The sequence below is a fragment of the Streptomyces sp. NPDC002911 genome (genome assembly GCF_053591835.1).
The window spans coordinates 1-57272 of the sequence record NZ_JBSFUO010000027.1 but is presented as its reverse complement, the minus strand read 5'-3'; the positions used below and the strand labels follow the sequence as shown (position 1 = coordinate 57272).

The 57272-nt window shown below is 69.7% G+C and carries 54 protein-coding genes and 1 pseudogene (1 of these 55 running past the window's edge); 30 read left to right on the top strand and 25 right to left on the bottom strand.

Going from position 1 to position 57272, the window contains the following annotated elements; genetic code table 11:
* From ACWD04_RS28035 to ACWD04_RS28000, 8 genes are all read left to right on the top strand, one after another.
* A protein-coding gene (locus ACWD04_RS28035; protein WP_451136511.1) for a DegT/DnrJ/EryC1/StrS family aminotransferase crosses the window boundary here: on the top strand, positions 1-419 show its final stretch. The gene continues 745 nt to the left of window position 1, outside the view; 419 of the gene's 1164 nt are visible here — the last part of the coding sequence; the start codon falls outside the window, past its left edge; the stop codon is at positions 417-419.
* Positions 416-1543 carry a Gfo/Idh/MocA family protein gene (locus ACWD04_RS28030; RefSeq protein WP_451136509.1) on the top strand — a complete coding sequence of 376 codons (1128 nt, stop codon included), beginning with the start codon at positions 416-418 and terminating at the stop codon, positions 1541-1543. Before ACWD04_RS28035 ends, ACWD04_RS28030 begins: the two co-directional genes overlap by 4 nt.
* A 174-nt stretch (positions 1544-1717) precedes the next feature.
* Entirely contained in the window at positions 1718-2359 is a 642-nt protein-coding gene (locus ACWD04_RS28025) for an HAD-IA family hydrolase (protein WP_451136531.1), read from the top strand.
* 270 nt (positions 2360-2629) lie between these two features.
* Positions 2630-3958 (top strand): 3-deoxy-7-phosphoheptulonate synthase, encoded by a 1329-nt coding sequence (locus ACWD04_RS28020; RefSeq protein WP_451136507.1) that lies wholly within the window; start codon positions 2630-2632, stop codon positions 3956-3958.
* 195 nt (positions 3959-4153) lie between these two features.
* Positions 4154-7165 carry a 3-phosphoshikimate 1-carboxyvinyltransferase gene (aroA, locus tag ACWD04_RS28015; RefSeq protein WP_451136505.1) on the top strand — a complete coding sequence of 1004 codons (3012 nt, stop codon included), beginning with the start codon at positions 4154-4156 and terminating at the stop codon, positions 7163-7165.
* 58 nt (positions 7166-7223) lie between these two features.
* Positions 7224-8393 carry an acyl-CoA dehydrogenase family protein gene (locus tag ACWD04_RS28010; RefSeq protein ID WP_451136503.1) on the top strand — a complete coding sequence of 390 codons (1170 nt, stop codon included), beginning with the start codon at positions 7224-7226 and terminating at the stop codon, positions 8391-8393.
* Entirely contained in the window at positions 8390-9232 is an 843-nt protein-coding gene (gene chcA / locus ACWD04_RS28005) for a 1-cyclohexenylcarbonyl-CoA reductase (RefSeq protein WP_451136501.1), read from the top strand. The genes ACWD04_RS28010 and chcA overlap by 4 nt, the downstream gene beginning before the upstream one ends.
* Before the next feature lie 28 nt (positions 9233-9260).
* Positions 9261-11354, top strand: a complete 2094-nt coding sequence (locus tag ACWD04_RS28000) for an oxidoreductase (RefSeq protein WP_451136499.1) — start codon at positions 9261-9263, stop codon at positions 11352-11354.
* A gap of 56 nt (positions 11355-11410) precedes the next feature.
* On the opposite strand, the gene ACWD04_RS27995 is transcribed toward ACWD04_RS28000, so the two are convergent.
* The 3 genes from ACWD04_RS27995 to ACWD04_RS27985 form a co-directional block, all read right to left on the bottom strand.
* Positions 11411-14239 (bottom strand): helix-turn-helix transcriptional regulator, encoded by a 2829-nt coding sequence (locus ACWD04_RS27995; protein ID WP_451136497.1) that lies wholly within the window; start codon positions 14237-14239, stop codon positions 11411-11413.
* 708 nt (positions 14240-14947) lie between these two features.
* Positions 14948-15088, bottom strand: a complete 141-nt coding sequence (locus ACWD04_RS27990) for a hypothetical protein (protein WP_451136496.1) — start codon at positions 15086-15088, stop codon at positions 14948-14950.
* A 279-nt stretch (positions 15089-15367) separates the two neighbouring features.
* On the bottom strand, positions 15368-15535 hold the full coding sequence (locus tag ACWD04_RS27985; RefSeq protein ID WP_451136494.1) for a hypothetical protein: 168 nt from the start codon (positions 15533-15535) through the stop codon (positions 15368-15370).
* A gap of 21 nt (positions 15536-15556) precedes the next feature.
* Between ACWD04_RS27985 and ACWD04_RS27980 the strand changes: the two genes are divergently transcribed.
* Positions 15557-16174 (top strand): substrate-binding domain-containing protein, encoded by a 618-nt coding sequence (locus tag ACWD04_RS27980; protein ID WP_451136492.1) that lies wholly within the window; start codon positions 15557-15559, stop codon positions 16172-16174.
* A 197-nt stretch (positions 16175-16371) separates the two neighbouring features.
* Here the strand turns inward: ACWD04_RS27980 and ACWD04_RS27975 are convergent, their stop codons facing one another.
* The 9 genes from ACWD04_RS27975 to ACWD04_RS27935 all read right to left on the bottom strand — a co-directional run bounded on the left by ACWD04_RS27975 (position 16372) and on the right by ACWD04_RS27935 (position 22569).
* Positions 16372-17019 carry a bifunctional 4-hydroxy-2-oxoglutarate aldolase/2-dehydro-3-deoxy-phosphogluconate aldolase gene (locus tag ACWD04_RS27975; protein WP_451136490.1) on the bottom strand — a complete coding sequence of 216 codons (648 nt, stop codon included), beginning with the start codon at positions 17017-17019 and terminating at the stop codon, positions 16372-16374.
* A 17-nt stretch (positions 17020-17036) separates the two neighbouring features.
* Positions 17037-17354: an HPr family phosphocarrier protein gene (locus ACWD04_RS27970; RefSeq protein ID WP_451136488.1), complete on the bottom strand. Its 318-nt coding sequence runs from the start codon at positions 17352-17354 to the stop codon at positions 17037-17039.
* A 35-nt stretch (positions 17355-17389) separates the two neighbouring features.
* Positions 17390-18490, bottom strand: coding sequence for a DgaE family pyridoxal phosphate-dependent ammonia lyase (locus ACWD04_RS27965; protein ID WP_451136486.1), 1101 nt, complete (start codon positions 18488-18490; stop codon positions 17390-17392).
* Positions 18491-18559: 69 nt separating this feature from the next.
* Positions 18560-19273, bottom strand: a complete 714-nt coding sequence (locus ACWD04_RS27960) for a DUF4310 family protein (protein ID WP_451136484.1) — start codon at positions 19271-19273, stop codon at positions 18560-18562.
* A gap of 13 nt (positions 19274-19286) precedes the next feature.
* A complete protein-coding gene (locus ACWD04_RS27955; protein ID WP_451136482.1) occupies positions 19287-20075 on the bottom strand; it encodes a DUF4311 domain-containing protein in 789 nt (262 codons plus the stop codon).
* Between the two features lie 136 nt (positions 20076-20211).
* The gene (locus ACWD04_RS27950) at positions 20212-20547 is read right to left on the bottom strand and encodes a DUF4312 family protein (protein WP_451136480.1); all 336 of its coding nucleotides are present in this window, start codon (positions 20545-20547) and stop codon (positions 20212-20214) included.
* A complete protein-coding gene (locus tag ACWD04_RS27945; protein WP_451136478.1) occupies positions 20544-20927 on the bottom strand; it encodes an SFCGS family glycine-rich protein in 384 nt (127 codons plus the stop codon). The genes ACWD04_RS27950 and ACWD04_RS27945 overlap by 4 nt, the downstream gene beginning before the upstream one ends.
* Before the next feature lie 47 nt (positions 20928-20974).
* Complete coding sequence (locus ACWD04_RS27940; protein WP_451136476.1) at positions 20975-21385, bottom strand: hypothetical protein; 411 nt, start codon at positions 21383-21385, stop codon at positions 20975-20977.
* Positions 21382-22569 (bottom strand): amidohydrolase/deacetylase family metallohydrolase, encoded by a 1188-nt coding sequence (locus tag ACWD04_RS27935; RefSeq protein WP_451136474.1) that lies wholly within the window; start codon positions 22567-22569, stop codon positions 21382-21384. The genes ACWD04_RS27940 and ACWD04_RS27935 overlap by 4 nt, the downstream gene beginning before the upstream one ends.
* 133 nt (positions 22570-22702) lie before the next feature.
* Here ACWD04_RS27935 and ACWD04_RS27930 point away from each other — a divergent pair, with 133 nt between their 5' ends.
* Positions 22703-23479 (top strand): IclR family transcriptional regulator, encoded by a 777-nt coding sequence (locus ACWD04_RS27930; RefSeq protein ID WP_451136472.1) that lies wholly within the window; start codon positions 22703-22705, stop codon positions 23477-23479.
* A 195-nt stretch (positions 23480-23674) separates the two neighbouring features.
* Here ACWD04_RS27930 and ACWD04_RS27925 read toward each other — a convergent pair whose 3' ends face one another.
* The gene (locus ACWD04_RS27925) at positions 23675-24859 is read right to left on the bottom strand and encodes an MFS transporter (RefSeq protein WP_451136470.1); all 1185 of its coding nucleotides are present in this window, start codon (positions 24857-24859) and stop codon (positions 23675-23677) included.
* A gap of 118 nt (positions 24860-24977) precedes the next feature.
* Between ACWD04_RS27925 and ACWD04_RS27920 the strand changes: the two genes are divergently transcribed.
* From ACWD04_RS27920 to ACWD04_RS27895, 6 genes are all read left to right on the top strand, one after another.
* Positions 24978-25841, top strand: a complete 864-nt coding sequence (locus ACWD04_RS27920) for a helix-turn-helix domain-containing protein (protein ID WP_451136468.1) — start codon at positions 24978-24980, stop codon at positions 25839-25841.
* Positions 25842-26230: 389 nt separating this feature from the next.
* Positions 26231-26911, top strand: a complete 681-nt coding sequence (locus ACWD04_RS27915; RefSeq protein ID WP_451136466.1) for an urease subunit gamma — start codon at positions 26231-26233, stop codon at positions 26909-26911.
* 5 nt (positions 26912-26916) lie between these two features.
* Positions 26917-28905, top strand: a complete 1989-nt coding sequence (locus tag ACWD04_RS27910) for an urease subunit alpha (RefSeq protein WP_451136529.1) — start codon at positions 26917-26919, stop codon at positions 28903-28905.
* 60 nt (positions 28906-28965) lie between these two features.
* Positions 28966-29640 (top strand): urease accessory protein UreF, encoded by a 675-nt coding sequence (locus tag ACWD04_RS27905; protein WP_451136464.1) that lies wholly within the window; start codon positions 28966-28968, stop codon positions 29638-29640.
* A 43-nt stretch (positions 29641-29683) separates the two neighbouring features.
* Positions 29684-30385, top strand: coding sequence for an urease accessory protein UreG (ureG, locus tag ACWD04_RS27900; RefSeq protein ID WP_451136462.1), 702 nt, complete (start codon positions 29684-29686; stop codon positions 30383-30385).
* Positions 30382-31191, top strand: coding sequence for an urease accessory protein UreD (locus ACWD04_RS27895; RefSeq protein ID WP_451136460.1), 810 nt, complete (start codon positions 30382-30384; stop codon positions 31189-31191). The genes ureG and ACWD04_RS27895 overlap by 4 nt, the downstream gene beginning before the upstream one ends.
* Before the next feature lie 22 nt (positions 31192-31213).
* On the opposite strand, the gene ACWD04_RS27890 is transcribed toward ACWD04_RS27895, so the two are convergent.
* From ACWD04_RS27890 to manD, 4 genes are all read right to left on the bottom strand, one after another.
* Positions 31214-32329, bottom strand: a complete 1116-nt coding sequence (locus ACWD04_RS27890; RefSeq protein ID WP_451136458.1) for an L-idonate 5-dehydrogenase — start codon at positions 32327-32329, stop codon at positions 31214-31216.
* The gene (locus tag ACWD04_RS27885; protein ID WP_451136456.1) at positions 32326-33720 is read right to left on the bottom strand and encodes an MFS transporter; all 1395 of its coding nucleotides are present in this window, start codon (positions 33718-33720) and stop codon (positions 32326-32328) included. Before ACWD04_RS27885 ends, ACWD04_RS27890 begins: the two co-directional genes overlap by 4 nt.
* A 65-nt stretch (positions 33721-33785) precedes the next feature.
* Positions 33786-35231: a mannitol dehydrogenase family protein gene (locus ACWD04_RS27880; protein ID WP_451136454.1), complete on the bottom strand. Its 1446-nt coding sequence runs from the start codon at positions 35229-35231 to the stop codon at positions 33786-33788.
* Positions 35232-35236: 5 nt separating this feature from the next.
* The gene (gene manD / locus ACWD04_RS27875; RefSeq protein WP_451136452.1) at positions 35237-36445 is read right to left on the bottom strand and encodes a D-mannonate dehydratase ManD; all 1209 of its coding nucleotides are present in this window, start codon (positions 36443-36445) and stop codon (positions 35237-35239) included.
* A 225-nt stretch (positions 36446-36670) separates the two neighbouring features.
* Between manD and ACWD04_RS27870 the strand changes: the two genes are divergently transcribed.
* The 4 genes from ACWD04_RS27870 to ACWD04_RS27855 all read left to right on the top strand — a co-directional run bounded on the left by ACWD04_RS27870 (position 36671) and on the right by ACWD04_RS27855 (position 38852).
* Entirely contained in the window at positions 36671-37384 is a 714-nt protein-coding gene (locus ACWD04_RS27870) for a GntR family transcriptional regulator (protein WP_451136450.1), read from the top strand.
* Between the two features lie 146 nt (positions 37385-37530).
* The gene (locus ACWD04_RS27865) at positions 37531-37986 is read left to right on the top strand and encodes a Rieske (2Fe-2S) protein (RefSeq protein ID WP_451136448.1); all 456 of its coding nucleotides are present in this window, start codon (positions 37531-37533) and stop codon (positions 37984-37986) included.
* A 123-nt stretch (positions 37987-38109) separates the two neighbouring features.
* Positions 38110-38580 (top strand): pyridoxamine 5'-phosphate oxidase family protein, encoded by a 471-nt coding sequence (locus ACWD04_RS27860; RefSeq protein ID WP_451136446.1) that lies wholly within the window; start codon positions 38110-38112, stop codon positions 38578-38580.
* Entirely contained in the window at positions 38577-38852 is a 276-nt protein-coding gene (locus ACWD04_RS27855; RefSeq protein WP_451136444.1) for a hypothetical protein, read from the top strand. Before ACWD04_RS27860 ends, ACWD04_RS27855 begins: the two co-directional genes overlap by 4 nt.
* A 124-nt stretch (positions 38853-38976) precedes the next feature.
* Here the strand turns inward: ACWD04_RS27855 and ACWD04_RS27850 are convergent, their stop codons facing one another.
* Positions 38977-40308 carry an aminotransferase class I/II-fold pyridoxal phosphate-dependent enzyme gene (locus tag ACWD04_RS27850; RefSeq protein WP_451136442.1) on the bottom strand — a complete coding sequence of 444 codons (1332 nt, stop codon included), beginning with the start codon at positions 40306-40308 and terminating at the stop codon, positions 38977-38979.
* A 35-nt stretch (positions 40309-40343) separates the two neighbouring features.
* Between ACWD04_RS27850 and ACWD04_RS27845 the strand changes: the two genes are divergently transcribed.
* Entirely contained in the window at positions 40344-41072 is a 729-nt protein-coding gene (locus ACWD04_RS27845) for a pyridoxamine 5'-phosphate oxidase family protein (RefSeq protein ID WP_451136440.1), read from the top strand.
* A 229-nt stretch (positions 41073-41301) separates the two neighbouring features.
* On the opposite strand, the gene ACWD04_RS27840 is transcribed toward ACWD04_RS27845, so the two are convergent.
* The 4 genes and pseudogenes from ACWD04_RS27840 to ACWD04_RS27825 form a co-directional block, all read right to left on the bottom strand.
* Complete coding sequence (locus ACWD04_RS27840; protein ID WP_451136438.1) at positions 41302-42336, bottom strand: EamA family transporter; 1035 nt, start codon at positions 42334-42336, stop codon at positions 41302-41304.
* Between the two features lie 69 nt (positions 42337-42405).
* Positions 42406-42948 (bottom strand): Clp protease N-terminal domain-containing protein, encoded by a 543-nt coding sequence (locus ACWD04_RS27835; protein ID WP_451136436.1) that lies wholly within the window; start codon positions 42946-42948, stop codon positions 42406-42408.
* Between the two features lie 202 nt (positions 42949-43150).
* Positions 43151-43747, bottom strand: a complete 597-nt coding sequence (locus tag ACWD04_RS27830) for a PadR family transcriptional regulator (protein ID WP_451136434.1) — start codon at positions 43745-43747, stop codon at positions 43151-43153.
* Between the two features lie 101 nt (positions 43748-43848).
* Positions 43849-44771, bottom strand: a pseudogene (locus ACWD04_RS27825) (transposase); the annotation flags it as partial.
* Positions 44772-45105: 334 nt separating this feature from the next.
* On the opposite strand from ACWD04_RS27825, the gene ACWD04_RS27820 reads away from it, so the two are divergent.
* Positions 45106-45228, top strand: a complete 123-nt coding sequence (locus ACWD04_RS27820; RefSeq protein WP_451136432.1) for a hypothetical protein — start codon at positions 45106-45108, stop codon at positions 45226-45228.
* A 50-nt stretch (positions 45229-45278) separates the two neighbouring features.
* Here ACWD04_RS27820 and ACWD04_RS27815 read toward each other — a convergent pair whose 3' ends face one another.
* Positions 45279-47222, bottom strand: a complete 1944-nt coding sequence (locus tag ACWD04_RS27815) for a hypothetical protein (protein WP_451136430.1) — start codon at positions 47220-47222, stop codon at positions 45279-45281.
* A gap of 20 nt (positions 47223-47242) precedes the next feature.
* Here ACWD04_RS27815 and ACWD04_RS27810 point away from each other — a divergent pair, with 20 nt between their 5' ends.
* Together ACWD04_RS27810 and ACWD04_RS27805 are read left to right on the top strand one after the other, a co-directional pair.
* A complete protein-coding gene (locus tag ACWD04_RS27810; RefSeq protein ID WP_451136428.1) occupies positions 47243-47776 on the top strand; it encodes a hypothetical protein in 534 nt (177 codons plus the stop codon).
* A 365-nt stretch (positions 47777-48141) separates the two neighbouring features.
* On the top strand, positions 48142-50955 hold the full coding sequence (locus ACWD04_RS27805) for a Tn3 family transposase (RefSeq protein ID WP_451136426.1): 2814 nt from the start codon (positions 48142-48144) through the stop codon (positions 50953-50955).
* A gap of 370 nt (positions 50956-51325) precedes the next feature.
* Here ACWD04_RS27805 and ACWD04_RS27800 read toward each other — a convergent pair whose 3' ends face one another.
* Positions 51326-51976, bottom strand: a complete 651-nt coding sequence (locus tag ACWD04_RS27800) for a GntR family transcriptional regulator (RefSeq protein ID WP_451136527.1) — start codon at positions 51974-51976, stop codon at positions 51326-51328.
* Between the two features lie 118 nt (positions 51977-52094).
* Between ACWD04_RS27800 and ACWD04_RS27795 the strand changes: the two genes are divergently transcribed.
* From ACWD04_RS27795 to ACWD04_RS27770, 6 genes are all read left to right on the top strand, one after another.
* Positions 52095-52745: an NAD(P)H-binding protein gene (locus ACWD04_RS27795; RefSeq protein WP_451136424.1), complete on the top strand. Its 651-nt coding sequence runs from the start codon at positions 52095-52097 to the stop codon at positions 52743-52745.
* Between the two features lie 46 nt (positions 52746-52791).
* A complete protein-coding gene (locus tag ACWD04_RS27790) occupies positions 52792-53193 on the top strand; it encodes a RidA family protein (RefSeq protein WP_451136422.1) in 402 nt (133 codons plus the stop codon).
* A complete protein-coding gene (locus tag ACWD04_RS27785; protein ID WP_451136420.1) occupies positions 53193-53627 on the top strand; it encodes an SRPBCC family protein in 435 nt (144 codons plus the stop codon). Before ACWD04_RS27790 ends, ACWD04_RS27785 begins: the two co-directional genes overlap by 1 nt.
* A gap of 65 nt (positions 53628-53692) precedes the next feature.
* Positions 53693-54802: an NADH:flavin oxidoreductase/NADH oxidase gene (locus ACWD04_RS27780; RefSeq protein ID WP_451136418.1), complete on the top strand. Its 1110-nt coding sequence runs from the start codon at positions 53693-53695 to the stop codon at positions 54800-54802.
* 84 nt (positions 54803-54886) lie between these two features.
* Positions 54887-55630 carry an SDR family oxidoreductase gene (locus ACWD04_RS27775; protein WP_451136416.1) on the top strand — a complete coding sequence of 248 codons (744 nt, stop codon included), beginning with the start codon at positions 54887-54889 and terminating at the stop codon, positions 55628-55630.
* Between the two features lie 40 nt (positions 55631-55670).
* Positions 55671-56108, top strand: a complete 438-nt coding sequence (locus ACWD04_RS27770) for a VOC family protein (protein WP_451136414.1) — start codon at positions 55671-55673, stop codon at positions 56106-56108.
* A gap of 2 nt (positions 56109-56110) precedes the next feature.
* Here ACWD04_RS27770 and ACWD04_RS27765 read toward each other — a convergent pair.
* A partial coding sequence (locus tag ACWD04_RS27765) for an IS110 family transposase (protein WP_451136412.1) occupies positions 56111-57272 on the bottom strand: 1162 nt, incomplete at its 5' end.

The following is a 57272-nucleotide window of genomic DNA, read 5'->3' as shown; positions in this document are numbered from 1 at the left end:
TCGCGCGCCTGGACGGGCAGATCCGCACGCGTGAGGACCGCTGGCCGCTACTGTCCTCACTGCTCGCCGAGATCCCCGGCGTCGTGCCGCAGCGACTGGACCCGCGTGCCGACCGCAACCCGCACTACATGGCCATGTTCCGCATCCCCGGCATCACCGAGGAGCGGCGCGCGCACGTCGTCGACACCCTCGTCGAGCGAGGCGTCCCCGCGTTCGTAGCGTTCCGCTCGGTCTACCGCACGGACGCCTTCTGGGAGATGGGCGCGCCGGACCTGTCGGTGGACGAACTGGCTCGCCGCTGCCCCAACTCCGAGGCACTGACGTCCGACTGCCTCTGGCTGCATCATCGGACCCTGCTCGGCACCGAGGAACAGATGCACGAGGTCGCCGCAGTCATCGCCGACGTCCTCGGCTCATGACCGCGGCGAACCAGGACGGCCGGCCGGTCCGCACCGCCGTGGTGGGGCTCGGCTGGGCGGCCCGCTCCATCTGGCTGCCGCGGCTGCGTCACCACCCGGGCTTCGCCGTGACCGCGGCGATCGACCCCGACCCGGCCTCGCGCGCGGCCGTCGCCGCGGAGTTCCCGGACACCCCGGTCATGGCGGCCGTGCACGACGCGGACCCGGCGCAGGTGGACCTGGCCATCGTGGCCGTCCCCAACCACCTGCACTGCGAGATCGCCTGCAGCCACCTCCTCAAGGGCATCCCGGTCTTCCTCGAGAAGCCGGTGTGCCTGACGTCGGCGGAGGCGGAGCAGCTGGCCGAGGCCGAACGCGTCGGCGGCGCACGGCTCCTGGCCGGCAGCGCCGCCCGCCACCGCGCCGACGTCCGGGCGCTGCTCGCGAGCGTCGGTGACCTGGGCACCGTCCGCCACATCGAGCTGTCCTGGGTGCGGGCGCGCGGCGTGCCGGACGCGGGCGGCTGGTTCACCCGGCGTCAGCTGTCCGGCGGCGGAGCACTGGTGGACCTGGGCTGGCACCTGTTCGATATCGCCGCGCCCCTGCTGGGCACCGCGCACTTCACACACGTCACCGGCGCGGTCTCGGGCGACTTCATCGCGCGGGACACCGCACGGGTCTCCTGGCGTGCCGAGAATGCCGAGGACGACGGCAGGGAGAGCGAGCGCACCGACGTCATCGACGTCGAGGACACCGCCCGCGCGTTCCTCGTCGCCGACGACGGTGTCTCTCTCTCGCTGCACGCCAGCTGGGCCTCGCACGAGGAGCGCGACATCACCCGCGTCCGGGTCGAGGGCAGCGCCGGCAGCGCGACCCTGCGGTGCACGTTCGGCTTCAGCCCCAACCGCCTGGAGCACCCGGAACTGACCCGCACCGACGGCGGGCGGACCCGTGCGCTCCCGGTGCCCGAAGAGCCGATCGGCACGGAGTACGACCGGCAGCTCGACGAGCTGCTCGCCCAGCTGCGCGACCCGGTCGGCCCGCACAGGGCCGTCGAGGAGGCGCGCCGCACCATCGGCGCCATCGAACGGATCTACTCCTCGGCCCGCGCAGCGCAGGAGGAAGCCCCGTCGCACCGGGCGTGAGAGGCGGGACCGGCCACCGGTTCGGCCGGGGCACGTACCGCGGCGGCTGCGGTCCCACGCACGAAGCCGCCGCCTTACGAAAGAGAGCACCACAGCGCCATGAACACTCTGGGAACCACCCAAGACCTCACCACCCCCGACAGCTATGACAGTCATGACAACGGGGCGCAGCCGATGACCTCGGTCGTCTTCGATCTCGACGGGGTACTGGTCAACAGTTTCGCCGTGATGCGCCAGGCGTTCACCACCGCCTACGCCGAGGTGGTGGGGGACGGCGAGCCCCCGTTCGAGGAGTACGAGCGGCATCTGGGCCGCTACTTCCCCGACATCATGCGGATCATGGGGCTGCCGCTGGAGATGGAGGCCCCGTTCGTTCGAGAGAGCTACCGGCTCGCTCACCTCGTCCCGGTCTTCGACGGCGTACCGGAGATGCTGAGGGAACTGCGGGCCCACGGCATCGGACTCGCCGTGGCCACAGGCAAGAGCGGACCGAGGGCCCGTTCGCTCCTCGAACAGCTCGGACTGCTGGACCTGTTCGTCGTCGTGATCGGCTCCGACGAGGTGGAACGCCCCAAGCCGGCCCCTGACATCGTGCTCAAGGCACTGGGCGCGCTCGGCTCCGACCCCTCGCGGACGGTCATGGTCGGCGACGCGGTCACCGACCTCAGCAGCGCGCGGGGCGCCGGAGTCGCCGCCGTCGCCGCGCTGTGGGGCGAGACCGACGAGGAGACCCTTCTCGCGGAGAACCCCGACGTCGTGCTGCGCTCCCCCTCGGAACTGCTCGATGTGTGCGTCGGCAGATCCCGCACTCCCTGATCCCCAGGGGTACATGCCTCGCGTCATCCGGGCCGTCCGGCTCGAAGGCGTCCACAAGGGGGGTGTAGGGGATACCCAGGGGATTGGGGCGGGGTTCGATAAATGGAAAGCTCGGACAGGAACATGCACGGGCTGGACGTTCACCCGGCGGGGTCCGCAGCCCGTTCCCGGCCTTTCACGGCGCCCCTCGGAGGATGCCGGAGGGTATTCGAGATTTATCCCCCAACGATCGCAGACATGTCTCGACCAATATTTCACCGGAGACCCGACGTGGGAAAAGCCGTGACCGACATGCGTAAGCCGGCCCTGCAACAACCCGAGTGGGACGACCCGTCACAGGTCCGGCGTATCCGGGAGGTACTGGCCGCGCGTCCGCCGCTGGTCAGGGCGGAGGACGTAACCGTGCTGCGGACGCTGCTCGCCCAGGTGGCCCGGGGCGAAGCCCTGGTGGTGCAGGGCGGGGACTGCGCCGAGAACCCGGGTGAGTGCGACGCCGCATACGTGTCGCGTAAATCCGCGGTGCTCGACCTGCTCGCCGCGACGCTGAAGATGGCCACCCACAAACCGGTCGTGCGGGTCGGACGCATCGCGGGCCAGTTCGCCAAGCCGCGGTCCCGGCCTATGGAACTGATCGGAGACCTGGAACTGCCGGTGTATCGGGGCCACATGGTCAACGGCCCGGAACCCGACGCGGAGAGCCGGCGGCACGATCCGCTGCGCCTGCTGACCTCGTACATGACGGCCAGCGACGTCATGGAGCACCTGGGCTGGCGCGGGCCCGCGGTCCCGGGTCACCAGCCCCTGATCGAACCCCGGTTGTGGACGAGCCACGAGGCGCTCGTCCTCGACTACGAAGAGCCGATGATCCGCGAGTTGAGTGACGGGCGCCGCTGGCTCGGGTCCACCCACTGGCCGTGGATCGGCGAGCGGACGCGTCAACTGGACGGCGCTCACCTGGACCTCGTAGCCGGTATCGTCAACCCGGTCGCCGTGAAGGTCGGTCCGACCACCACGGTGGACGAGGTCACGCTCCTGTGTGAGCGGCTCGATCCGCTGCGGGAACCGGGCCGGCTCACCCTCATCGCACGCATGGGCGCCGAGCCGGTCGCCGAACGGCTGCCCGCGCTCGTGGAGGCGGTCCGGGGGGCCGGCCATCCGGTGATCTGGCTCAGCGACCCCATGCACGGCAACACCGTCGTCGGCCCGGACGGGCACAAGACCCGTCTGCTGGAGACGATGGCACGGGAGATCCGGGGATTCCTCCGGGCCGTGACCGACGCCGGCGGCACGGCGGGCGGACTGCACCTGGAGACCACCCCCGACGACGTCCTGGAATGTGCCACCGACGTCTCCGTGTACGAGGGGAAGGCCGTGCGGCGTACCAGCCTGTGCGACCCCCGGCTCAATACGGAACAGGCTGTTTCGCTGCTCTCCGCCTGGTCCGGTGCGGAGGTCCGGCCCACCGCGTCCGGAGACGGGCCGCGGGTGGTCCCGGAGACGCAGCCGGTCCCGAGCGGCCGGGCACTGCCCCCCGCGCCGCCGGATCATCAGGAGCTCGAGAACCGGAACCACTCCGCACTGCGACTGAGGCAGACCTAGGGGCGGTTCTTGCGGAAACGTCCGGCCGACCGGGCCGGAACGTATCAGCCGTCCCGAAATTCTGATTCCGCGACGTCGGCGTCCGATTTTTCTGGGTGCGTGTGCTTGATGCTTCGGCGTCGGTGTGCCGTGAGGATTCGGACCGATTTCCTTTCTGTCTCGGCCACCACCCCACAGTCAGGGAGTAGTAGGACCATGCACCTTCTCGTCAAAGGAATTCAGCACCGGGTCACCGGTGAGATTCTTGTCCCGAACTCGAAATACCATGCACACCGTGCGCTGATTCTCGCCTCGCTCGCCGACGGCGTCAGCCGTGTCCACGGACTGTCCGACGCCCGGCACGTCGAGTACACCGTGCGACTGCTGCGCGACCTCGGTGTGCGGATCGCCAGGGACGGCGACACCTTCGTGGTCCATGGACTCGGCGGGCGGTTCAGGCCGCGCCGCGAGGCGGTCTCGGCCGGCAGCTCCGGCACGACGCTCTACTTCATGATCGGTCTTGCCTCGCTGTCGGACCGCGCCGTGTCGGTGACCGGGCAGAAGTACTTCAGGCGACGCCCGGTCGGCCCTCTGCTGCGCGCCCTGGAACAGATGGGTGTCCAACTGGAGTCGGCGGACGACTGTCCGCCCGTCCATGTACAGGGCCGCAGACCCACCGGCGGCCACGTAAAGATCGCGGGAATCCTGTCCCAGTGGGTCTCGGGCCTGATCCTGCTGGCCCCGTTCGCGACGCGGCACACCACCATCGAGGTGGAGGGCGAGCTGAACGAACGCCCTTACCTGGAACTGACCGTGGCGATGATGCGGCAGTTCGGCCTCGAGGTGACCGTCTCCGAGGACTGGCGGCGCTTCGACATCGAGCCGGGGCAGCAGGCGCGCAGCATCGAACTGACGCTGCCGCCGGACATCGGCTCGGCCGCGTTCGGCATCGCGACGGCCGCACTGCACCCCAGTGACGTGCTGCTGCGCGGGATCACCACGCTGGAGGGCGGCCCGGCCGACCACCCCGAGTTCCACTTCCTCGACGTCGCACGCTCCATGGGCGTACCGATGGAGATCGACGAAGCGGCCGGCGGTCTCCGCATCCTGCAGGACGCGCCGCGGCTCACCGCGGTCGACGTCGACTGCCGCGACATCCCCGACATGCTGCCGATCCTGTCGACCCTCGCCACGTTCACGCGCGGTGAGTCGGTGTTCCGCAACATCGCGCACACCCGGCTCAAGGAGTCCGACCGCGCCGCCGCGATGCTCCAGCTCAACTCCATGGGCGGCCGCCTGGAACTGTCGGACGACGAGCTGCGGGTGCGGGGGGTGGACGGCCTGACCGGCGCCAGGCTGTCCTCGTTCAACGACCACCGCATCCTGATGTCGCTCGCAGTGGCGGCGTCGCGGGCACAGGGGCACTCGACGCTGACCTATCCGAACGCATACCGCATCTCGTACCCGACGTTCCTCGACGCGATGAACACCCTCAGCGTGCCCATGTCGGTGGAGGACGGCTCGGCAGGCGCCGCCGGTGCCGGTGCGGGGACCGTCGTCCCCGGGGCGGCCCCGGAGCCCGTCGGCCTCGAGGCTGCCGCGCAGGTCACACTTCCGCAGTGGCTGCGCCGAAGGGCCGAGGACCGGCCGCAGGACACCGCCGTCGTGGACGTACGGTCCGACCGCGACGAGGTGGTCACCTGGAGCGAGCTGGCCGAGCAGGTGGACCGGACGGCAGCCCTGCTGCTGCGGCTGGGGGTGCGGCCCGGCGAGAACGTGGCGTACCAGCTGCCGAACCGTGTCGAGTTCGTGGTGCTGTCGCTGGCGGCACTGCGGGTCGGGGCCGTGTGCTGCCCGGTCATTTCGTTCTTCCGCAAGCGTGAACTCAATTTCGTTCTGCGGCGCTCCTCGGCACGGGTGCTGGTGGTGGCGGACCGGCACCGCTCGCGTCGGCCCGCCGAGGAGGTGCTGGACCTGATCGCGGAGGACGGCTCGGATCTGGAACACGTGGTGGTCCTGGCGACCGCGGGCGGCTCCGGGGTGCTGCCCGAGTCCCCAACGAGCCGTGTGACCGTGCACGACTGGGAGCAGGCGCTGTCGGCGACGGCCGTGGACCGTGCGGCGCTCGACGCCCTCGCGCCGACCCCGGAGATGACGGCGCAGTTGCTCTTCACGTCAGGCACCACCGGCGAGCCCAAGGGCGTCACCCAGCCCACGCGCAACCTGGTCAGGGCCGCCGCGATGGAGATCGGCCACCTGGGGCTCGGCGAGCAGGACGCGATCTGGGTGCCGTCGCCGCTCGCGCACCAGACGGGCTTCCTGTACGGCATGGTGCTCGCCCTGGTGCTGGGTGTGCCCCAGGTCCTGCAGCCCGACTGGGACGCCAAGCGGGCGCTGCAGTCGCTCAACGACCACCGGGCGACGTTCGTGCAGGCCGCGACGCCGTTTCTGTCCGACCTGGTGAAGGCCGTGGAGGAGAGCGGCGAGACACCGCAGCACCTGCGGATCTTCGTGGCGACGGGAGCCACCGTGCCGCGTGGTCTGGCGGAGCGCGCGGGGCGCGTGCTGGGCACCGCCGTGTGCGGGGCCTTCGGCACGACGGAGACCTGCCTGGGCGCGCTGTCGTCCCCCGGTGACGAGCCCCGGCAGCGCTGGGGCTCCGACGGCCGCGCGCTGGACGGCATCGAGCTGCGGATAACCGACGACGAGGGGCGGGCGCTGCCCGCCGGCACGGAGGGCAACTTCGAGTTGCGGTCCCCCACGGTCTTCGAGGGCTACCTCGGGCGTCCCGACCTGACGTCCCAGGCGTTCACCGCGGACGGCTGGTACCGCACGGGCGATCTGGCGACGATCGACACCGAGGGCTTCCTGCGCATCACCGGGCGGGTCAAGGACGTGATCAACCGCGGCGGCGAGAAGGTGCCCGTCGCGGAGATCGAACAGCTCCTGTTCGGACACCCCGCGGTGGACGACGTCGCGGTGGTGGCCATGCCGGACGAGCGCCTCGGCGAGCGCGCCTGCGCCTTCGTGGTCCCGGTGGGCGGTGCGGAGCTGACCTTCGAGGAGATGCGGCGTCACCTCGACGGACACGAGGTGGCCAAGCAGTACTGGCCGGAGCGCTTGGAGCAGATCGACGCCCTGCCGCGCAATCCGATCGGCAAGGTGAAGAAGTCCGAACTGCGGGCGCTGGCCCGCGGTCTGCGGCCCCACGACGAGGACGCAGGCTGAACGCCCGGCGGACAGCGGACAGCGGACCGGAACAACGGAACAAGGACAGAGGTGGCACATGACGGACGAGCAGCAGTTCCACGAGCTGCGCACCCAGGTGGAACAGTGGGTGGAGGGGCCTGGCGAGCGCTGGGCCGAGCGCATCGAGGAGACCGGGCAGGTGCCCGAGGAACTGTGGGCCGAGCTGAACGGCCTGGGGTTCCTGCGGATAGCCGCTCCCGAGGAGTACGGCGGCCGTGGTCTCGGCTTCGCGCGCTGGATGGAGCTGATGGAGGTCTTCTCCCGCTCGCACGGCTCCGTACGCATGATCGTGCACGTCGTCAACGGCATCTGGCGATCGATGGACGGCCATGCCGACGACGAGCAGCGCAAACGCTTCGTCATTCCCTCCGTCACCGGTGAGATCAAGATCGCCTTCACCCTCACCGAGCCGGACAACGGCACCGGCGCGGACATCACCACGTCGGTGGTGCGCGAGGGGGACACGTACTACCTCTCGGGACGTAAGCACCTGATCACCTTCGGGGTGCGCTGCGACTACTACCTGCTGGCCGCCCGGGTCGAGGGCAGCACCGGGCATGAGGGCACGGTGGCCCTGCTGGTGCCGCGTGACGCCCCGGGCGTCACGGTCGAGGACACGTCCAACACCATGGGCGTCACGGGTACCGACCACGCGTCGCTGGCCTTCGACAACACTCCGGTGCCGGTCGACCACCGGCTCGGAGCGGAGGGCCAGGGCCTGGAAGTCTTCCTCGGCGGCTTCCTCACGCCGTCCCGGATCTCGGTGGCGATGAGCTGCGTCGGGCTCGCCCGGCGCGCTCAGCAACTGGCCGTCGAGTACGCCCGCAACCGGGTGACCTTCGGCAAGACGCTGACCCAGCGCCAGGCCATCCAGTTCATGCTCGCCGAGAACGAGGCGGACATCGAAGCCGCACGGCAGCTGGTCCTGCACGCGGCCCGCCGCTTCGAGGAGAGCGCGGACGACGCGTCCATGCAGTCGTCGATGGCCAAGATGCACGCGGTGACGATGCTGACGAACGTCACCGACAAGGCGCTCCAGGTGCACGGCGGACTCGGTTACTGGAGGTCGCAGAAGATCGAGCGCGTGTACCGCGACGCGCGTGCCCAGCGCTTCGAGGAAGGCACCAACGAGGTACAGAAGGCCGTCGTCTTCCGCGAGTTGCTCCAGCGCGCCACGTCCCGGGACGGAGAGGGAACAATCCGATGAACAGCCCGCAGCACCAGCCGACGCCCGACCGCGAGCAGGTCTCGCTGATCACCGGGGCCTCGCGCGGCATCGGCCGCGCCCTGGCCCTCACCCTCGCCGGCCGCGGTGGCACCGTGGTCGTCAACTACAAGAAGAACGCCGACCTGGCTCAGAAGACCGTCGCCGACATCGAGGAGGCCGGCGGTCAGGGCTTCGCGGTCCAGGCGGACGTCGAGACCCCCGAGGGCGTCACGGCGCTGTTCGACGAGGTGGCGCAGCACTGCGGGCGGCTCGACCACTTCGTCTCCAACGCCGCGGCGAGCGCGTTCAAGAACATCGTCGATCTCGGCCCGCACCACCTGGACCGCTCGTACGCGATGAACTTGCGGTCGTTCGTCCTGGGGGCGCAGCAGGCGGTGAAGCTGATGGACAACGGCGGGCGGATCGTCGCGCTGTCCTCCTACGGTTCCGTCCGCGCCTACCCCACCTACGCGATGCTGGGCGGCATGAAGGCCGCCATCGAGTCGTGGGTGCGGTACATGGCGGTGGAGTTCGCGCCCTACGGCATCAACGTCAACGGGGTCAACGGTGGCCTGATCGACTCCGATTCGCTGGAGTTCTTCTACAACGTCGAGGGCATGCCGCCCATGCAGGGCGTCCTCGACCGCATCCCGGCGCGCCGCCCGGGCACCGTGCGGGAGATGGCCGACACCATCGCCTTCCTCCTCGGCGAGGGGGCGGGGTACATCACCGGGCAGACCCTCGTGGTGGACGGCGGGCTCAGCGTCGTCGCGCCGCCGTTCTTCGCGGACGCGGGTGAGGCGCTCGCGCTGCCGCCCCGGCCCACGCGCGACGCCTGAACGGAACGACCGAGAAGAGGGATGGCAGGTGTTGGACCACGTCTTCAGGCCCCACGCGATCGGTGGCCTGACAGTGCCGCACCGCATCGTCATGGGTGCCATGCACCTGAACCTGGAGACCCTGGACGACGACGGCGCCGCTCTGGCCGCGTTCTACAAGGAACGTGTGCGGGGCGGAGCCGGCCTCATCGTCACAGGTGGCTCCGCGGTGAACCCTGCGGGTTCCGGCGGCCCCGGTTACGGCCTGCTCGACGACGAAAAGCACAGGTCGGCGCTGCGCCGGGCCGCAGACGCGGTGCACGACGCCGGAGGTCTCATCGCCCTCCAGCTCTTCCACGCCGGGCGGTACGCGCTGCCCGGCGCCCCCGGTACGGACGGCGCCGCGCCCCTCGCGCCGTCCGCCGTGTACAGCCGGTTCTCCCGCACCGTTCCCCAGGCCATGACGGAGGAGGAGATCACCGGGACCGTCGCCGCCTTCGGCCGGGGGGCGGAGGCCGCGTACGAGCTGGGCTTCAGCGCGGTCGAGGTGATGGGCTCGGAGGGTTATCTGATCAATCAGTTCACCGCGCCCCTCACCAACCGGCGCGACGACGCCTGGGGCGGTGACGCCCTACGGCGCGGGCGCTTCCCCGTCGAGGTCCTGCGGGCCGTGCGGGCCGCGGTGGGGCCGGATTTCCCGGTGCTCTTCCGGATGTCGGGCGCCGACCTCGTCGATGACGGCACTCCGTGGGAGGAGACGGCGGCGCTCGCCGTGGAGCTGGCCGGAGCCGGTGCCGACGCGCTCGCGGTAGGGGTCGGCTGGCACGAGTCCCCGGTGCCGACCGTGCAGGCGCAGGTACCGGCGGGCACCTGGGCCGTGTATGCCCAGCGGGTCAAGCAGGCGCTACGGGCGGCGGGGCACGGCGCGGTGCCCGTCATCGCCTCCAACCGCTTCAACCGGCTCGCGCAGGCCGAGGAGGTGCTGGCCGGGGGCGACGTCGATCTGGTCGCCATGGCCCGCCCGTTCCTCGCGGACCCGGCCATCATCGACAAGTCCCGTACGGGGTCGGACACTTCGGTGGATCTGTGCATCGCCTGCAACGAAGCGTGTATCGACCGGTCCTTCGGCACCGAGCGGGTGTCCTGCCTGGTGAATCCGCGGGCGGGCCACGAGCGTGAGTTCCCGGCCCGGTCCTCTCCCGCGCGCAGAGGCAGGTACGCCGTGATCGGCGCGGGGCTCGCGGGGCTCGAGGCGGCCCGCACTCTGGCGAGACTCGGGCACGAGGTCGAGGTCTACGAGGCGGCGGACGAGCCCGGCGGGCAGTTCCGGCTGGCCGCCCGGGTGCCGGGCAAGGCGGACTTCGCCGCAACCGTGCGACAGCGCGAACAGGAGCTCGACGATCTGAACGTGCCCGTGCACCTGGGGCACCGTATCGGTGCGCGGGACGTGCCCGTCCTGCGCACCATGGACGGGGTGGTTCTCGCCACGGGGGTCCGCCCTCACCGGCTGGACCTGCCGGGTGTCGGTCTGCCGCATGTCCTCGACTATGCCGAGGCGTTCGGCGACCCCGGCGTCCTCGGTCCGCGCGTCGCCGTCATCGGCGGCGGTGGAATCGCGGTGGACCTGGCGCACCTTCTTACCAGTGGCTCCTCCCCCGCCCCGACCCCGGAGGAGTTCCTCGCCTCCCGCGCGCTGACCGCGCCGCCCGAAACAATCCTGGTGCCGCGGACGGCCACTGCCCCGGCCTGCGGCCGCCATGTCACCGTGATGCGGCGCAGCGGCAGGATCGGCAGTGGAATCGGCCCGTCCACCCGGTGGGTGGTCATGGAGGAGCTGCGGGCCCGCGGAGTGCGCCTGCTCACCGGCATCACGTACGAGGAGATCACCCGGGACGGCGTCGTCGTCGAAGCCGAAGGAAGAAGGGAGCTGGTCGCCGCCGACCATGTCGTCCTGGCTACGGGCCAGGAGAGCAGACAGGAGGTCGCCGCCGTGCTCCGTCGGGCCGAGGTCCCCTTCGAGACCGCCGGCGGCGCTGCCGATGCCCGCGCGCTCAACGCCGTACAGGCCACCGCACAAGGACTGCGCGCCGCGCACCGCATCGTGGAACGGGCCGGGTCGAGAGAATCGGGACGGACCGGATAGTACGCGATCCGAAGCCCTCGGCCGATGCGGGGCGCGGCACCGTGGGGCCCGGCGGGTCAGCCTGTTTCGCCGCGCAGGTAGCCCGGCAGACTCTGTCGGTTCTTGACTGCCAGTTTGCGGTAGACCCGGGTCAAGTGCTGCTCGACCGTACTGGGCGTGATGAACAGCTTCTCCGCGATCTCCCGGTTGGTGTACCCCATGACCGCCATAGAGGCGATCCTGCGCTCGGAGTTGGTCAGGGAGGCGACGGCCGTCGTTCTCTCCTCGTCCTCCGCCGGGCCCGTCTCACCGCTCGTGTCCGGTAGCAGTTCCCTGCACAGAGGTTCCGCCTGGCAGAGGTACGCCACTCTCCAGGCACGGCGGATGATCACCCGCGCACGGCGGTGCTTGCCCAGCGCGTGGTAGGCCCGGCCCAGGTCGGACAGCGTCCTGGCCAGTTCGTAGGTAGAGCCGTCCGCCTCCAGGATGTCGGCGGCCTCGGCCAGCAGGCGCGGGCGCTGCCCCAGCGAACTGAACACGGCCATCAGCCGCAGGGCGAGCGCCCGGCTGACGGTGTCCTCCGGACCGGGGAGGGCCAGCTGGTCCTTCACCAGACGCTTGGCCTGGTCGCGGTTGCCCTGCAGCAGCCACGCCTCCGCCGCGCTGGTCCGCCAGGGCACGATCCCGGGCAGGTCCAGGCCCCACTTTCCCATGAGTTCGCCGCAGGAGAGGAAGTCCCCGAGCGCCGCGTGCGTCCGGTTCATGGCCAGGTAGTAATGCCCACGCGCATAGAGGTAGTGCAGCCCGTAGCGGCTCTGGAACATCTCGTCGGGGACGCCCCGGGTGACGAGCGCCGTGGCCTCGTCGAGCTCCCCCATGCGGGTGTGGGCCAGGATCAGGGTGCCCAGCGGCAGGCCGACGGCAGTGCCCCACCCCTGGACGGACACGTGCTCCAGGGCACACGCACCGCGTTTCACCGCTTCCCTGAGATCACCTCCGCGCAGCCGGATCTCCGCCTCGGCGGCGTCCAGGATGCCCTGCCACATCGGGGAGGGGCTCCCGTTGCGACGTTCGTCCAGGCTTCGGCACCGGTTGGCCGCGTCGCTCAGCCTACCGCTGTAGACCAGGGACATCAGCGCGAGGAGGGTAGCCTCCTCGGCCCAGGGTGCGCTGTGGTTGAGGTCGAGCTGGCCGAGGACGTGCGAGGCCCATTCCTGCATCTCGCCGCTGCGTCTGCGTACGAGGCCACCGGAGAGCGCGCCGATCGACTGCAGCCAGAAAGCACGGCCCCGGGTGGTGGGCGCCCCCTCGGGGCCGGTGGGAGCGGGCCCGCTCTGCACCCGTCCCGCGAGCGGCGGGTACGTACAGGCCAGCCATACCTCCATGTCGTGCAGTTCGGCCGGCCGGCTCGGCGTGCCGGACAGGGGCGCAATCCCCGCGGACGGCAGACGCGACGCTCGCTTGCGGAGCATCGAAAGAATGTCGGCGGCCTCCTGCGTACGGTGCAACCAGAGCAGTTGCCGCACGAGCAGCGTCGTCTCGTAGGGATCGAGCTGATCGCTGCGGACCGCCTCGGTGAGAGCGAGCAGGTGCCGCAGCGATGCCGAGGGGTTGAGCTGCCATTCGGCCTGGGCGAGCCTGGCCCGGACCGTCCACCGGTCCCGCTCGTTCGTGCACGCCCCCTGTGCGGAGTTCAGGTATCGCAGGGCACGTTGCACCTCGCCGTGCAGCAGCGCCTCCGAAGACGCCTCCAGCAGCACGCGCAACGCCCAGGGCTCCGGCACCTGACCGGCCTCGGTCAGGTGGTGGGCCGCGTCGGCCACCGCGCCGCCCTGGTTGTAGAGCAGTCGCGCGGCCCGCTGGTGCAGTTGTGCGCGGTCCGTGACTGGCAGGTCGTCCAGCACGGTGCGCGCGGCGAGCACGTGTCGGAACCGGCCTTCCCTGAGCAGACCGGCCTCGGTCATGGTGCTCAGGGCCCGCTCGACGGTGCCCGTGTCCGTGTCCGCCAGCGCCCCGAGTTCCTCCGACGAGGCCCCGTCACCGTAGACAGCCATGGCGCGGGCCACTCGTAGCGTGTGGGGCCGGCTGCGGTGCAGGCAGTTCAACAGCGCACGTCCGTAACCCTGTTGACGGGCTTCTCCGCCGAGCTGCTCGTCGCGGATCAGGGCGTCGAGCAGCAGCGGGTTGCCGCCGCTGTAGGCGGTGAAGGCGTCACTCAGCTCCCGGGCCGCCCTCGCTCCGAGACGCAGACCCGTCAGGGTGCGCACGGCCTGCGCGGAGAGAGGTGCGAGCCGGACTGACATGACGGAGGCCTGACGCAGCAGTTCGGCGTGGAACGGGGAATGGGTCCCGCTCGACTCGGCCAGTTCGGTCAGCACCATCAGGAGCGGTGCCGAGCTCAGCCGCCGGACCAGATACAGCAGGCACTGCTGTGAGGCGGCGTCCATGTGGTCGATGTCGTCCGCGCACACCACGACCGGTGTGGTGGCGGCCAGTTCCGTGACGGGCAGGAAGAGGTCGTAGAGGATCTCGGCCCTGTTGCGCTCCACGGCCTTGTGCATGCTCTCGGCCCGGGTCGACCCCATGAGCCTCCGCAGTACCGGGGAGATACGTCTGCGCAGTTCTACGGGGAGCGCCGGACTGTCGAAAAGTTGACTGAGTGCCCCGAACGGCAGATCCCGCTCCTCGGAGGAGCAGACGGCATTCAGGAGGATGGCCCCGTCGGCCTGTGCGTGCTGTGCCACCTCGCACAGGAACTCCGTCTTCCCCGCCCCCACGGTCCCCTCCACGAGGATCACCCGCCCGGCCGTGGGCTGCGGGGCAGTCAACCAGGCCCGGACTCGCGCGAGTTGCTCCTCGCGTTCCATCAGGACGGTTCCCCACGGCTCGTGCGGAACGGAACCCACCGACATTTTCCCCGGCGGCAGTCCCCGAGCCATAACTCCCTCGACCTCGCATTCGGAACGCCGGCATTTCGCCCCGCCTGAGCGGACATCACAGATAACGAGCTCACGCATCTCCCCTGAAGGCTGTTCGCGCTGGTTCAGGTGCCACGCTAACCCGGTGGACAGCGTTGTCACCGATGTCGCGTTTCATACGCACAGCCATCACACAGAGGAACCATCTCCGCACCCATCGTCGATCAGTGGCGTGAACGGGCACCCCGAAACAGCATCATGCTGGAAATTTCAAGCACTTCCGTGGAGTGTTTTCGGACTACCGGACACGGGCAAAACCGACGCCGGCGGGAAGCTCGGGGGAAAACCTTCAGGAAGCCGTCGACATTGAAACGGTTCATCACGCTTCCTCGCGCCCGAGATATTCAATTTGAGCCGGTTACTCGCGTAACCCGACCGAGGACAGGGTGACACCGCCGCCCCTACGAGCCGATGCGACTACGGCCTCTTCCGCACACCTCTCTCCACAATCCGGCCAACCCACGACCGACCTAAGCGAAGAATGAGGTCCGATGGCGCCGAAGTTAACTTTCGACGGCCACTCTGCGTCAAAGCAAGGGTCCTGATCACGCCAACCGGCTATTCGGGAAAAGGCCGTCGCGTGCCTGTGATCCTGGCGGATATCCGCGCGGGACCCGCCCTCACCGGAACGGACCGTCAACCGAGCCCTGACCGCGGCACGGGGCACCGGTCGAGTTGGGAGCGGTCGCCACGCCGGATGCCGTCGACCGCCGGACACCACTCCTTGCCCAGGCCGCCGGTCCGCTCCACGAGGTACACCAAGGGAGACTTGATCACGACACCACTTCGCGCACGCGAACTCGCCGACCACATCCTCGGCGCCGAGCTGGTCACGTGGGACTGCGGGCACGCCATTGCCGCCGAACGGCCGGTCGAGTGGGGGGTCGCCACAACCCAGTTCCTGGCCGGGCTGCACAGTGAGCGCCGGTACCCGGTCGGAGCAGCGGCAGCGGAGGCCGGCACCGCCGAGCACGACAAGCGAGCGCCCGTGGAACGTTCCCGGTTCCACGGGCGCAGCGGCGTGCGGCGTGCGGCGTGCGGCGTGCGGCCAATCCTTCAGAGTTTTCCGTCGGCCGGGGCACGGTCGGCTCCGGCGGTCACCAGGGCTCCGACAGCGAGCGCGGCACCCAGCCACATCACCGCCTTGATGCCGACTCCGTCGGCGGCGAGTCCGCCGAGCAGCGCACCCAGAGCGATGGCTCCGTTGAAGACTCCGACGAACAACGAGGAGGCGCCCTCACGCGCTTGGGGGCTGAAGCCAGGATGGACGCCATCGCGCTCTTCCAGAACAGGCACCCCGACTGCGCCACCGAGATCGTCGAGGTTCCGTTCTCCGACCCCTTCGGACCGGTCTACCGTGGCGAAGTCGACACCGCGGTGGTCCTCATGCCGGTCGAGGAGAACGAACTCGTCCTCGGACAGGTCTTTTCCAGACAACCGCAAACGCTCGCGCTGTCCTCCCGGCACCCCTTCGCGAAGCGCGACAGTCTGAGTGCCGAGGATCTCGCCTCCTGCCCGCTCATCAGCGTCCATGGCGCCGCGCCGGAGTACTGGCGCCGCGCGCACGCCCCGAGCATCACCCCCGAGAGACGCGCCATTCCCGCCGGACCCACGGTGAGTACGCTGCAGGAGGGCCTGGCCCTCGTACAGGCGGACCGCGGCGCCATGCTGCTCTGCTACCTCACGAAACCGAGCGCACACGCGCCTTCTCGCATGCTCTCGCAACCGTTGCGGACATCCCGGCCGACGGCCCTTCGCCCGCTTGACCGCACCGACGGCATCCAGCCCGGTCGGGCGGCGAACCGGCCGGAGAAGGGCCGGTCAAGAGCCGGAGTGACCGGAACCCGGCCGCGCCGCTCCTGACCGGACGATGACACCCTGCCGGCCTACCGTTCCAGCTCTGCCCCGCAGTCCGTTTCTCACCCGCCCTGGAACGAGACGGGGGGCCGGAACGCTTCCCCCCGTGAGGTCCGCACACCGCGCATCCGACCCGGCCCCGAGGCCGACAGGGTCGCAGGATCACGTGAACGTGCAGGTCAGGAGCGGTGTGCCTCGCCGCTTTATCCGCCGGTCAGTGCCTCTTGGCCCTCGAGGCACGCCCGCAGGCGCGCGACGTTGGCCCCGACGTCGCCTCCCCGGTAGAGGTCGCTGCCGATGCTGGCCGTGAAGGCGCCCGCCGCCAGCCAGTCGACGGCGTTGGCCACCGTCACCCCGCCGGTGGCCATGATGCGGGCGCCGGGGAGTACCGCCAGCAGCGACTTGAGGTACTGGATTCCGCCGACGTGTGCCGGGAAGAGCTTGGCCACTCCCCGGTTCGCAGCGGTACGCAATTCGGACGGGGTCAGGCCCCCTTCGACGAAGAGTCGGTCTGCGGCGTCGGCAACCGGCCGCACCTCGGGCACCTGAAATGGGCTGACCAGGAAGCGAGCTCCGGCGGTCAGCGCCTGCTCGGCGATGTGCGTCGATGTGACGGTACCGAGGCCGACCATGGCATCCGGGTGATCGGAGGTCCACCCGGCGACCAGCGCCTGCCAGCCCGGTGTGGTGGCGGTGAACTCGAAGGTGGTGACCCCCGCGGCCAGAAGTTCGCGGGCTACCGCGTCGGCAGCGTCGGCGTCGGCGGCTCGCACCGTCGGTACGATGCGGGCCTCTCGCAGTTGCTCGACGACATCGTGCACAGCAGGAGTCAACGACGTGGACACAGGCATGGACATGAGTATCCGTTTCAGGCGGGGACGGGCGCGGCGATGGCTGCGAGGGCGTCGACGACTTCGGGACCGTCCGCGCCCCGAGCCCGGATGACAATTTCGTCGCCGCACCGGATGTTGAGGGTCATCAGCGACAGGACACTGCGCGCGGACACCTCGCGGCCGGGATCGAGCCGGTCGGCGGGAGACGCTGAACGCGCCACGGTCACCTCGGCCTCGTAACGTGCGGCGGTCTGCGCGAAGAGCGCCGCCGGGCGGGCGTGCAGACCGGCTTCTTCGGTCACGACGAGTCGGCGTTCTACGGTAGGAATGTCCTGCTCCTTATGGTTGGACATGATTCATGAACACTCGGTGAGACACGCGAACCACGTCAGGCGACGTTGAGTATCGAGGTGAACCGGCGCACCAACTGCTCTTCCTCGTCAGTCGTGATGGGGCGAGGATCGATGGCCAGGCGTCCGGTCTCCGCCTGGTGGTCACGCAGGAAGACCGGGGGGTCGCCCGCTGCCAGCTCTCGAGCCAGTCCGTGCGCGTCACGTCCGGCCTGCGAGGGGTCGACGGTCAGCACGGCACGGTAGATATGGCGTCCGGCTTCGTCCTGCTCCACCGTCCCGGTGACTCCGGGCAAGTTCCCAAGCCTGCGGGCGAGTCGGGTCATCCGGTCCCGGCCACCGTCGCCGGCCTGTTCGTCGCCGTACTGCCGCAGGGCTTGCAGCAGCCCGAGTACGGTTTCCTTGCCGACCTTCATCGGCCGTGCGATACCGGTGTACTGGGCTCGACACGACTCGATCAGCGCGTGAGCGCCACAGATGAACCCGGAGGTCGGTCCGCCGATCGCCTTGCCTCCGCTGAAGACCACCAGGTCGGCTCCGGTGGCCGGCCAGTGGCGCAGGTCGTCCTCGGCCGCGGCGTCGACGATGACCGGGATGCCGTGTCGCTTTCCGATCGCGATCATTTCGGTGAGCGGGATCTGCCCCTTGTGCACGGTGTGGTGCGACTGGACGAACAGCAGGGCCGCAGTGCGCTCGGTGATGGAGCTCTCCAGGTGGGCGGCGCTCACTTTGTTCACCGAGCCGACTTCCGTCGCGCGACCGCCGCCGAGAGCGATCATCTGCCGCACCGAAGCTCCGAAGTTGACGGAGTGCCCCTTCAACAGAAGCACTTCGCACGGCCGCCCACCTGCGTCGGGCAGCCTCTCGACATGGGCGGGATCCGAGCCGGCGATCACTGCGGCGACAGCTATGGCTATGCCCGATGCGGCTCCCGTGGTGGGGCAGCCGTCCTCGGCACCGGTGGCCTCCGCGATGACCCGGCCTGCGACGCGCAGCAGATCTTCCATCACCACATGGCTGCGGGCGGCCTCGCCCATCGCGGCCACGACGGCGTCGTCCAGGACGCTGCCTCCCAACGCGGTCATCTTTCCGCTGGCGTTGATGGCGGGCTTCAGCCCGAGTTCTTCGTACACACCCATGAGAGAGCTCTCCTCGGTTTCGTCGTACGGGATGTCATGCCGACCGGGCCGGGGCGAAGAAGGCCCGGATCACTTGCCGGAGAGCGGGAAGAAGACCCCAGCTGCCATCGCGCCGAGGATGGCGCCGCCGGTCAGCGGCTTCTTCCACCAGTAGAAGAGGATGGCCCCGATGGTCGATCCGAGGCCGACGGGGATCGACGCGGCCGCCGCGGCGAGAATGACGAGGGGACCCAGGTAGCGTCCGGCCGCGTTACCAGCGCCCATCATCACGTCGGCGCCGAAGGTCGATCCGGCTTCCGCCGAGTTGACGGTGGCCCTGCGGATCAGCAGGACCAGCCAACCGATGGCGAGTCCGATGACGGCACCGGTGGGGAGGGCGATCCAGAAGTGTTCGAGCGGGGCGGTTATCCCGCCGGCCAGCAGCATGGCGGGGATGCCGATTCCGACGCCTGTCTGCAGCGAGCCGCCGATGTCGAGGATGCCGACCATCGGGGCCTCGATGATCCTGGCGAACAGGAAGCCCGCGCCGAATGCCGCGGCGGCGCCGTAGCTGCCGCTCTCCATACCGGCCTTGAGGAGCGCCACGACCGCTACCTCGTTGAACACGCCGGTCTGGTAGGTGTAGTAGAGGTGGGTGCCGGCGAAGATGCCGGAGGCGAGGGCGGCAACGAAGAGAGGGAAAGCCTTTTCGGAGAGCCAGAAACCGCCTTCCCATGGTTTGGGGTGCCGGCCGTTCTCGCCGCCCCCGGTGACGTCGTCGACGCCGATATCCGTGGTACTCACGTCAGTGCCTCCTTCACTTCGCTGCTGTGCCGGTCGTCTCGTGCAACTCGTGCAGCCAGTCGGGAACGGTGATCTTCATTTCCTGGAGCAGTTGCATGTCGACGCCCCGCAGGAAGGAACTGACCAGGAAGAGCAGGATGACCGCGGTGACCAGGCTCTTGGTGACGCGGTTCCAGCCCATGTCGTCCAGCCCCTTGCCGACGACGATGCCGAGCACGATGCCGGGGACCGCGTTGCCCATGACGATGTGGGCCAGGCCGCCGAGAACCGTGCCCCATCCCCCGGTACGCCGTCCGGCGTCGATCGCGGCCATCCAGAAGATGACCGGCATCACCGGACTGAGCAGCCACTCGGAGGCGGGTCCGAGTACATCGGCGGCCACACTCTGCAGTGAGTGCGGAATGGCCGCAGCAGTGGTGTTGAGGACGGAGATCAGGACGATGCCGACACCGGCGCCGGTGAAGGCCATTCGTCGCGGGTTGTGCAGGGTCTCGGCGAGATTGCGGTTCTTGATCATCGCGACCGAGGCTGCCCAGTGCGGCAGGATCCGATGGTCCACGTCACCGGAGAGCGCGCCCGCTCCGACGGTGCTGGCCCAGGCGTTGAAGAAGAATCCGAACCCGAAGGAGAAGTGCGCGATCGGGTCGTTCTCGCAGGCATTGAGCTCGCCGAGGGTACGGAATGCTCCCATGCCCTGGGCTTTCGGCGCATGGAACATGCGGGCGACACCGGCGCCGGCGCCGAAGCCGACGAGCGCCCCGATGACGATCGACTCCAGCAGAACGGTGAGTGTTTCGTTCATGGATGAGTCCACTTCAGAGGGACATCAGAGTCCTCGAATGAGGGTTTCGAGGCATGGCGGGGCCTCGGCCCGACTAGGACCAGGGCCCGGCAGTGAGCGGACCCGCCGGGCCGCCTTGTCGGAAGTGCGGAGGCCTTTACCTCATGTGCAGCAGATGCTGCGTGGCAGTCAGCTTTTCCTCGCGTACGGCGAAGTCGACACTGTCGAGGTCGAGTGAGGTGACACGCACTCGCACCCGTACGGTGATCTCGAAGTGGACTCGCCTCCTGGCGAACAGCATTCCGAGGAAGCGTTCGGTTCGGCGGTGTTCGGCGGCCGACAGCACCTCGAGGGACAGGGGCTCGACCCGGAAGGTGATGCCTTCGCCCTCACCGGTCGCCGCGGACTGCACCTGGCGCATCGCGGCCCCGAAGGCCCGTTCCTTCGTCGGTCCGGTCCCGGTCAGCCGCAGCGTTTGTTCCGAGGTGTTCATGAGGCTTCTCCCGCCTCGGAGTTCAGCTCTCTCAGCAGTGCTTGCGCGATTTTGAATCCGAGCTCCTCGGTGTCGATGAAGCCGAAGCCGAGGACTCGTTTGCCCTGCCGGACAGCGGTGACACCGGCTTCCGCGGTGCGCATGCCGAACTCGATGCTGTGCCCGTACTTCGCCTTGGCCGTCACCGCACCGGCGCCGCCGCTGCCACAGAAGCTGAGGCCGAGCACCGCGCCTTCCGAAGCCATGACGTCACCGACCTTCATGTCGGCGCCCGGCCCTGGTATCAGCACGGCCTCGAGTCCGGCCTTCCGAATTCCTTCGGCGACGGCCTGGCCCTTGCCGAGCCGATTACCGATGACGATCTTCACAGTGTCTGACATGGTGTTCTTTCCTGTCTGATGGGCGCTTTGCCGCTGTCCGCGTGCGTTCAGACGCTGCGACCAGGACCCGGCGAATCTTCTTGGAGGGCCGCCTCGAAGTGCAGCGTGAGGAGCAGCACCTCCGTGTCACTGACGGTGTGCGCGCGATCGGCGCAGTAGTCGTTGAGCAGCTTCCTGACCCCCGCGAACAGTTCTTCACCGACCTCGTCGTAGAGGGCTTGGTCGAGCTCCGGCGGGTACTCGTGGACGCGCACCCGCCGCACGAAAGCGAGGCCGTGTGCGGCCAGGGCCAGCTTGCGGACGTCGTTCAACGCGATACCCCGGTCGCTCGCGTAGCGGTCGGCGACGGTCAGGAACTCCTCCGCGTCGGTCGCTTCGGGTTCGGCGATGTGCGTGTCCTCAGCCAACAGTGTCAGCAGCCGGCGCGGGTGAGCGGAGTTCGGGGGGATGCCGGTCATGCGGTGGCCTTTCGGATGTCATGCATGACGCCGGCCCGTACCGCGGCCACCGGTGTGAGCAGCCACTCGGACGTACGTGTCATGCCTTCGGCGTCCACGAGGCCGACAGCGCCTTCGGCCCGTTTCAGAAGGGTGATGTCCGCGACCGAGCCGGCCTCCAGGGTTCCCAGAACTCCGGCGAGGCCGATGGACTCGGCGGCGGCCGAAGTGGTGGCTCGTACGACCTCGTTGAGGTTGAGGCCCACGGCGAGCAGTTTGGTCATGGTGGTGGTGAGGCTGTGTACCGGGCCATCTGTGTTCTCCAGGTGGATATCGGTGCTGATGGTGTGTGGCCTGATCCCGACCGCAAGTGCGCGCTCCATGGTGTCGAAGGCGAAGCTGGCACTACCGTGTCCGACATCGAAGCGGACTCCGCGCCCCAGAGCCCTGAGCGCCTGCGGAATGGGCCCTCCCCCGGCGGCCGGGAAGAGCCCGGCGGGCTTTCCGTGGAAGGCGTGTGTGACGACGTCGCCCGCTTCGAGCAGGTCGAGCACGTCACCGAGGGCGGGGGGAGCGTTGCCGACATGCACCATGACGGGAAACGGGCGGCCTGTGGCGGCCGCGATCTCGGCGGTGATTCGCTTGGCCGCGCGCAGTGGTTCCAGGCCGTTGCCGCCCACTACCGAGCGGCTCATCCTCACTTTTACGCCACGGATGGTTTCCGGGTCGCTCAGAATCGTCCGTACCGTCGCGACACGCTGGATGTCGTCACTTCCGGCGAGTTCCCTGGTGCCCTTGGTCAGGCCGTGCCGCGAGAGATTGAGCCAGCTCAGGACGCGAGTGTCGCTGGGCACGACAACGGTTTCGCCGAAGTCGGCGAAGGAGTCGGACCCCGCGCTGCCGGCGTCCACGAGGGTGGTGACGCCTGATGCGAGGCCGACCCTGTCGGCCCCCACACCCAGGCCGGTCCGACCCTCGTAGATGTGTGTATGGATGTCGATGAGCCCCGGTGCGACCAGCAACCCTCGAGCGTCGAAGAACCGCACACAACGGCTGTCGGCGCTGCCGGGGGCCACGACGGCTTCGACGCGGCCCCCGCGGACGGCGATATCGCGGCCGACAGGCGCGGCCCGCCCGGGATCGACCAGGAGACCACCACCGATCACCAGGTCGTACGGGTCCAACTCATCGTGAGATGCCGACATGAACAACCGCCTTGTGCTTGGCATATGGGGCTCGTCGGACGACCGGGCACCCCTCACCCGCGTTCCGTAGGATAGATTGCCCTTCCGGAGCGCGGACTCGAGTGACGTTAGCTGAGAGGCAACGGGAGAAACAATGGATACTGACGGGACAGTTTCCGGAACACGTGCCGCGGGGGGTGCCGGCAACTCCGTAGCCAAGACGCTGCGCGTGCTGGACGCGCTGGCACATCCGGATGCGCCGCATCGGCTCGGAGAGATCGGTGAACGCTCAGGAGTCTCCAAGGCAAGCGCCCATCGCATCCTCGGCACACTGATCGCGGAGGGCTACGCGACACCGGAAGGCGAAGGCCGCTACGGAATCGGTGTCCGATTGCAGGCGATGGCCGCACGAGTGTTGTCCGAGGACTCCGTCGGTATCGGGGCAGTGCTACGGACGTTGCAGCATCGGCTGGGCCAGACCGTTCATCTCGCGGTCCTCAACGGCGACTACGCGACCTACACCCACAAAGTCGACCCAGGCCGGGCATACCGCATCGCGACCGAGGTCGGCATGCGCCTGCCCCTGCACGCGACCGCCGCCGGCCTGGCCCTGCTGTCCCATCTGCCGGATCCGGAATCCGCGGCCCTGCTGGACGCCACGGCACTGACCGCTCAGACGGCGAAGACGGTGACCGACCGGCGGACGCTGGAGAAGCGACTGGCGTCGGCACACGCCGACGGTTACGCGACCGACTACGAGGAGCACGAGCATTCGATCTGTTCGCTGGCGGCTCCGGTACTCGACGGGGAGGGATACCCGGTGGGCGCCGTCTCCGTTTCCGCACTCACCTTCCTGGTGAGCCCCGAGGAGCTGCGAGCCTTCGCTCCCGAGGTACAGCAGGCCGCTTCCGACGTGGCCAAGCGTCTCTGAAAGTCCGTCGCCACGACTCGGCGACCGGCGTCTGCCGGCAGCGGCCGGGCCTTCGTGGCGAAAGGCGGGCCCGTTCGGCGCGTTCTCGCTCCGACCGAAGGCCGGCCCCGGCCTCGGCCACGAGAACAAATGTCCGGCGCCGAGTGCCTGGGGCCTTGCGAGAGACCCGAGTACGTGACCCGGGAAATGACCGGTTCAGGCCCGCCGCACCCCCGCATTGCCCCGCGGTACGGTCCGGCGGGCGTTGTGCCGGTGGGTGAGCAGGAAGACGATCAGCCCGAGCAGGGTCATGGAGGCGCCGACCAGAGCCAGCCCCGGGTAGTGGCGGGTGTGGCTCAGGGCGAGGCCGCCGACTGCGGAGCCGAGGGCGACGCCTCCGTTGAACGAGGCGGCCGCGAGAGCGGAGACCAGGGCGGACGCGGTGCCGGCGACGTGCAGGACGTAGGACTGCAGCGGGGGCACCATGCCGAAGCCCGCGCCGCCGAGCAGCACCAGAAGAACCGGTACGGCGGGCAGAACCGAGCCCAGTGCCCACAGGGCGAGCAGTCCGACGATGAGGAGGCCGAGGATGACGATCACCGTGCGGGACACCGAGCGGTCGGCGTAGCGGCCGCCGAGGGCGTTACCGGCGATGAGGCCCGCGCCGAACAGGAGCAGCAGCCAGGTCACGGAGCCGGCGGACACGCCGGTGACGGTGGTCAGGTACGGGGCTATGTAGGTGTAGACGACGAACAGGCCGCCGTAGCTGAGCGCGATGGCGAGAAACACGGTCCAGAGCGCTCCGCTGCGCAGGACGCCGAAGCCGCGGTCCTCGCCCGCGCCGTCGCCGCCCGCGGGTGTGCTGGGCAGGAGCAGCCACAGGGCGAGGGCACCGATGCCGGCGAGTGCCGAGACGACCCAGAAGGCCGACTCCCAGCCGGCTGCGCGTCCGACGATGTTGCCGATGGGGACGCCGATCACGTTGGAGACGGTGAATCCGGTGAAGACCACGGCGATGGCCATGGCGCGCCGGGTGGGGGCGACCATGCCGCTGGAGATGGTGATCGCGATACCGAGGAAGCCGCCCAGCATCGCTCCGGCGAGGGCGCGGGAGAGGGACAGCACGAGCAGGCTGCCGGTGAGGGCGGTGATGGCGTTGGCGATCAGGAAGATGAGGGCGAGACCGGTCACGAGGGGCTTGCGGGAGAGGCGGAGAGTGGCGGCGGCGACGAGCGGGCCGCCGATCATCGCGCCGAGCGCGAAGCTGGTGGTCACCCAGCCGGCCTGGGATACCGAAACCCCGAGATCGTCACTGATGAGGGGCAGCAGACCGTTGGGGACGAGTTCGGCTGTTCCCAGGGCGAAGGCGGTCAGGGCGAGAGCGAGGATGGGCAGAGGCATGCTCCCGATCGTGAAAGATGCACAGGGCAGCTACCAGATCCCGCTCTTTGCCCCCCTCGGGAAGGGTGGCACCGGCAGGGATATGGTCGCGTCCAGGCACACCGCATACGGTTGATATATGAATGATCCTGGTGATCTGGCCGTTTTCCTCCGGGCGAAGCGGGCCGCCCTCTCGCCGGAAGCGACCCCCATGAACGGGTTCGGTGTCCGCCGACGGGTGCCTGGCCTGCGGCGGGAAGAGGTAGCGCAGCTGGCCGGGGTCAGCGTCACGTACTACACGCGCCTGGAACAGGGTCACAGCCGCCACGCCTCCGACGAGGTCCTGCTGGCCCTGGCCCGTGCGCTGCAGTTGTCCGTCACCGAGACCGAGCACCTGCTGGACCTGGCGCGGGCCAAGCGCACTCCCGCCGCAGGCGCGGAGTCCGGCCCGGAAAGCGCCGGCCCGAACGCGCGGACCTTGCTGTCCCTGGTCGCCGCGCGCCCTGCGGTCATCCTCGGCCGACGCAACGACGTCCTGGCCTGGAACGACCTCGGGCACGCGCTGATCGCCCCGCACCTGAGCGCCGACGCCCCCGATCGTCCGGACGCCCGGCCTTCCTTGCCCCGCCTGCTCTTCCTCGACCCCCGGGCCCGCGCCCTGTACCGGGACTGGGGCCAGGAAGCCGCGGACTACGTCGCCTACCTGCGGCTGATCAGCGGGAAGTACAGGGATGACGAGGCCCTGACCCGCATGATCGGTGAGCTGTGCGTCCATGACGACGCCTTCGCCGCCCTGTGGGCCTCAGGGCGCGTCGGCGAATGCGTCGCCGGCACCAAACGCATGACGCATCCCGGCGCCGGAGAGATCACCGTCGACTTCCAGCTCTGGGCCCAGGCGGACCGGCCCGACCAGCGCATAGAGATATACGAACTGCGCGACGACCCCGACGGGACGCGCACCCGCGCGCTGCTGGACACCCCTGCGGCTCACCCGCTCAGGTAGCGGGGCCGGGCGGCACGTGGACGGACCCGACACCGTCGAGAACCCCGAGGTCACCGCCTGAGGACGGGCCCTCCGACGGCGTCCCGTCGCAGCTCCGAGCGGCGCCGCTCGGAACGGTGGGAGCGTAGGTGGCGGCTACTAAGCCCCGCACGGCGTCATCGCTTTCGAATATTCCGCTGAAATCACTCATCCGGGTACCGTGTGACCGGTACGTCACTTTCGCCCTCCCCGCTGTGATCATGATGTCGCTCGTCGGATCGGGGCTGGGCGGCCGAAGGTGGATCTGTGTGTGGCCACGTCCCCGAGCGGCCCCAGGGCAGGAGCCCTGGACAGGGAACGAACGCAGGGAAGTGGCTGTGCATCTGACACCCCATGAACAAGAGCGCCTGATGATGCATGTGGCGGCGGACGTCGCGGAGAAGCGGCGGGCCCGCGGAGTGCTGTTGAATTACCCGGAGACGATGGCGCTGCTGATCGTGCACGTCCTCGAGGGGGCCAGGGACGGCAGGACCGTCGCCGACCTCATGTCCTCCGGACGGAAGGTGCTGTCCCGGGAGGAAGTCATGGAGGGCGTCCCGGAGATGATCGAGAACGTACAGGTCGAGGCGACGTTCCCCGACGGTACGAAGCTGGTCACCATCCACGGTCCCTTCCCCGAAGCAGGCCAGGACGAAGAGCCCGTCGTCAGCCCGGGGAAGGTGCACTTCTCGACGCGGAAGGGAGACGGAGTGGTCGTCTTCAACGAGCGCAACAGGCAGCTGGGCCAGGTCACAGAGCTGACGGTCAGCAACCCCACCGATCGTCCCGTCCAAGTCGGTTCCCACTATCACTTCGCCGAGGCCAACGACGGGCTGGAGTTCGCCCGCGAGCAGGCATGGGGCAAGCGTCTGAACGTCCCCGCCGGCAGTTCCGTACGTTTCGAGCCCGGCATCACCGAAGACGTCCAGCTCGTGCCCATCGAAGGCGACCGTGTGGTTCACGGTCTGCGGGGCAAGGTCAACGGCCTGCCGGAGAAGGTCAAGGGATCGCTCGACGACGTCAAGGGATCGTTCGACGGTGAGCGGGTGTGAACTCCATGACTCGGTGTCCCGACTGTTCCTGCTGCCAGGGCGAGCCGACGCCCTTCGACCCGTTGACCCGCGCCGCCTACGCGGACCGGTACGGCCCGACGACCCGCGACCGTATCCGGCTCGCCGACACGGCACTGCAGATCAAGATCGAGGACGACTGGTCGGGAGGCCCCGGACGGAGCGGTAACGAGATGGTCTTCGGCGGCGGCAAGGTGATCCGTGAGTCGATGGGCCAGTCCGTCGTACCGCGCGACCCCGGCCGGGGCGGGGCCGACAGGTCTGCCGGTCCCGCTGTGGCGGTCCCCCCGGACACCGTCATCACCGGCGCCGTGGTCCTGGACCACTGGGGCATCGTCAAGACCGATGTCGCCATCCGGAACGGCAACATCGTCGCGCTCGGCAAGGCGTACAACCCCGAGACCATGAACCCTCTGCACGAGGGAGCCGCCCCGCACAACGGCATCGGCCCCGAGCCCACCGACTTCGTCATCGGCCCGGACACCGAGGTCATCGCGGGCAAGGGCAGAATCCTCACCGCCGGCGGGATCGACACCCACGTCCACTTCATCTGCCCTGACCAGGTCGATGAGGCGCTCGCCGCGGGTGTCACCACGCTCATCGGCGGCGGTACGGGGCCGGCGGAGGGCAGCACGGCCACCACCGTGACACCGGGGTCCTGGCACATCGACCGCATGTTTGAGGCCCTGGACGGCTTCCCGGTCAACATCGGGCTCCTCGGCAAGGGCGCCACCATGTCGAAGGAGTCCATGCTCGACCAGGTGGACGCCGGCGTCCTCGGACTCAAGATCCACGAGGACTGGGGTGCCACCCCGGCCGTCATCAGGAAGTGCCTGGAGGTCTGCGAGGAGACCGGGGTCCAGCTCGCGCTCCATGCCGACTCGTTGAACGAGGCCGGCTTCGTCCAGGACACCATCGACGCCATCGACGGCCGCTCCATCCACATCTTTCACGTCGAAGGGGCCGGAGGCGGCCACGCCCCCGACATGATCAAGATGGTGAGCGAGCCGAACGTCCTGCCCGCCTCCACCAACCCCACCCGGCCCCTGACCGTCAACACGGTCAAAGAGCACTTCGACATGGTGATGGTCTGCCATCACCTCAACCCGAAGGTCGAGGAGGACCTGGCCTTCGCGGACTCCCGTATCCGGCCCTCCACGATGGCCGCCGAGGACATCCTCCATGATCTCGGCGCCATCTCGATCATGTCCTCGGACGCCCAGGCCATGGGCCGCATCGGAGAAATGATCATGCGGACCTGGCAGACCGCGCACGTCATGAAGGCACGCCGCGGCTTCCTGGAGGAGGACCAGCCGCTGGACAGGGCGACGGCCGAGCCGAAGGGCAAGAAGGCGCAGGACAAGACAACGGCGCCCACGACACCGGTGGACGCGACGCCGGAGGCCGAGCCGCCTCTCGCCGACAATCGGCGCGCCCGCCGTTACGTCGCGAAGTACACCATCAACCCGGCGTTGGCCCAGGGCATCGACGCCGTCGTGGGGTCGGTGGAGACCGGCAAACTGGCCGACCTGGTCCTGTGGGAGCCGAAGTTCTTCGGTGTCAAACCGCACCTGGTCATCAAGGGCGGACAGATCGCGTACGCGCAGGTGGGCGACGCCAACGCGTCCATTCCCACCCCCCAGCCCGTCCTGCCCCGCCCCATGTGGGGAGCCACCGGCCTGGCACCAGGCTCCCTCTCCTACAACTTCGTCACCGAGCGGGCCGTCAAGAAGGGCTTGACCAAGGGCCGCAAGCTGAACAAGCAGTTCAGGGCCATCAAGGACACGCGCTCCGTCACGAAGGCCGACATGAAGGAGAACAGCGCCACTCCTGATGTCCGTATCGACCCCGACACCTACGACGTCATTGTCGGCGGGGCGAAGGTGACGGACGTGACGACATTCGTCGACGGCCAGATCGTCGACCGTGCTTACGTCACCGAACTCCCCATGGCCCAGCGGTACTTCCTCTTCTGACAGACGAGCTCGGCACCGCATCACCTGAGCCGTGGGAAACATGAGGGAGAGGAACGAACGATGAACTGTGCCGCGCTGCTCGTCCTGGCCGACGGCCGGTTCCCCGCCGGAGGGCACGCGCACTCCGGCGGGGCCGAAGCGGCCGTGGCGGCGGGCCGCATCAGGGACGCGGCCTCACTGGAGGCCTTCTGCCGGGGACGTCTGCACACCGCCGGCCTGGTCGCGGCGGCACTGGCCGCCGCAGCCGCCGCGGGGCACGATCCGCTGGTCCTGGACCGGGCCGCGGACGCCCGCACCCCGGTACAGGCGCTGCGGACCACCGCCCGCAAACTCGGACGGCAGATGATACGAGCGGCCCGCGCCACCTGGCCGTCAGCCGAACTCGACGCGCTCGCGGCGGCCCGGCCGCAGGGCGCGCACCAGCCCGTGGTGCTGGGCCTGGCCGCCCGGTCGGCCGGGCTGACCCCCCTGGACGCCTCCTACGCGGCGGTGTACGACACCGTCAGCGGCCCGACCACGGCAACGGTTCGCCTGCTGAGCCTTGACCCGTTCGACGCCACCGCCGTCCTGGCCCGCCTGGCCCCGGACCTCGACCGGGTCGCCGCAACAGCCACGACATCGGCCCGGCGCGTCCCCGAAGAGGGCACCACCGCACTGCCCGCTGCCTCCGCGCCACTGCTGGACATCGCCGCACAGCAGCACGCCGCCTGGCCGGTGCGCCTTTTCGCCTCCTGACCGCCCGTCACGAGAAGCACGAGACTCAACGCAAGGAAGCCGTATGCACCTCGGTCACGAGCTCGATGAGCAGTTCCCCCACCGGCACACCTACAGTGCCGTCGGCCACCAGCGTCCCGACGGCAGCCGACGCGCCCTGCGTATCGGACTGGGCGGACCGGTCGGCTCGGGAAAGACCGCCACTGTCGCCGCGCTGTGCCGGGCGCTGCGCACCGAAGTGTCCATCGCGGTGGTCACCAACGACATCTACACCCGTGAGGACGCCGACTTCCTGCTCCGGGAGGCGGTCCTGCCGCCCGAGCGGATCAAGGCCGTCGAGACGGGCGCCTGCCCGCACACCGCCATCCGCGACGACATCTCCGCCAACCTCGAAGCCGTCGAGGACCTGGAGGAGGAGGTCGGTTGCCTCGATCTGATCCTGGTGGAATCCGGCGGCGACAACCTGACCGCGACCTTCTCCAGAGGACTGGTGGACAGCCAGATCTTCGTCATCGACGTGGCCGGTGGCGACGACATCCCCCGCAAGGGCGGCCCCGGTGTCACCACCGCCGACCTCCTCGTGGTCAACAAGACCGACCTCGCCCCCTACGTCGGCTCCGACCTCGATGCCATGGCCCACGACGCCGGAGCCCAGCGCGGCGAGCTCCCCGTCGCCTTCACTTCCCTGAAGGAGGAGGGCGGCGTCAAACCGGTTGCCGACTGGGTCCGCGAGCGCCTCACCGACTGGACCGCGGGCCCCTCATGACCCTCACCAGCAAACACGCGACGGAGACCGCGCAGTACACACCTGCAACAGGCGTACGGGCAACGGCCCGCATCACCGCGGTCGCCAGGGGCGGCACCACCGTCCTGCCCGTCCTGGACGGAGACGGCCCCTTCGAACTCCGGCGCCTACGCGCACGCGGCACCGAGGCACGCGTGTGCATCATCGGCGCCATGAGCGCCCCCCTCGGCGGCGACCGTCTGCGCATCGAAGTCACCGCACAGCAGGGGGCAGGACTCCACATCACGTCCGCCGCCGCGACCCTTGCCTTGAAAGGCCCCACCACGGCCCCCGCCACCTACGACGTACACCTGACCGTGGAAGAGCACGCGGAGCTCCGCTGGCGGCCCAGACCGTTGATCTGCGCGGCCGACAGCAATCTGCGCCAGACCTGGACCATCGATCTCGCCCCCACCGCACGGCTCGTCCTGCGCGAAGAGCAAGTTCTGGGACGCACCGGCGAACCACCCGGCCATGTGACCACCCGGCTCACCGTCCGACGCTGCGGGCAGGTACTCCTCGACCAGGAAGCCGAATACGGCCCTGGCGCACCCGGCTGGGACAGCCCAGCGGTCCTCGCCGGATACCGCGCGACCGGGCAGATCCTCCTCGTCGATCCCGCCTTCGAGGAGAATCCGCCCGACGTCCACGTCCTCGTCGGCCCACCGGAGGACGGCCAAGCCGTCCTCACCCCGCTCCCGGGGCCCGCTGTGCTCATCACCGCGGTCGCCCCCGACGGCCTCCGCCTGCGCCACCTCCTGAACACTGTGCGGAGCCACGTCCCGTGAGTAAGCGGCGGCGGGCGGTGTCTCATGCTTCGGACAGGCGCAGCATGACCTTGCTGCTGCCGGCGGCCGGGTCGGCGGCGACCGCCAGCGCCTCCTCCGCGCGCGCCAGCGGGAAGCGGTGGGTGATCAGCGGGGTCAGGTCCAGTCCTTCCTGCAGGGCGAGCAGGGCGTCGTCCATCTCCTCGACGAAACGGTACGACCCGATCCAGGTGATCTCGCGGGTCACCAGGTCACCGAGGACCGCCGAGGCGGCCGCCCCCGGCAGGTTCCCGACCTGGACGAGCGTGCCGCCCCGTGCCGTGGCTCGCAGTACCGGGCCCAGGGCGGCCGGGGCGCCGGATGCCTCGAAGACCACCTCCATGTCCTGCGGCAGGACGTCGCCCCGCGCCAGGTCCCGGGTCTCGTCGGCGCCCATGGCGCGGGCCACGGCGAGGGCGGGCGCCGACAGGTCCGCGGCGATGACGGTGCCCGCTCCCCGGTGTCTGGCAGCGGCCACGACGAGGGAGCCGATCGGGCCGGCGCCGTTGACCAGGACGGTCCGGCCACGCAGGTCGGGGACCCGCCCGACTGCGTGCAGGGCGACGGCCAACGGCTCGGCCAGGGCGCCTTGCTCGGTACTCACTCCGGCCGGCAGAGGCCGGATCTGCTCCGCGCGGACCGTCCGGTATTCGCTGAACCCACCGTCGGTGTGCGGGGTGAAGGCCGCCGAGCCGAAGTAACGGATGTGTGGATAGAGGTTGGTACGGTCGGCGATCCGCTCCGGCAGCACCCCGTCGCCGACGAGCCGGGCCGGGTGGACGGTCACGGGCGTTCCTTCGCCGAGACCCGTGACACCGGGGCCGAGCGCGGCGATCCGGCCCGCGACCTCGTGCCCGAGCACCAGGGGATGCGAGAGCGCGGCCGTGCCGGAGGCCCCCTTCCTCCAGTAGGCGATGTCGGATCCGCAGATTCCGCCCCACTCCATGGCCAGGAGCACCTCTCCCGTGCCCGGCACGGGCCGGATCCTCTCGTCGACACGCAGATCACCCGGTCCGTGCACCACGACGGCCCGCATACGCCTCTCGCCGGCCTTTGCACGCGTACGGTATTCCTCACCGGCTGCCGCACTCGTGCGGTCTTCTCCAGCAACGGCGGTCATACGGCGTCCTCCAGGCGGACCAGGTCGCGTCCGCGGGTCTCCGGCGCGAGAAACGCGCTGACGAAGGTGATGAGCGAGTAGACGACGAGCATCGCCGCGATGGGCCACCAGCTGCCGGTCAAGGCCGTGAGTGCGGCCGCCAGTACGGGGCCGATCGCGGTGGCGAGGATGCCGCCGATCTCCTTGGCGAGCGCGAGCTGGGTGAATCGGGTCCGGGAGCCGAAGAGTTCCGCCATCGTCACGCTCTCCAGCGAGAACAGTCCGAGGACTCCGACGTTCAGACCGAGCACCATGCCTATCATCACCGCCGGTGTCGAGCCGGAACTGATCAGGAACATCACCGGGAAGGCGATGACGACGGTCAGCAGGCTGAGTGTCAGGTAGAGCACGCGCCGTCCGAAGCGGTCCCCGAGCAGGCCCACGACCGGCACGGTGGCGAAGCCCAACAGGGAGCCGTACACGATCGCGTCCGTCGGGACGGACCGGCCGACGGCGAGCTCGGTGGCGATGTAGCCGACGAGGAAGGTCTGGATCAGCCCCGAGTTGCCCGCCTGGCCGAAGCGCAGTCCCAGCGCGATGAAGAAGGCCCGGCCCTTACGTTGCCGGATGCCGGCCGCCAGGACGTCGCCGTGCCCGCGGTCGGCGTCCGCGATGACGGACTCCACCTCGTCCCGGGCCAGCGCCACTCCGTCCACCACATCGGGGCGTTCCTCGAAGACAGGGCTCTCCTTGAGCCCTCGGCGCAGCCAGACGGCGAAGAACATCAGTCCGAAGCTGAGCAGGAAGGGCAGCCGCCAGCCCCAGGACAGCAACTGCTCCTCTGTGAGCACGGCGAGCAGAACCGCCCACAGGCCCGAGGCGGCGAGTGTCCCTGAGTTGGTACCGAGCGAGACCAGCGAGGCGACCAGACCGCGTCGGCGGACAGGGGCGTACTCGACGAGCAGTACGGTCGCCCCTGCGATCTCGGCGCCGGCACCGAACCCCTGCACCAGCCGGAGCACGACGAGCAGGATCGGCGCGAGGATGCCGATGGTGGCGTAGGTGGGCAGGGCGCCGATCAGGGTGGTGGAAGCGCCCATCATCAGGACGGTGAGGTAGAGGACCCGCTTGCGGCCGATCCGGTCCCCCATCCGCCCGAAATAGACGGCGCCCGCGAGCCGGGCCACGTATCCCACCCCGTAAGTGGCCATCGCGGCGATGAGACCGATGGCGGGACTGACGTCGGGAAAGAAGATCTTGTTGAACACGATCGCCGCGGCCAGCGAGTAGAGCTGGAAATCCATGAACTCCATGGCCGTGCCCAGCCAGCCCGAGACTGCGGCTCGGGTCAGGTCACCCGTGGTGCGCTGCGCGGGGCGCTTCTGCTCCGCGGCGACAGCACTTTCCTTCATCGTGAACTCCGTTGTTCGGGGACTTCGAGCGGTGTAGGGGACGAAAGCCGTCCGCAGCCGACGGCTCAGATCTCGACTCGGCCGGCGCGCAGTGCAGGCAGCCGGTCCGCGACAGCGGCGGTAAGGGCATCGTCATCGGCCAGATCCGCCGCGCCGACGACGCGCAACAGCGCGCGTACCGTCTCCGCGGGCCGGACCGGAGCCGACCAGCAGGTGGCGAGCGCGTCGGCGGCGGGGTCGGTGAGGGCGGCGGCTCCGGGGTGCGTGCCGTGCGCCCAGGCGGCAAGGGCCAGTTCGAGGACCGGAGTGGCCGCTCCGCGTCCGCGCAGCTCGCGCAGAGCGGGCAGCCAGCGCTCCGCGATCTTCAGCGAGCCGTCGGAGCCGATCTGCCGCAGAAGGTGGTGCATCGTGGGATTACGGAAGCGTCCGACGAGGTCATCGGCATAGCCGACCGGATCGGGGCCCCCGGCGGGGAGGGTCGCGGCGACCTCCGCGCACAGGCCGCGAACGACGCTCTCGCCCCAGTCCGCCGCCATTGTGCCTGCGATCGTGGCACACCCCACGGCGAGGCCCAGATGAGCGAGCGCAGAGTGCGAGCCGTTCAGCAGCCGCAGCTTGGTGAGCTGGTACGGCGTGACGTCCGGCACGAACAGGGCGCCGTCCCGCTCCCAGGGCGGCCTTGGCGCGATGAAGGAGTCCTCCAGAACCCACTGGCGGTAAGGCTCCCCGGCCACAGGCAGGGCGTCGTGCACACCCAGCGCGGCGGAGGCCGTCGTCAGGTCGGCCTCACCGAGCGCGGGCACGATCCGGTCCACGACGGTCGCGGGGAAGGCCACGGTCCCGGCCAACCGGTCGAGCACCTCGTCGCGATCCGGCCAGGCCGAAGCCCGGACGAAGTCGCGGACGACCCGGCCCAGTACGTCGCCGTTGCCCGCCATGTTGTCGCACGACACGACGCTGACCGGCGGTGCTCCGGCCCTCGTCCGGCCGGCCAGCCCGGCGGCCAGCCGGCCCACCACCGTGGTGAGGGGGCCGCCTGGGCCCGTCGCGAGATCCGCGGCCACGGGCGGTGCCGATATGTCGAGCCCGCCGCTCGAAGGGGACCGGTGATAGCCCTTCTCCGTGACGGTCAGGGTTACCACGGTGACCTCCGGGTCGGTGAGCAGGGTATCGACGGCCTCGGCGTCGGGCCCCATGGTCAGGGCGTCGACGACCGCGCCCACGACGCGGCACACGCTGCCGCCCGGATGGCGTTCGGTGAGCGAGTAGAGGCAGTCCTGATCCCGCAGGGCGCGCACGGTCCCGGCCGAGCGGGGCGCGACGGCGGTGATGCCCCAGGGTTCACCGGAGCGGGCGGCGGCGTTCTCGGTGTACACCGCCTGATGGGCCCGGTGGAAGGCGCCGAGTCCGAAGTGCACGATGCGGGTGCGCAGTTCGGCCGGGTCGACGGCGGGGCGCAGGTCCGGTGCGATCCGGGACAGCGCCGTACGGTTCAGCGTAGGCAGGTTCATGGCGCTCACCAGTCGTGCACCGAGCCGTCGAGGCGGCGCGCGACCGGGAGGTAGCGCCGCTGGTAGGGGAAACGCTCGGCCGCCTTCTCGTCGTACTCCACACCGAGACCCGGTTCCTCCGACGGATGAAGCATGCCGTCGGCGAACGTGACGCCGCTGCGGAAGACCTCGGCGGCCTCCTCGGGGTGGCCCATGTACTCCTGGATGCCGAAGTTGGGCACGGTCACGTCGAGATGGACGGCGGCGGCCATACTGACCGGGGAGAGATCGGTCGCGCCGTGGGAACCGGTGCGTACCTGGTAGAGCGCGGCGAGGTCGAAGATCCGTCGCAGGTGGGTGATGCCGCCGGCGTGGGCGACGGTGGTGCGTACGTAGTCGATGAGCTGTCCGGTGATGAGGTGCTGGACGTCCCAGATGGAGTTCATGACCTCACCGACCGCGATCGGTGTGGTCGTGTGCTCACGGATCAGCCGGAAGGACTCCTGGTTCTCGGCCGGGGTCGGGTCCTCCATCCAGAAGAGCCGGCAGGCCTCGACGCTCTTGCCGAACCGTGCCGCCTCGATCGGGCTCAGCCGGTGATGGACGTCGTGCAGAAGGTGGAACCCGAAGCCGAAGCGTTCGCGCACCGCCTCCAGGTAGGTGGGTGCGAAGCCGAGGTACGCCTCCGTGTCCCAGGGCTGCTCGTCCGGCAGCTCGGTCGCGGCCGGCTCGTAGACCTTTCCCTTGCGGACGCCGTAGGTGCCGCCCACGTCGGGCACCGCGGCCTGGGCCCGGACGGCGCGGTAGCCCAGCTCCAGGTAGCGCTCGACGTCGTCGAGGAGTGAGGGGACGTCGGTGCCGCTGGCGTGCGAGTAGACCAGCACACCGTCCCGGGAACGCCCGCCGAGGAGCTGGTAGACGGGGAGCCCGGCGATCTTGCCCTTGATGTCCCAGAGCGCGGTGTCGACGGCGGAGACGGCTGTCATCGTCACGGGCCCACGGCGCCAGTACGCACCCTTGTACAGGTACTGCCACATGTCCTCGATGCGAGCGGGGTCCTTGCCGATCAGCAGCGGCACCACGTGGTCACGCAGATAGCTCGCCACGGCGAGCTCTCTGCCGTTGAGCGTGGCATCGCCGAGTCCGGTCACGCCGTCCGTGGTGGTGATGCGCAGTGTGACGAACGTACGCCCGGGGGAGGCGACCAGCACGTCGACGCGTTCGATCTTGCTCACGGGGTCTCCTTGCGGTGGCGGACGGGGCGGGAGGCCCGGTCGGGGCCCGGGGGTCCGGCCAGTCGGGCACGGCTGTCGTGCAGAGCTTGTATACAAGCACTTGTCGCGCAGACCGGCAAGAGTCCCGTCCCCTGGTGTTCAGCTCGTTCGTCACCGGCCGTTCCGTGGGCCGGCCGCCCTCGACCGTTGGTCGGGCTCGGTGCGACCGGTACGTAGGATGGGCGCATGGCTCAAGCGAACGGGCGGCGGACCGGCAGACACAGCATCTACCTGAAGCTGCGTCAGATGGTGCTGACCTTGGAACTCTCCCCCGGTGCCGCCCTGTCGGAGAACGAGCTCGCCGCCGCTCTGGGGGTGAGCCGCACCCCGGTGCGGGAGAGCCTGATCCTGCTGTCCCAGGAGGGGCTGGTGCAGGTCTTCCCGAAGGTCGGGTCGTTCGTGTCCCGCGTGGACCCGGCGCAGGTCGCCGACGCACAGTTCCTGCGGGAGGCCGTGGAGCTCGCCTCCCTGGACAACCTGCCGCCGCAGCTCGACCCGGCCGTCGTCGGCGAACTGCGGGACAATCTTGAGCGGCAGCAGCGTCCGGAGCTCGGTCTCGAGGAGTTCTTCGCACTCGATGAGGCGTTTCACCACGGCTTGATGCGTCTGAGCGGCCACGGCGACGTCTGGACCACGGTCGTCGCGGCCAAGGGACACCTGGACAGGGCTCGACGCCTCGGTCTGCACGAGAACGTGTCGCCGGCCGTCTTCACCGCCCAGCACCGGGAGATCTTCGAGGCTGTTACCGGCGGCCATGTTCCGCTGGCCCGCTCCCGCATGCGCGACCACCTGCGTGCGGTCTTCAACGACATCGAACGCATCCGCGCCCACTCCCCCGAACTGTTCGCCACTGGCTCCTCGACCGTGCCGGTACGGCGCAACGTCGTGGTCTGGGAGTGATTGCGCCCCCGTGCCCCCGGGCGAACCGCGGAGGCACGACCCCCTCCCGTCCGGTCGTTGTCCTGGCCGGGCGCCGCTGAACGTGCGGGGCCACCGGTGCGTATGTACTTCTGAGGTCTCGTCACTCCGTCGGAGGGAAAGTCGGCATGAGCGCATCACAGAGGAGCCAGGCCCGCTTCGGGCGCCGCACGGTCGTCGCGGCGGTCGGCGCGGTGGGAGCGGCCGCCGCTCTCACCGCGTGCGGAGGCTCGCAGGAGGCCTCAGGGTCGGACACGGTCCGGCCGTCCGAGGAGGGAGACGGCGCGATCGGCGACGGCTTGGCTCTCGCGAGGACGGCCGACATCCCCGAGGGCGGCGGGGTGGTCTTCGCGGACGAGGGCGTCGTGGTGACACAGCCCACGGCCGGCACGTTCAAGGCGTTCTCCTCGAAGTGCACCCATCAGGGGTGCGCGGTGAAGGGAATCGCTGACGGCGTCATCAACTGCCCCTGCCACAACAGTACGTTCGATGCCGCGACCGGTGAGGCGACCGGCGGCCCCGCGACCCTGCCACTGCCGGAGAAACAGATCCGGGTGGAGAACGGCTCCATCACCCTGGCGTGAGAGCCCCGGCCTGGCGTGAGAGCCCCAGCCTGACCGGACCATTGCGTGATCACGGACAAGGCTTCATGATTTCGGGAACCGGCCGGTACTCGTCCGGAACCCGGACCGCAGGAAGGGTGTCCCGTGACCGTTGCCCAACGTCGTGGCCGTCGGATCATGATGACCGACGCGGAACGGGACGCCTACCTCACTGAGCAGCGCACCTGCCGGGTCGCAACAGTTTCCGCCGAGGGCATGCCACACGTCGGGGCCCTGTGGTTCGTGTGGGACGGCACCTCCGTCTGGCTCTACTCCCTCACGCGGAGCCTGCGCTGGGCACAGCTCCGGCGCGAGCCGAGGATCGGCGTGGTCGTGGACGACGGGGTGGAGTACGGCGAGCTGCGCGGGGTGGAACTCTCCGGCGAGGTCTCCTTCGTCGGCGAGATCCCCCGCACGGGCGAGGACTGTGCCGAACTGGAGAGTCCGGAGCGGCTGTTCGCGGCGAAGTATTTCGGGCTGGACTCCATGCCGCACGATGAACGACACGCATGGCTCCGCCTCACCCCGCAGGCCGTCAAGTCCTGGGACTTCAGAAAGCTGCCCGGCCAGGGGTGATTCCGGACGCCTCGCCGCCCGGCAGGTCGGGGCGAGGACAGGGCGACGGGCACCCTTCCGCAGGGATCGGCGCGCGGCAGGGCCCGGCCTTCCGAGCGCAGGCCTCCACTGCGGCTCTGATCGACGGCCTCCGGTCCGACGCCCCGCGCCACGCGGCCCTCCTGCCGTACGACTTCGTCGAGAAAATCGGCCTCACGACGGCGCTGATGGACACCTGCTTCATCCCGGTGATCGCCACGGCGGCCGGAACGTCCCGGCCCGGCGAGCAGTAGATCCGGAACACCCCTGGCGCGCGCACCGGCGGTGGCCACGGGCGCAGCGCTCACCCGGAGCCGGGCCCGTGGCTCCACCGAAGCCGGCGCGGTCACATGCCGTCGCGTCCCGGATCCAGACCGCTCAGCCGTAACTGACCGGGCGGGCGGGCGGTGCCGCCGCCGCCACCGCGTCGGCCAGGGGTTCGATGTCGGCGGCGGACAGCGACGAGACGGTCAGGCGCACCCCCTGCGGCGAGACCATCCGGAACCGTGCCCCCGGCGCCACCGCCCAGCCCGAGTGCAGCATCCTGGCCACCGCCCCGGTCTCGTCGCTCACGGGTACCCACACGTTCATCCCCGTCCGCCCGTACGCCGTGATCCCCCGCTCCCCCAGCGCCCGCACGAGGGCATCCCGGCGCTCCCCGTAGGAACGGGCGACCGCCGCCGTGTCGACGGCACCCGACTCCCACAGATGTGCCACGGTCCGCTGCAGCAGTCCGCTGACCCAGCCGGGCCCCAGCCGCTGGCGCCCCGCCAGCCGGTCCACGGTCAGCCCGTCCCCGGTGAGCACGGCAACCCGCAGGTCCGGCCCGTACGCCTTGGAGACGGACCGCACGAAGGCCCAGCGCTCAGTGACCCCCGCCAGGGGGTGCACCGGCAAATCCACGATGGCATGACCGTGGTCGTCCTCTATCAGGAGCACGCCGGGGTGCTCCGCGAGGACGGACCGAAGCTGCCCTGCCCTCCGGCTCCCCACCGTCGCCCCTGTCGGATTCTGCGCCCGGTCGGTGACCACCAGGGCCTTCGCACCTGCGCGTAGGACCCGATCCACCTCGCCGGGAAGCGGGCCCTCCTCGTCCAGCGCCACCGGAACGACGCGCATCCCGAGCGCCGGAACGAGATCGAGCAGGGCACCCCAGCCCGGGTCCTCGACGGCCACCGCGTCACCGGGCTTGAGGTGCGCGGTGAGCACCCTCTCGATCGCGTCGAGGGCCCCGGAGGTGACTGCCACCGGGCCCCCCGGCACTCCGTCGGCGTCCAGACCGGCCCGTGCGAGCTCCGCGAACCGGGGGACCACCGCCGCGTCGCCGTAGAGGCCGAGTTCCCGGCCGTACGCCTCCGCGGCCGCCCCCAACGCCTCACCGAGGTCCGGCAGCAGGGCGGGATCCGGGTTGCCGTCGCCCAGGTCACGCGCACCCGGAGGAGCCACCACCCGGAGTGAGCCGCGCGCCGTACTCGCTGGCCGGGGCCGCACTCGGCTTCCCCGCCGCCCCGCCGTCTCGATCACTCCGCGCTCGCGGAGGGACCGGTAGGCGGCTGCCACCGTATGTGGATTGACGCCGAGCAAGGCAGCCAACTCCCGTATGGGCGGCAGCACATGACCCGGCCCGAGGTCACCCGAGGCGACCCCGCGCTCCACGCTCGCGGCAATGTCTGATGCACGCCGCCCACTGATCCGATACTCTCCTAGCACAAACCACACTATGCACTAGCACAATGGAGTACGCAATGCCGGAGACCGATACGCCCGACAGCACCGGCCTCCCCGAGGCTGCCGCCTACAAGCAGACCGAGCGCACGGTCCCGAGCCGCGCCAGGCAGCGCGCCTCGTACGACCGGGAGACGGTCCACTCGATACTCGACGCGGCCTACCTCTGCCATCTGGGCTTCATCCGCGACGGCGCGCCCGTCGTCCTGCCGACACTCTTCGGCCGGGTCGGCGAGCGGCTGTACGTACACGGCTCGACCGGATCGCGGCCGCTGCGCGCGACCGGCGCGGCGGTCCCGGGCCTCGCCGTCTGCCTGACCGTGACGCATGTGGACGGTCTGGTGCTGGCCCGTTCCGCCTTCCATCACTCGATGAACTACCGCTCCGTGGTGGTCCACGGCATCGCCCGGACCGTGACCGACCCGGAGGAGCGTCGCATCGCGCTCGACGCCCTCGTCGACCAGGTCGTACCGGGCAGGTCGAAGGACTCCCGGTCCGCCGACGCCAAGGAGCTCGCCGCGACCGCGGTCATCCGCCTGGACCTCGACGAGGTCTCCGCCAAGATCCGTACCGGCGGCCCGAACGACGCCCCGGAAGACCTCTCGCTGCCGTACTGGGCGGGCGTGGTTCCGCTGACGCGCGGGCATGCGGCACCGGTGCCTTCCGACGACCTGGACCCCGCTGTCCAGGTGCCGGACTACCTCACCCGGCTCCGAACCGACGGCGTCCGCCGGCCGCCCGCCCCATGACCGGGTCGGGGCCGCCGCGCGTCCCTGCAAAGGCCAGCCCCGCCACGGCCGTCAGCAGGGTGCCGATGACAGTGGCCGCGGTGAGCTGCTGAGGGAGTAGTCGCTCGGCTCCGCGCGCGGGCAGCGACGAGCCGCTCGGGGGCTTACCCGAGCCCGGTCTTCGTCCGGAGTGACCGCCTCGCGCCAGGCGGAAGGAGACGGAAGGACGGTCAGCAACGTGATCGACACCCTACGACTGAGCCGGAGGCCGGGACAACTCACCCTCGGAAGCGGCCGGCTCGTGCGCTCCCGCCGTATCCGCTGCCGGCGCGCCCGGGCCCGAAGCCACCGGCCCCGACGAGGGCTTGGGCGCGGACGACTGTGCGATGAAGGCGCCGATCAGCACCACTCCCCCTCCCACGAGCTGCGGCGCGGAGAGGTGCTCACCCAGCAGCACCCAGGCGAGCACGGTCGCGATGACCGCCTCGAGACACGCGACGACACCCGCGACCTGCGGCGAAAGCAGCCGTACCGACACCACACCGGTGACGTAGGCCAGCACGGTCGCCAGCAGCACGATCCAGCCGAGCAGCAGCCACGCCGGGACGGCGCGCCCGTCCATGTCCGCGCTCCCGCCGAGGACCGCCCAGTCCATGCCCCAGGGCCTGGCCACCACCGTGAGCACGGCCGCACCGGCCAGCAGTCCGTACGCGATAACACCTACGGGGTGCGGGGGTTCGGCGTCGGCCGTGTCGCCGTGGCCGGCGCCCTGGTCCGACAGGACGAAGTAGCCCACCTGGCAGCACGCCGCACCGAGCGCGAGCAGCAGCCCGATCACGTCGAAGCTCAGACCGGTCCATACCTCAACGACGCAGGCGAGTCCGCCGACCGCCAGCACCACGCCGGCCGCGGCGGCGCGGGTGACCGGCCGTCGCTGCACGAAGCGCACCCAGCCGAGGACGAGTGCGGGCGCCAGATACTCGATCAGAAGAGCGACACCGACCGGGATACGCGAGATCGAGGCGAAGTAGAAGGCCTGCACCCCGGCTACGGCGAACAGTCCGAAGCCGGCCAGCAGCACAGGCCGCTCCCGCACCAGATGCCGGTGCCGCCAGGCAACCGGCAGCATGACGAGGGCGGCGCCGGCTACCCGCAGCCACACCACGTGCAGCGGGCCGAGCCCCGCCTCGATCAGCGGCTTGGCCGCAACCCCTGAACCACCGAATGCGAAGGCCGAGGCAAGGGCCAGGCCCAGACCTGCTCTTCTCCCCTGAGACGCGTGCATCGGCACATCATGACAGCAGGCGTCAGCAGCGTCACCACCGTCACACCTGTCCGTTGCGCGTGTCCATGATCACCCCTGCGGGTCCCTCGCGGCCGTCCGGTCCGCCGCACGGGCAGCCAGCCCCTGGGCTGCGACCCCTGCCCGCTCCAGCACCTCGACCGCACGGCACTGCGGATCCGCGACCAGGGCCGCCAGCAGATCGAGGCCGTCGGCGCGGATCTCCCCGCGCAGGAGCGCGCCACGAGCGGCACGGTCCAGCGCCGCTGCCGCCGAGGGCGACCACCCTTCACCCACCGGCTCCCGTCCGGCCGGGAACACGCCCGAGTCCTCCTGCGTCCCCTGCCAGCGCAGGCCGTATCCGATGCTGCGCTGCACGAGATAGCCGAGCACCTTGGCCAGCTGGGGCCGGCCGTCGAAGGCGTCCCGCACCTCGGGATCGGACTCCACGAGGGAGTGAAGGAGATGAGCCGTATCGACATGCCGGTCGCCGTCGCGCACGGCCCGGCGACGCGCACCACTCACGACACCGGTCATGGCGGCGCTCAGCCCGTCACCGGCCCACAGGTTGCTCGGCGGAGCTTGTTCGGGGATCCCTGACGTCCGGATTTGCACCTCTCCACCCCATCAGCCCCAGAGAGAGAAGACATCCCCGGTGCGGCCCATCCGGCATGCCGCGAAAGGCGGGGACCGACGAGTGCTCCCTCATCCTTACGGATGAGATCGCGCAGTTCGTGGCGGTTCGGCGGTATGCACGGCGGACAGAAGAAGGGCCCCACGACCGGGGGCCCTTCTCGGTTCGCGCGTGCCGCACGGCTCAGTGCTCGTCGGCGAGGATCAGGTACAGCTTCTTGCGGGCGTCGTTGATCACCGTGAGAGCCTTCTGCCGCTGCTCGGCCGAGCCGGTCTTCCAGACCTGGCCGAATGCCTCCATCAGTCCGAAACCGGCCTGCCGGATCTCGTTCACGCCCTCCCAGTCGACACCGCGCCCCGCCTCTTCCCAGGGTGCGTCGGGGCCGGACTCGGCCTCACCGCGTCCCAGTTCGGTGAGCGTGAACAACTTCTTCCCTCCCTCACTGGCGCTGGTGATCAGCCCCTCGTCCTCCAGCAGCTGGAGGGTGGGATACACCGAGCCGGGGCTGGGCTTCCAGGCCCCTCCGCTGCGCTCGCCGATCTCCTGGATCATCTCGTAACCGTGCATCGAGTGGTCCTTGAGCAGCGCGAGGATCGACGCGCGTACGTCACCGCGCCTGGCCCTCCCCCGCCCGCCCCCTCGGCCGCGTCCGCCACCGAAGGGCCCACCACCGAAGGGCGGTCCGAACGGGCCGAACGCGGCACGGCCGCCTTCGGCGTCCCCCCTGTCGGCACCTCGGCGCCCGGGGCCGCATCCGTGGTCGTTTCCATGTGAACGCATAACTGCGCTCCTCCCTTGATCCCACTTACGCGACTCTTCACCAAACGGTCGCGATACCTCAACGATATATCGGTAACTATCGCCTGGCAAGGATCGAACTCGGTCCCCTCGATCACCGGCAGGGCACCCATCTGGGAAGTCCAGGCCGAGCGGTGCGTCAGTCGCGGATGGAGTCGGTCCCATGCCCGTGCGGTGGCGGTGCCGTAGAGACGGGTCTCGGTCACGGTCTGAACGTCGGGAGTGTTCCAGGTGGCCGGGTCACCGAAGACGAACTCCCCGCCGTGGCGGGGCGGGCGGCCCCGGACGCCGGGCTCACGGGGTGGGACCGTGCGTCGCAGGACCCGGTCCGAGCGCATGCGTCCCAGCACCTGCACCGGGAGATCTTTCAGGGAAGGAAGGCCAGCCGTGGCACGTCGTAGCCGGCATCCACCACGACCAGGATCTCCGGATCACCGCCCTTCCACTGCCCGGCATCGATCAGCCGCTCGATGAGATCACGCATCTGCCCAGCGGTGACGGTGGTGGCGTCGTCACCCGGTGCCAGACGCAGCGCGTCCAGCGGCGCGGTCCAGGAACTGCGGCCGGTCTCCAGCGCACAGATCACCGAGTACGGCCGGCCGGGAACGGGAATGTGCTGGTCCTTGCCCCGCCCGTAGGTGTGGCACAGGATCCGGTGCGGTGAGGTGTGCGCGTTTGGCCGCAGCCAGCAGGTGAGGTCGGCGGCCAGGACCAGCCGGCCGTCCGCTGCCCTCGGCAGCGGCACCCCGGCCAAGGCCCGTCGCAGTCGGGCCACATCGACCCGGCCCGCGGAAAGGGCGTCGTAGAGCCCGCCGTGTCCGCGACGGTGCTCTCCCACCAGCGACAGTTCCACCAGCGACCGCACCGGACCGTCCGCGCACAACACCGCGTCCGCAAGCTCGAACAGCGCATCCGCACGCCTGGTCAGACAGGAGTAGAACTCACCCCGGAAGCGTGGCAGTTCCGCAAACGGATCCTGCCGGACAGCGTGATGCAGCAGACTCATCCCCACGGCCTTCGTGCTGAGCGTTGTGTGTTCCTTGGTCGGATCACATGCTCAGCCGAAGGCCGCCTGCACGTAGGGCAGTTCCAGTCCGAGTGATCAAGTACGAAAAACCGTTCGGACTGCAAGGTTAAAGATCAAGCTCAGTGCCTGTTTCCGAACCCCTGGGGATGAGGGCTCGGTAAGCTCGGATCAGGCGGAGCCTGGACCAAGTTGACCGCGGTGAACTTGAGAATGACCAAGCCCTCGCGGTCCTTGGTGGCCTTCGGATGGCGTTGGTGGTCACCACCGCCACGGCGTTCGCCGCTCCCCTCGCTCAGGGCTATGAGGAACAGACGTGGCCCGCCTCTCCCCGTTCGTGCGGCACCACGTGAACATGCTGGGCCGGTACTCCTTCCAGCTCCCCGAGTTGCCCGGCGGGCTTGACGGATCCTGGTCGGCCGCCTGGCGGAGGTGGTGAGCGAGGTGAGGGTCTAGCTAAGCGCGTTCAAACCACGCCCCCTGATCGGTTTAGCCGCGGGTGACCTGCAGATCCCGGTACTTAAAGGTGATCACTTGATGGCCACCGATGCCGGTGTCGATTCTCGTGACTTGCGGATACGTGAACTTGTAGTGGGCCAGCGAATTGCCGGCCCAGTCAAGTGCATTCATGGTGACGTACCCTTGCACCGGCTCTTTGGGGTCGCCCTGCGCCGCCAGCCACCTATCGACGAGGGGCGAACGTACGTCACCCCGGCCGAAAGTTGCTTCTTGGTCGGTGATGGTGATGTCGCCATTGGTCAGGTACTCGGCGTGGACTCCGTTTACGCCGAACGCACAAGTTAGGGAATCCCTGATGGGGTCCATGAGGCCGCCGTCGCGGAAGGCAGTAGCCTCGGAAATCCGGGAAGGCGATGACGTGCTCGCGGCGGCCGGCATGGCAAGGGCGCTTAGGAGACCGACGGACAGTATGCCCGCAATAGCCAGCGGTGCTAAGGAACGCCCGGGACGAGACTGACGAGACATGGAAATCTCACGTTTCAGTAGGTGCTGTGGGGTTTCAAAGCTACTGACGTGACGGCCCGGAGTCGTCCTCCTTCGGAGGGAACCTACGTGTAGCTCACATGGGGGACCAAGCCCACTCGTCCCGGGGTCAGGCGCCGTGCCTGCCACGTCGTGCGCGGGGCGAGCACCCACCGTACGAGCGAGAAGCGAACGCGGCTGGCGCCGGCTGATGTCCCCGATGGTCCCGTACGCCTCGCTGGGGAAGTGCCGGATGTACCAGTCGAGCATCTTGGCCACCGGCGGGGTCAGGTTCAGGTGCCACCACTTTCCCGCCCCGCGGTCGTCCTCGTCGTCGGCGAACATGTCGAGCGAGTCCCGCCAGTCGTAGAGCACCGCGGCCCGGACGGTCCGTCCCAGGTGCTCGGTGGGGATGATGCGGTCGAGGCTGACGGCGACGGACCAGGCGAGCTCGCCCGCGATCTCGGCGACGGACTCTTTGTTGCGCTGGCGCAGCACCCACCGCTTGCGCACGTCGGGCCGGTCGAAGAGCGTGTGCTGGAAGTCGGTGACGAACCGGTCGCGCACCTCGGCCGCGCCCGGCGGGAGGCTGTCGCGGTCGCCGGCGGACATGGCGGCCCCGACGCCTTCGTAGGAGCGCTGGCGGGACTCCGCCCAGTCCTCGGCCACCGCCCGGGCCCACTGGTCGCGGCCGCCGACGACGGCCTGCGGCAGCGGCACCTCGCTGTTGCCGCGCGAGATGTAGGCGCGCAGCGTCGATGCGGTGATGCCGCCCAGCTCGGCCATCTCCGGGGCGCCGAGCAGCTGCGAGCCGGTGAGCTCCGGGCTGGAGACGTCGACCACGCACCGCTCCAGCTCCAGCGCGCCGGCCTGCTCCCGGCGGCGCTCGGCCCACAGTGCCAGGTGGTCGAGCCAGTTGTCCGGCCTGGCGGCATCCGCCTCGAAGGTGGCCACCTTGCCGACGTACGCCCTGGCCGGGTCGGCGCGGCCGTCGAGCATGTCGGCGGCGGTGACGGTGACGGCGGCGCGGGCCTTGCGGCGGTCGTGGTCCTGGCCGACCGGATTCCAGACCTGTCCGGGCCGGTACCAGGTGGTGCCGTTGAACCAGTAGCCGCCGGCGCGGAACAGCAGCTGGTCCTGCGTCCACTGGGTGTGCCAGGAGGAGGTGTCGCCGTCGCGCATCAGCAGCACGGTCCGGCCGTGCTCGGGGTGGAAGCGGACCACCCAGCCGAGCGAGTGCTTCATCGGGTCGGTGGTGAAGGCGTGCCAGCCGCCGTCGGCGCGGTTCTTGTCGAAGCGGCCCCACATCCCGTCGGCCTTGTGGCGGCCGACGGCCTCGATGGCCTCGGGGCCGTCGTCGAAGGGGAGGTGGGAGTCGTCGACGAACCGCCTGCACCCAGACCGACCTCGATGCCTGGCACGCGGAGAAGTACGCCGCCCGGCGCCCCGCACAGGCATTCCTGCGCTGGCGCATGGACACCCGCCGGATGCCGCGGCTGGCCATCCCGAACCGCCCGACCACCAACCCCCACCCGATGGGCCAACACCAGCGCATCACCGCCCTGCAACGGGTCCTCGCCGACAACAGCACCTCACCGAGAGTCCGCCTCGCCGCCTGTCTGGTCCTGCTGTTCGCCCAGCCCGTCAGCCGGATCGTCCGCATGACCACCGACGACGTTGTCCACGACGGCCAGCACGTCGCACTCCGGCTCGGCGACCCGCCCACCCCAGTCCCCGAGCCGGTGGCCGCCCTCCTGCTCGGCTACCTCCAGGCCCTGCCCACCAACACCCCTGCTATCAACCAGAACTCGCCCTGGCTCTTCCCCGGCCGCCGCGCGAGCCAGCCGATGAACCCCGGCACTCTGCGCGACGCGCTGCGGAAACTCGGCGTCCCAGCCGAGAAAGGCCGCACCTCCGCCATCCGCCAGCTCGTTCTCCAAGCACCGGCGCCCGTCATCGCCCAGGCACTGGGCGGTTACGCCTGCAGGCGCTTGATCCAAGGGTGAGGTCCGTACGTCTTGGAGATCGCATCGACGAGCCAACGTCGCTGCTGATCCGTGAGCACGGGCAGCGCAGCGTCGAAGTCCTCTTCATCCTTGGGTCGAGGTGTCTTGGCTTTGTAGTAGAGCTGCACGTCCAGGGCGAGAAAGGGAACACCGTCAGCCGAGGTCATCCCCAGCGTGCTGATCGGCCTACGAACCTGGGGGTCACGCCGTGACACCCATTCCGGCCCCGAAGTCCTAGCCCAGACACCGGGGAGCAAGTAACCCATCGGTAGTTCCTGGGAATCCGCACACGCCGTTTTCCGGCGCTTGGTGCCCTCGTTGAGCTGATCGGGTGAACGCCCGTGGGGCCGACGGCAGGGGCTGATGTGCGGCAGGAGTGGACGCCGGAGGATGTGGTGGCGTGCTGGGCCCTGGTGGACGCCGACTGGGAGCTGGTCGCGAACAAGTCGGGTCCGACCCGGCTGGGCTTCTGCCTGCTGCTCAAATTCTTCGAGATCAAGGCCCGGTTCCCGGAGTTCATCGAGGAGTTCCCGCAGCCCGCTGTGGAGTACGTCGCCGGGTTGGTGAAGGTCCCGGCGGCCGAGCTCGGGAAGTACGACCTGGCGGGCGCGAAACGGCACCGCAAGCAGATCCGAGAGGCGCTCGGTTTCCGGCCGGCCACGCTCGCGGACGAGGAGGCGCTCACCGGGTGGCTGGCTGCGGAGGTGTGCCCGGTCGAGCTGGTGGAGAACCGGCAGCGCGACGCCCTGCTGGTCGAGTACCGGGCGCGGAAGATCGAGCCCCCGGGCCGGACCCGCGTCGAGAAGATCCTGGTCGCAGCCCGGGGCCGGTGGGAGTCGGCATTCTGCACTCGCGTCATCGAGCGCCTGGGCGAGGCGGGCACGGACCGGCTGCTGTCTCTGGTGGCCGAGGACAACGAGGCGGGCACTGCCCTGCTGGCCGCCCTCAAACGCGACCCGGGCGCGGTCGGCCTGGACTCTCTTCTCACCGAGATCACCAAGCTCAACGACGTACGCAGACTGGGCTTGCCCGAGGGGCTGTTCGCGGACTGCTCGGAGAAGCTGGTGGCCGCGTGGCGGGCGCGGGCGATCAAGATGTACCCCTCGGACTTCCGCGACACGAGCGCGGACGTGCGGATCACGCTGCTCGCGGCGCTGTGCTGGTCGAGGCAGGCGGAGATCACCGATGCCCTGGTCGAGCTGCTGATCGCCCTGGTCCACAAGATCAATGCCCGTGCTGAGCGGCGGGTGGAGAAGCAGCTGACGGCCGAGCTGAAGAAGGTCCGCGGCAAGGAGGGCATCCTCTTCAAGCTGGCGACGGCCGCCGTCGACAAGCCCGACGAGGTCGTACGCCGGGCCCTGTTCCCGGTGGTGGGTGAGAAGACGCTGCGGGAGCTGGTGGCCGAGGCGAAGGCGAACGAGAAGGTGTTCAAGGCCAAGGTCCGCACCACCCTGCGCTCCTCCTACAGCTCGTACTACCGGCAGATGCTGCCGCCGCTGATGAACACATTGGGCTTCCGATGCGACAACACCGCCTACCGGCCGGTGATGGACGCGCTCGCGCTGTTGAAGAGGTACGCCGACGTCGACGGCAAGTCCCGCTTCTACGACGCCACGGACGTCGTGCCGATGGACGGCGTGGTGCGCAAGGACTGGCGCGCGGCGGTCGTCGACGACAAGGGCAGGGTCGAGCGCATCCCGTACGAGCTGTGCGTGCTGGTGGCGCAGCGGGACGCGGTGCGCCGCCGCGAGATCTACGTCGAGGGCGCGGCCCGCTGGTGCAATCCGGAGGACGACCTGCCGGGCGACTTCGAGGCCACCCGTACCGTGCACTACGCCGCGATCCGCCAGCCGCTGAACCCGCGGGCGTTCATCGCGGAGCTGAAGAAGCGCATGACCGCGGCCCTGGACCGGCTCTCGGTGGCGCTCGCGGGCGGTTCGGCGGGCGGGGTGAAGATCACCACCCGCAAGGGCGAACCGTGGATCACCGTGCCGAAGCTGGAGCCGCTGGCGGAGCCGACCGGCCTACAGGCCCTCAAGGATGAGGTCGTACGCCGCTGGGGCGTCCTGGACCTCCTGGACGTGCTGAAGAACCCTGACTTCCTGACCGGTTTCACCGAGGAGTTCTCGTCGGTCGCCGCGTACGAGCGCATCGACCGTGCCGTCCTCCAGCGCCGCCTGCTGCTGGCCCTCTTCGCGCTGGGCACGAACATGGGCATCCGCGCGATCGTGGCCACCGGCGAGCACGGCGAGAGCGAAGCGTCCCTGCGGCATGTGCGCCGGCACTTCATCACCGTCGACAACCTCCGCGCGGCGGTCACCAGGCTGGTGAACGGCACGTTGGCCGCACGCGATGCCGCCTGGTGGGGACGGTGCACCGCGTGCGCGTCGGACTCGAAGAAGTTCGGGTCCTGGTCCAGCAACTTCATGACCGAGTACCACGCCCGCTACGGCGGCAACGGCGTGATGATCTGCTGGCACGTCGAGCGGAAGAACGTCTGCATCTGCTCCCAGCTCAAGAGCTGTTCGTCGTCCGAGGTCGCGGCGATGATGGAGGGACTGTTGCGGCACTGCACGGATGCCGAGATCGAGTCCCAGTACGTCGACACCCACGGCGCCTCGGTGGTCGGGTTCGCCTTCACCGAACTGCCCAACTTCCGCCTGCTGCCCCGGCTGAAGAACATCGGCACCATCCGCCTGTACCGCCCGGACGACACCCCGCCCGGCTGGCCCGCGCTCGGCGCCTCGCTGACGAGGCCGATCCGCTGGGAGCTGATCGAGCAGCAGTACGACCAGATGGTGAAGTACGCGACCGCGCTCCGGCTCGGCACCGCCGAGGCCGAGCAGGTGCTGCGGCGCTTCACCCGCGGCGGACCCAAGCACCCCACCTACGCCGCGCTCGAAGAACTCGGCCGCGCGGTCCGCACGGTCTTCGCGTGCGACTACCTGGCCAGCCCCGGTCTGCGCCGGGAGATCCACGGCGGGCTCCAGGTCGTGGAGAACTGGAACTCGGCGAACACCGTGCCGCACTACGGCAAGGACGGCGCCCTGACCGGCCCGGACAAGGAGCACGCTGAAACCTCGATGCTCGCCCTGCACCTGCTCCAGTCCGCACTCGTGCACGTCAACACCCTGCTGGTGCAGCAGATCCTGGCCGAACCGGCCTGGGCCGAGAGCTGAGCGACGAGGACCGGCGCGGCCTGACCGCGCTGTTCTGGTCCAACGTCAACCCGTACGGCACCTTCCGACTGGACATGGCCAAGCGCCTCGACCTGGGGCCTGTCGCTGCCGTACCAGGGCCACGCACACCGGCGGACGCCGCCGACCGGTCCAGCGGGCGCCTGGCCTGAGGGGGTCCTGCGCAGCGCGGGATCGCTTCGTCGGCGGCGCGGCCTGACGAAGCGGCGGACCGGTCGAGCGGTGCCGGCCGTACGCGGTGGCTGCTGTGACCGGCTGTCGTCGCACATGTCCATGGTTGCCGGGGCGGGCGATGACGAAGACGCACAGAATGCTCAACGCCGGGGGCGCCCAGATGCCGGCGGATCAGTCCTCAGGCTGGGTTCGACGTACCTGTGACGACGTCCAGGGCGTGGCGGCGGTGGGCGGCGAAGAGGGGGAGGGCGGCCTGGGGGTCGCGGGCGCGCAGGGCGGCGGCCAGTGCATGGTGCTCCTGGGGGATGCAGCCGAGGTAGCCCTCGGTGCTGAGGCCGATGCGGGTCAGCAGGAACAGGTGGACCTGGCAGCGGATGGACTCCCAGGCCGCGGCGAGACGCTGGTGGCCGGTGGCGGCGAAGACGGCGTCGTGGAAGGCGATGTCCAGGCGGACCATGTCGTGCGGGTTCGTCGTGTGCTCCATCACGTCGGCCGCCTTCTCGATGGCGGCGAGGTCCTCCTCGGAGGCGTGGGCGATGACCTGCTGGACGGCGAGGTCCTCCAGCGCGCCGCGCAGACTGTCGAGCTCGGCGACGTCCTCGGCGGACAGCGTGGTGACGACGGTGCCGCGATGCCAGGCGCAGTGCACGAGCCCCTCGCGTTCCAGTCCGCGCAGGGCCTCACGCACCGGTCCCCTGCTGACCTGCAGTGCGCCGGAGAGTTCGACCTCGCGCAGTGGTGCCCCGGGGGCGTAGGCGCCGCTGAAGATCGCCTCCCGGATCCGGTCGGCGACCTCGTCGGCCAGTCCGCGACGGCGGGCGGGGGCCACCGCGTCTATGAGTTGCGTCTTCTCCATGTCGTAATGTTAACATTCCTGGATTGTCGCAATGTCAACATTAGGACAACCGGAGTGGCCGATCATCCGGCCAGGAAAGAGACGATTTCCCATGAAGGTGTTCCAGATCGGTGCCGCCGGCGGTGTCGGCAGGAGGCTCGCGGGCCTGCTGTCCGAGCGCGGCGACGAGGTGACCGGCATGCACCGCAGCCCGGACCAGGCCGACACGATCCGCGCGACCGGTGCGACGCCGGTCACCGGCGACCTGATCAGCGATTCCGTCGAAGAGCTCGCGGGCAAGCTCGCCGGGCACGACGCGGTGGTGTTCTCGGCCGGCGCCCACGGAACCGGCATGGACAAGACCACCCTCATCGACGGCAGAGGCCTTCAGAAGGCAGCCGACGCGGCTGCCGCCGCCGGGGTGACACAGTTCGTCCTGGTCTCGGTCTTCCCCGACGCGCTGCGCGGCGGCGAGGCCGGTGAGGGCTTCGAGCACTACATCAAGGTCAAGAAGAGCGCCGACGTGTACCTGGCGCGCACCGATCTCGACTGGCTGATCGTCCGTCCCGGAACCCTGCTGGACACCCCCGGCAGCGGCCGGGTCACCGCCGCGGCGGCCGTCGAGTACGGCGACGTGCACCGCGACGATGTCGCGGCGTTCATCGACGCCGCCCTGCACGAGCGGCGCCTGAGCCGCGTCATCGTCGAGCTGACCTCCGGCGACACCACCGTCGCGGACGCGGTCGCCCGCCTCGCCGCCTGAGCCAGGCGCCCCACCCCTGCGCCCCCACCAGAGAAGGACAACCACCATGACTGCGATCGATTCCTACAGCCACGGCGTCTCGGGCGAGCGCGAGTTCGGCTTCGCCCAGGCCATCAAGGTCGACCACACGATCTACGTCTCGGGCCAGCTCTCCCACGACGACGAGGGCAACTTCCTGCACCCGGGCGACTTCGAGGCCCAGACCGAGCAGGTCTTCGCGAACTTCGAGAAGGTCCTCGCCCACTACGGCGCCACCCGCAACCAGGTCGTCTCCGAGACCCAGTACATCGTTGACCTGCCGAAGTACAACAACGCGATGGCGGCCGCCAACCTGGCCTACTTCGGCGACCACCGCCCCACCAGCAGCACCATCGGCGTCGCGTCGCTGTTCTTCCCCGGCCAGCTCATCGAGACCAACTTCGTCCTCGACACCCGTCTGCCTGCCTGATGGCACAGGCGTACTGGAGTTCCGTCTTCACCAGCTCCGCAGACGAGACCTGGGCGGTCGTCCGGCGGTTCAACGGCCTGCCCGACTGGCACCCGGCCATCCGGGCGAGCGAGATCATCGGGGGCGGCGACGGGCTCACACCCGGCACGATCCGCCTCCTCACCGGGGTGGACGGCAGCATCTACCGGGAACGGCTCGTGGGCCTGGACGAGGTCGGCCGGAAGCTGAGTTACGAGATCGTCGAGGCACCGCTGCCGGTCCGCGGCTACCGCTCGACGCTGCACGTACATCCCGTCGCCGACACCGGCGGCGCCTTCCTCAGCTGGCACGCCACCTTCGACCCGGCCGAGGGAACCACCGCCCAGGAAGCCGCCACGCTCCTCGAAGCGGCCTACGCCCCCGCCCTCGCGGGCCTCCACACGATCCTCGCCTGACACCGGACGGCAGCCGCCCCGTCCCGATGCCATCGATCACCGATCACGAAAGAAGCACCCCCCACATGAGTTCCCTGTTCACCCCCCTCACCCTGCGTTCCCTGTCGATACCCAACCGGGTGTGGATGTCCCCGATGTGCATGTACTCCGCCGCCCCCGAGGGCGAGAAGACCGGGGTGCCGACCGACTTCCACCTCATCCACCTGGCCTCCCGTGCCGCCGGCGGCGCCGGTCTGGTCATGGCCGAGGCCACCGGCGTCCGGCCCGACGGGCGCATCAGCCCCTGGGACCTGGGCCTGTGGAACGACCGCCAGCAGGAGGCATTCACCCGCATCACCGAGGCCATCAAGGCCCACGGCGCCGTCCCTGCCATCCAGCTCGCCCACGCCGGCCGCAAGGCGTCGGTGGACAAGCCGTGGCTGTCCGACCGCTACCTGTCCGAGGACGAGAACGGCTGGCAGCCCGTCGCCCCCAGTCCGGTCGCGTACGACGGACTCGCCGTCCCGCACGAGCTGACCGTGGAGGAGATCCGGCAGCTCGTACGTGACTTCGCGGACTCCGCGCGGCGCGCGCTGGCCGCCGGCTTCCAGGTGGCCGAGGTGCACGGCGCCCACGGCTACCTGATCAACTCCTTCCTCTCCCCGGCCTCCAACCACCGCACCGACGCCTACGGCGGCAGCTTCGAGAACCGCATCCGCTTCGCCCTGGAGGTCGTCGACGCGGTCCGCGCGGTGTGGCCCGAGGACCTGCCGGTGTTCTTCCGCACCTCGGCCACCGACTGGCTGACCGAGAACCCCGAGGACAAGCGCGAGGGCTGGACCGGGGACGACACCGTCCGCCTCGCCAAGGAACTCCACGCCCACGGCGTCGACCTGCTGGACGTGTCCACCGGCGGCATGGTCCGCGACGCGAAGATCGTCGCCGGGCCGAACTACCAGGTGCCCTTCGCGGACCAGGCCCGCAACCAGGCCGGCATCCCCACCGCAGCCGTCGGCGTCATCACCGAGCCGCAGCAGGCCGAGGACATCATCACCAGCGGGCAGGCCGACGCCGTCTTCCTCGGCCGCGAACTGCTCCGCAACCCCTACTGGACCCAGCACGCCGCGCTCGCACTCGACACCGAGCCGACCTGGCCCGACCAGTACGCCTACGTCGTCAAGCGCCGCAAGCGCTGACCTCCCCACCCCGTACAGCTAAAGCCTCCGCCGCGCTCCCCCCACCAGGAAAGGCGCGCTGAACCACCGCACCGGGAGATCCCCGTGAACCACCTTCAGGACGAGGTCGTCGTCATCACCGGCGCCTCCTCCGGCATCGGCGCCGTCAGCGCCAAGGCCCTCGCCGCCCGCGGCGCCAAGATCGTCGCCGCCGCCCGCGGCCAGGAAGACCTCGACCAACTGGTCACCGACATCGAGAAGGCCGGCGGCACCGCCACCGCACGGCTCACCGACGTCACCGACGCCACCGACATGCAGGCACTGGCCGACTTCTCCATCGACACCTACGGGCGTATCGACGTCCTCGTCAACAACGCCGGCCTGATGCTCTTCTCGTACTGGAAGGACCTCGCGCTCGACGACTGGAACCGGATGCTCGACGTGAACATCCGCGGCTACCTCAACGGTGTCCACGCCGTCCTGCCCGTGATGCTCCGCCAGAAGTCCGGCCACATCCTCAACATGGACTCGGTGGCCGGTCACCAGGTCGGCGACGGCGCCGGTGTCTACAGCGCGACGAAGTTCTTCGTGCAGGCCATGACCGAGTCCATGCGCAGGGAACTCGGCGTCCACCAGGGCATCAAGGCGTCCACGATCAGCCCCGGCGTCATCGACACCGGCTGGGCCGACAAAGTCACCGACCCCGCCGGACGCAAGGCCGCCCAGGAGCTCAACGCGATCGCGATCAGCCCCGAGTCCATCGCCGACGCCGTCGTCTACGCCCTCGACCAGCCCGCCGACGTCACCGTCAACGACCTGATCATCTCCCCCACCCGCCAGAACTGGTAAGCACAAGGCACTCCCCACCGCACGGAAGGAACCCCAGGCCATGTCCGGTCTCGCCTCCCCCATCCCCCGCTTCCACCTCGCCGTCCCGGTCGACGACCTCGACGCCGCCCGCCGCTTCTACGGCGAGACGCTCGGCCTGGCACAGGGCCGCAGCGCCGACACCTGGGTGGACTGGAACCTGCACGGCCACCAGCTCGTCACCCACCTCGCCCCGGCCCGCACCGAACAGATACACAACCCGGTCGACGGCCACGACGTCCCCGTACCGCACTTCGGGCTGATCCTGACCGTCGACGCCTTCCACCGGCTCGCCGACCGGCTGCGCGCCGCGGACACCGACTTCGTCATCGAGCCCTACGTGCGTTTCGCTGGCGAGACCGGCGAGCAGTGGACGATGTTCCTGCTCGACCCGGCCCGCAATGCCCTGGAGTTCAAGGCGTTCGCCGACGACTCCCAGGTATTCGCTTCCCAATCTTGAAGTCAAGCCGCATGAGTCACTGGGGGTATGACTTGGTAGCACCGTCGGTCACGGATCAGTGCCCAGAAGACGTTGACGCGGCGGCGGGCGAGCGCGAGCACGGCTTGGACGTGGCGCTTGCCCTCAGCTCGCTTTCTGTCGTAGAAGCGGCGCGAGTTGGGGTCGCAGCGGATGCTGATCAGCGCGGAGGTGTAGAAGACGCGTTGCAGGCCGCGGTGGTACTGCTGTGGCCGGTGCAGGTTGCCGTGGGACTTCCCCGAGTCGTGCGGGGCGGGGGCCAGGCCGGCGAAGGCGGCCAGCCGGTCCGGGGTGGCGAAGGAGCCCATGTCGCTTCCCACGGCGGCCAGGAACTCCGCTCCCAGCAGAGCGCCGATGCCCGGCATGCTGGTGATCACGTTGGCGAGTTCGTGGCGGCGAAACCGGCCCTCAATGAGCTTGTCGACTTCCGCGATCTTCTCGTTGAGGGCGATCACCTCCTCGACCAGCGCACGCACCATCGCTGCGATGGCCGCTTCGCCGGGGACGGCGGTGTGCTGTCGCTCGGCGGCCTCGACTGCGGCGGTGGCGAGGGCTTCGGCGTTGCGGACCTTGCGGGTGTGCAGCCACTTGGTCAGGCGGTTCACGCCCGCGCGGCGGATGGCCGATGGGGCCTGGTAGCCCGTCAGCAGCACCAGCGGCCCCTTGGTGGTCACATCCAGCGCGCGTTCCAGCGCGGGGAACATGCTGGTCAGCGTTCCGCGCAAGCGGTTGATCGCCCGGTTGCGGTCGCAGGCGAGGTCGGTGCGGCGGGCGGTGAACAGCTTGAGCTCGATGGTCGCCTCGTCGCTCGGCCGCATGGGCTTCAGATCGCGGCGGACGCGGGCCTGGTCGGCGATGACGAGCGCGTCGCGGGCGTCGGTCTTGCCCTCGCCCCGGTAGCCGTCGGTGGCCCGGTTGACCGCCCGGCCGGGGATGTAGAGCAGTTCCTGCCCGTGGTTGACCAGCAGGGCGATCAGCAGCGCGGCCCCGCCGTCGGCCATGTCCACCGCCCAGGTGACCTCGTCCGCGAGGACGAGGACGTCGGCGAGGAGCTGGAGGAGTTCCGGCTCGTCGTTGGCCACCCGGCGCGACAGCAGCTTGGTGCCATCGGCGTCGAGGACAACACAGTGGTGGTGGGTCTTGCCG

Excerpts from the sequence above, each read along its gene's own strand:
- ACWD04_RS28030 (WP_451136509.1), top strand. The coding sequence starts at position 416 with ATGACCGCGGCGAACCAGGACGGCCGGCCGGTCCGCACCGCCGTGGTG.
- ACWD04_RS28025 (WP_451136531.1), top strand. The coding sequence starts at position 1,718 with ATGACCTCGGTCGTCTTCGATCTCGACGGGGTACTGGTCAACAGTTTC.
- aroA (WP_451136505.1), top strand. The coding sequence starts at position 4,154 with ATGCACCTTCTCGTCAAAGGAATTCAGCACCGGGTCACCGGTGAGATT.
- ACWD04_RS28010 (WP_451136503.1), top strand. The coding sequence starts at position 7,224 with ATGACGGACGAGCAGCAGTTCCACGAGCTGCGCACCCAGGTGGAACAG.
- chcA (WP_451136501.1), top strand. The coding sequence starts at position 8,390 with ATGAACAGCCCGCAGCACCAGCCGACGCCCGACCGCGAGCAGGTCTCG.
- ACWD04_RS27975 (WP_451136490.1), bottom strand. The coding sequence starts at position 17,019 with ATGCCTGTGTCCACGTCGTTGACTCCTGCTGTGCACGATGTCGTCGAG.
- ACWD04_RS27970 (WP_451136488.1), bottom strand. The coding sequence starts at position 17,354 with ATGTCCAACCATAAGGAGCAGGACATTCCTACCGTAGAACGCCGACTC.
- ACWD04_RS27965 (WP_451136486.1), bottom strand. The coding sequence starts at position 18,490 with ATGGGTGTGTACGAAGAACTCGGGCTGAAGCCCGCCATCAACGCCAGC.
- ACWD04_RS27955 (WP_451136482.1), bottom strand. The coding sequence starts at position 20,075 with ATGAACGAAACACTCACCGTTCTGCTGGAGTCGATCGTCATCGGGGCG.
- ACWD04_RS27950 (WP_451136480.1), bottom strand. The coding sequence starts at position 20,547 with ATGAACACCTCGGAACAAACGCTGCGGCTGACCGGGACCGGACCGACG.
- ACWD04_RS27945 (WP_451136478.1), bottom strand. The coding sequence starts at position 20,927 with ATGTCAGACACTGTGAAGATCGTCATCGGTAATCGGCTCGGCAAGGGC.
- ACWD04_RS27940 (WP_451136476.1), bottom strand. The coding sequence starts at position 21,385 with ATGACCGGCATCCCCCCGAACTCCGCTCACCCGCGCCGGCTGCTGACA.
- ACWD04_RS27935 (WP_451136474.1), bottom strand. The coding sequence starts at position 22,569 with ATGTCGGCATCTCACGATGAGTTGGACCCGTACGACCTGGTGATCGGT.
- ACWD04_RS27930 (WP_451136472.1), top strand. The coding sequence starts at position 22,703 with ATGGATACTGACGGGACAGTTTCCGGAACACGTGCCGCGGGGGGTGCC.
- ACWD04_RS27925 (WP_451136470.1), bottom strand. The coding sequence starts at position 24,859 with ATGCCTCTGCCCATCCTCGCTCTCGCCCTGACCGCCTTCGCCCTGGGA.
- ACWD04_RS27920 (WP_451136468.1), top strand. The coding sequence starts at position 24,978 with ATGAATGATCCTGGTGATCTGGCCGTTTTCCTCCGGGCGAAGCGGGCC.
- ACWD04_RS27915 (WP_451136466.1), top strand. The coding sequence starts at position 26,231 with ATGATGCATGTGGCGGCGGACGTCGCGGAGAAGCGGCGGGCCCGCGGA.
- ACWD04_RS27910 (WP_451136529.1), top strand. The coding sequence starts at position 26,917 with ATGACTCGGTGTCCCGACTGTTCCTGCTGCCAGGGCGAGCCGACGCCC.
- ACWD04_RS27905 (WP_451136464.1), top strand. The coding sequence starts at position 28,966 with ATGAACTGTGCCGCGCTGCTCGTCCTGGCCGACGGCCGGTTCCCCGCC.
- ureG (WP_451136462.1), top strand. The coding sequence starts at position 29,684 with ATGCACCTCGGTCACGAGCTCGATGAGCAGTTCCCCCACCGGCACACC.
- ACWD04_RS27895 (WP_451136460.1), top strand. The coding sequence starts at position 30,382 with ATGACCCTCACCAGCAAACACGCGACGGAGACCGCGCAGTACACACCT.
- ACWD04_RS27890 (WP_451136458.1), bottom strand. The coding sequence starts at position 32,329 with ATGACCGCCGTTGCTGGAGAAGACCGCACGAGTGCGGCAGCCGGTGAG.
- ACWD04_RS27885 (WP_451136456.1), bottom strand. The coding sequence starts at position 33,720 with ATGAAGGAAAGTGCTGTCGCCGCGGAGCAGAAGCGCCCCGCGCAGCGC.
- ACWD04_RS27880 (WP_451136454.1), bottom strand. The coding sequence starts at position 35,231 with ATGAACCTGCCTACGCTGAACCGTACGGCGCTGTCCCGGATCGCACCG.
- ACWD04_RS27870 (WP_451136450.1), top strand. The coding sequence starts at position 36,671 with ATGGCTCAAGCGAACGGGCGGCGGACCGGCAGACACAGCATCTACCTG.
- ACWD04_RS27865 (WP_451136448.1), top strand. The coding sequence starts at position 37,531 with ATGAGCGCATCACAGAGGAGCCAGGCCCGCTTCGGGCGCCGCACGGTC.
- ACWD04_RS27845 (WP_451136440.1), top strand. The coding sequence starts at position 40,344 with ATGCCGGAGACCGATACGCCCGACAGCACCGGCCTCCCCGAGGCTGCC.
- ACWD04_RS27840 (WP_451136438.1), bottom strand. The coding sequence starts at position 42,336 with ATGCACGCGTCTCAGGGGAGAAGAGCAGGTCTGGGCCTGGCCCTTGCC.
- ACWD04_RS27830 (WP_451136434.1), bottom strand. The coding sequence starts at position 43,747 with ATGCGTTCACATGGAAACGACCACGGATGCGGCCCCGGGCGCCGAGGT.
- ACWD04_RS27810 (WP_451136428.1), top strand. The coding sequence starts at position 47,243 with ATGGACACCCGCCGGATGCCGCGGCTGGCCATCCCGAACCGCCCGACC.
- ACWD04_RS27795 (WP_451136424.1), top strand. The coding sequence starts at position 52,095 with ATGAAGGTGTTCCAGATCGGTGCCGCCGGCGGTGTCGGCAGGAGGCTC.
- ACWD04_RS27790 (WP_451136422.1), top strand. The coding sequence starts at position 52,792 with ATGACTGCGATCGATTCCTACAGCCACGGCGTCTCGGGCGAGCGCGAG.
- ACWD04_RS27785 (WP_451136420.1), top strand. The coding sequence starts at position 53,193 with ATGGCACAGGCGTACTGGAGTTCCGTCTTCACCAGCTCCGCAGACGAG.
- ACWD04_RS27780 (WP_451136418.1), top strand. The coding sequence starts at position 53,693 with ATGAGTTCCCTGTTCACCCCCCTCACCCTGCGTTCCCTGTCGATACCC.
- ACWD04_RS27770 (WP_451136414.1), top strand. The coding sequence starts at position 55,671 with ATGTCCGGTCTCGCCTCCCCCATCCCCCGCTTCCACCTCGCCGTCCCG.